Genomic DNA, 53,357 nt, shown 5'->3' with positions numbered 1-53,357 from the left:
CTTCATGCAGCGCTGGTTCGTGCGTGGCCTCATCTCCCGCGACAAATGATTGGACAGAACATGGCTCAGATCACCATCAAGGGCGTGAAGAAGAACTACGCCAAGACCGCCGTGATCCACGGCGTGGACGTCAACATCGAAGCGGGCGAGTTCGTCGTCATCCTCGGGCCCTCGGGCTGCGGCAAGTCCACGCTGCTCAGGATGATCGCGGGGCTCGAAGACATCACCGAAGGCGAGATCTCGATCTCGGGCAAGGTGGTCAACAAGCTCGAGCCGCGCGAGCGCGGCTGCGCAATGGTGTTCCAGAACTACGCGCTCTATCCGCACATGACCGTGCGCAAGAACATCGGCTACGCGCTGAAGGTCGCCAAGGTGCCCAAGCCCGAGCGCGACGAACGGGTGATGAAGGTCGCCGAGTCGGTGTCGCTGGTGCCGTTCCTTGATCGTCGGCCGGGCGAACTCTCGGGCGGCCAGCGCCAGCGCGTCGCCATGGCCCGCGCCATGGTGCGCGAGCCCAAGGTGTTCCTGTTCGACGAGCCGTTCTCGAACCTCGATGCCAAGCTGCGCGTCGCCATGCGTTCGGAAGTTCGGCGCCTGCATCGCGATCTCGGGGTCACTTCGGTGTTCGTCACGCACGACCAGACCGAAGCGATGACGCTGGCCGACAAGCTGATCATCATGAATGCCGGCCGGGTCGAGCAGATCGGCAAGCCCACCGAGGTCTACAACAACCCGGCGAGCCGCTTCGTCGCCGATTTCATCGGGTCGCCCGCGATGAACCTGTTCGAAGGCGAGTTCGACGCCGAGGGCCAGTTCATGCACGGCACCGGTGGCCGCTTCCGGGTCGAGCAGCTCAACGGCGTTCGCGCTCCGGGCAGCAAGGTGGTGCTCGGGGTGCGGCCGGAATCGATCCGCCGCACCGGCGCCGATACGCATGGCGCCTTCCCCGCCATCGTCGACTATGTCGAGGAACTCGGTGCGTCGCGGCTGATCCATGCCGATGCCAATGGCAGCCGCATCATCGCGCTCGATACCGACAGTGCCGAGCTGTTGTCGGGCACGCCGGTGCACCTCGCCCTCGCCGACAATTCGCTCCACCTGTTCTCGATCGAGGACGGGCGCCGCATCACGCACTGACCACTCGTTTCAGACCGCTCAACGGAGACTTCATCATGAGCAACATCATTGCGACCGGCTTCAATGTCGGCTCGGACAACGGCGAATTCGCCTCCCTCGAAGCCGATATGCGCGCGCTTGCCGACATGGGTGTCGACACCGTCGAGATCGGCATCACCAGCCTCGACCTGATCGCCGGCGGCAAGATCATCAAGGAACGCCACGAGGCGCTGCTGGCGCTCACCGGGCAGTTCAATTTCCGCTACACCGTGCATGGGCTGGTCTCGTCCAACTTCATGGACCCGGTGACGCAGCGCTACCAGATCGATGCGGCCAAGGCCCTGGTCGAAGTCTGCAACTCGATCGGCGCCGGCATCCTGGTGCAGCATGGCGGGGCGCTGCGTGCCGACGCCATCGCCGACTGGGCCGGGGCCGACGTGCGTGAGCGCGAAGCCCTGACCGAACTCGCCGATTTCGCCCGCCCTCACGGTGTGCGCATCGCGCTCGAGAACATCTTCACCACCGAGCTCGGCCAGTACCGGCAGACCCCGACGGAAGTGGCCGAGACGGTGAAGGCGGTGAACCATTCGAACGTCGTGGCGCTGATCGACTTCAGCCACGCCTATATTGAATCGACGTTCAAGGGCCTCGATTTCCGCGCCGAGATCCGCGCCATGGCGCCCGTCGCCGGGCACCTGCACCTCCACGATTCGTTCGGCCGCCCGCAGGGCTTCTTCAAGCCGTACCATCCGCAGGAAAATACCGCGATGGGCATCGGCGACCTGCATATGCCGCTCGGCTGGGGCGACATCGCCTGGGACGAGATCTTCGCCGAACTCACGTTCCTCCCCGGCACCGTGGCGATGATGGAAATCGGCCGCCGCTATCGTCGCGAGCAGCCGGAGTCCCTGGCGCGGGCCCGTGAGCTTGCGGCCCCTGCCTCTGGCGACAAGGCGATGGCGGCGGAGTAGATGGTACCTCGAGCAGGCGACCGAGCAATCCAAGCCCTCGGTCGCCGCTCACATACAAGCTGTCAGCCTTCGAAGCCGAGCGTCGTCAGACCGACTTCCGGCAATGCTTCTGCCACATCCACTCTCCCGGACTTGGCGTTGGTTGTCTGCGTCGCGGCAGGCGTGGCTAGACTAAATGGACGGACGCGGCTGCTGGTTTGCCCGCGTCAGCTTACCCGCAAGGTTACGGTTGAGCGCCGATTCAAGCGTGCGCTGCAGTTGCGTGTCGCTGGCCATCGCCGCACTCAGCCTGGCCTGGTCGAAGATCAACGCACGGGTCGGCTTCACGACGGTGGCTGTCGCACTGGCAGGGTTGCCGGACAGAAAGCTCAGCTCGCCTATGTAGTCTCCCGGCCCGCAAATGGCGACCACACGATCACCACGCTCGATCTTGACGATCCCGTCGGCCAGGTAGACCAGCCGTTCGACCTTTGCACCCTCGGCGGTGAGGATTGCACCCGGTTCGTAGCGTTCCAGATCGGAAAGATCCAACATCCGCTTGATCGCGCTGCGGTCGACGTTCTCCGGCATGTTCTCGGCGAAGTGCCGATGATCCTCGTCGAACCGATGGTGGCGTTCGTAATACCAGATCAGCACCAGTTGCACGACGTTGACGGCTACGAAGACCGTCTCCCATAGCACGCTGACCGGATCGAACACGAAGAACGCACGGTAGACTATCTTTGCGAGGCCGGAGCCGACCGCCAGCAGGCGCAATGCTACCATCCGGCGCATGACCATCGAAACGATCAGCAGAAAGTACGTGAAATGTCCGAACAGGATAACGGGATCGGTCAGCCCCCGCAGCAGTGGTTCCAACATGGCTTGCATCTAACCGCAGAGAGTTCTGGCTCGCCAATGGCAGCGCCGGGGATCAGCCGGCGTCACACGCCAGGCAGGAAGTTGTTCGAGGCCCGAAGTCGTTTCGCCAGCACGCGCATGACGTTGAGCGCGAAGTAGGGCGACTCGCTGCTCATGAACAAGAACTGCTTCTCGCTGACCGGCACGATGGCGCACTGACTCTGTGCAATGGCGGTGGCGCTGCGAGGTTCGTTGTCGATAAGGGCCATCTCACCGAAGATCTCGCCCTCGCCCAGAACCTGAAGCGTCTTATTGCCGTGGAGGATGGCAACGGTCCCCGACTTCACGACGAAGAACTCATGCCCGACGTCGCCCTCTTCGAAGATCACTTCGCCTGCCTTGACGCTGCGGGTTTCCTCAGTGGCAGGAGAGAGCAGTGCAAAATCGACGAAACTGCCGACTGTGGTCATCGCAATCACCTGCGGCCAAACTGGCCGGAACATTGAGAGTTTGGTGACTGCCTTGTGACTGCTTTTTGTGACAGTTTGCTGACAGGTCGGTGACGGGCAACGCGCCAAAACCATGTGGCCAAGCGAGAACCGGATCATCGGCTTGTTCTGAGCGCAGGTAAACCAGCGCCCGGCTTCGCGACGGCTTTATCCGTGCCGCGGCGATGCCAGTTCCGGCGCAGCGGGCATCCCGGTTGGGTAAGGATGTCCGCTGCCCCGATGCCCCGACCCCGAAGTGGGGCACCCGCACCTTTGACTAGTTCAGGTTGTCCAGATAGCCGCAGGTGTCCCGCGTCTGTTCATCGGTGCCGTAGTCAAAAATGGCCCGGCGGTCATTCGGACCGTCACGGCGTTCCGCTTCGCTGCGCGGGAGCACCCGGGCGCTTTCGACATTCGCATCGGCGCCCGCTGCCACATCGGCTTCGTCAAAGAACGTCACGAGGCAGACCAGATCTTCCCGAGGGCCGCCACCACCGCCGCCGCCGCCACCGCCGCCACCGCCGCCACCGCCAAATCCGCCGCCGCCGATGATGATGCTGAAGCTCAGGTTCGGCCGCAGCCGACGGTCACCCAGGTAGTCGTCCCTGACGTTGTTGGAACGAAGGTTTGCTGCCGATACCCAGCCATCGGGGCCCGGGTGGCTGACATAGCACCAGCCGTTGGAGCGGCAACGGCGCACGTTCACATCTTCACCGCGGAAAAGCCGATCGACGATGCGATAGCTGGTGCCTGGTCCCGAGCGGACGTTGGTGGACCTGGAGGCCTCGGCGGCGCTCACCGAGGGGATAAGAGCGAGACTACCTAGTAACACCATCGCGCCCAGAAATAAGGGTTTCATTGTTCTTCTTCCTTGTTTACGCACCCCGCTGGGAATCGAACTCCCCGCTATGCCGTTGGTTCCATTGGTGAAGGGCTCGTGACCCGGCTTTCTTCGCGGGAGGCCAGGGCCGTTCCTGCTCCGGCTCAATCGTCAAGATGGTCCCATCAGGCGCCGGTGCGACCATTTCCGAGCTAATGGACGCGACCGGCTGGCACGCGCACTCGGTACGTGGTGCCATCAGCGGCAACCTCAAGAAGAAGCTGAAGCTGGAGGTGACCTCCGAGGTGATCGAGGGACGCGGCCGGGTCTACCGCATTGTGGCGGACGAGGCATCGGAATGAAGCAGCCCACCAAGGAAGAGGTCGAGCGCGAGATCCTGGCAGCCCAGTTGGACCTTCAGAGATAGCGATTGCGCCTGTCGCAGAATGTGCCGGCTCGGTGCCTCACGTTCTAATTCGGGCTGGTGGGTGGGTGGGTAGACACTATATTATTTGACGGCGTCCCCACGTAGCATTTTTTTACGCACCCTTTGCCGTAAAGTTGTATCTGCGGCCAAAATACTGTTGCTCGGGCGCCACCGATCTGCCAATTGCCCCTTTATGACAAGAATGTGGATTTCCTTTGGCAAAACTGCGTCTTAACCTCCCGGTAACGCATATTGGGTGGGCGCTCGCATGTTGACGACAACGATATTGTCTCGCCAGGGTTGGAATGCCGCAATAGCGGTGCTCTGGGCACTCGCGCTCGCTGTACCACTCTCGATCGGCGCAGTTACGGTTGCGAATGCGGCAAACGAAGGTTGCCTGGCCCCCCTCACGACTGCGGACTGTCCAGACGTGCCGACCGCCGGCATCAGATATGACAACAGCTATGACAACACAGCCGTCAAAACAGTCAACGTCACGGGTGGCACTGGGGGCTCGCAGACGGTCAATCCCGGTGTGGTCGGCATTCTTCTAAGGGAAGCCGGTGTTAACCGGGCGGATACCGACGTGCAGATCAAGCTCTCGGTAATCTCATACGACGACGACAACGATGAAGACACGGCGAATATCTTCGTCGTCGCCAATCAGAATGGAACTCCCGACGATCTCACCGACGACACACCTTACCTCGTGGACGATGAATACATCGTGCGGACCGGCGCCGGCACGGCGGAGGACCCATTCGAGTATGAGATTCTGGCCACCGCCGACACCTTCGATACGACGGAGGACCTCGCGGTGCACCTCATAGCGACGGCCGAAACTGGCGGCAACGCTAGCGGCAGTCTCACGGTCAATAATCCGATAGCGAATCCCGGCACGGGAGCGTCATTCACCACTACCGACGCCAACGGCATACAAGTCGAATCCATCGGTGGCCGCGGCGGCAATGGCGGTTGCACGACGATCCTGTTGGCCACCTGGTGCACTAACGGCAGCACTGGCGGCGGTGCCGGATCGGTGGTCGTCAACAGCAATGCATCTATCACCGTGCTCGACGCCACTGACCCCGACATTGCGGGCATCGGTGTGCTGGCGCAGAGCATTGGCGGCGACGGCGGCACCGGCGGCGGTGGTTTCGGCCTCATCGTCTCAGTCTCCGGTTCAGGTGGAAATGGCGGCAACGGAAGCGACGTGGTCGTAGCCCTTGGTCCGGATTCATCGATCGTGACCAACGGTGACGGCGGTCACGGCGTCTACGCACTAAGCAAGGGCGGCAACGGCGGCGCCGGTGGCTCTACGTCCGGTGGCATCGCCATTGGCGACCAGGGCGGCAATGGCGGCAGCGCCGGTACGGTTACGGTCACCAATGACGGCACCGTTACCACGCTTGGCACTCGGGCCCACGGCATCTACGCGCTGAGCACTGGCGCAGGTGCTGGTTCGGGGAGCGAGTCCGGCGGTATAGTCGGCATCGGCGGCAACGGCGGCGGCCAGTCGAACGGCAGCACTGTCACCGTTTCGAACTCGAACACGATCAATACCTGGGGCGCCGAGTCCATGGGCATCGTGGCGCAGAGCGTGGGCGGCGGCGGCGGCGACGGCGGCAGTGCCGGTGGGCTTTTCGCCGTCGGCGGCGACGCCGGCTCGGGCGGCGGCAGTGGCATAGCGACCGTGAACAATTCCGGCTCAGTCACCACGCGTGAGGATGGCGGCAAAGGCATACTGGTGCAGTCGATCGGTGGTGGCGGCGGCAATGGCGGCGGCGCCATCTCCGTCAATCTCGGCGCTTCGGTTGCGGTCGGCGGGCATGGTGGCCTCGGCGGTGCCGGCGCCGCGGCAATCTACAATGGTACGGTGAACGGCAGCGGCGTCGCGCCGACCATCACCACTGAGGGCGACCGGGCCGACGGCATCCAGGTGCAGAGCATCGGCGGCGGCGGCGGCAACGGCGGCTTCACCGTCACCGCTGGCGTTGCCGTGCTCGGCTTCAGCGTCGGCGTATCCTTGGGCGGCGATGGCGGCGGCGGCAACTCTGGCAGCACCGCTGATGTGACCCACATCGGCACGATCGTGACCGGCGGCGATTTGTCCGCCGGCATCCTCGCGCAAAGCGTCGGCGGCGGCGGCGGTGGTGGTGGTGGGGCGATCTCGGCAACGGCGGGCGGCATCATCCAGGCGGACCTTGCCATGGGCGGCTCCGGTGGCTCCGGCGGCTCAAGCAGCACGGTCACCGTCAACACCTCCGGCAACATCACGACGGGCGGGGGGCTCTCGCACGGCGTGGTCGCGCAGAGCATCGGCGGTGGCGGCGGCAATGGCGGCTACGCGGTGGCCGCCGGGATCGGCAGTATGAGCGCGGCGGTGAGTGTTGGCGGCACCGGGGGCACCGGCGGCACGGGTGGAGCGGTCAAGGTCAACGTCACCAGAATTGGCGAGACCGCCGGTACGATCGGCACGGTCGGCGACGGCGCCATCGGCATCGTCGCCCAGAGCCTGGGCGGCGGCGGCGGCAACGGCGGCTACGCCGTCAGCGGCGCGGCCGGCGCCGGCGCGATCACCGTCGGCGTCGGCGGCAGCGGTGGTGGCGGCGCGACTGCCAGCACGGTTAAGGTGCTCAACGAGAATAACATCAGCACCGGTGCGTTGATCGTCGGCGGCGACGTCGCGGCCGGCGAAAACGTAACCGGGCATAACGCCCATGGCATCTTCGCCCAGTCAATCGGCGGCGGTGGCGGCAATGGCGGGTTTTCGGTCGCCGGCTCCGGTGGTGCGCTGGCGATCGCGGTCTCCGTCGGCGGCAGTGGCGGTAGCGGCAGCACCGGCAATGACGTTACAGTCGATAACAGCGGCACCATCAGCACTTTAGGCAATCTCGCGCACGGCATTTTCGCCCAGTCGATCGGTGGCGGCGGCGGCAATGGTGGCTTTGCCGTGTCCGGCACGCTTGCCATATCTATCGACGGCGCGGCCGGGGTGGGGGTTGCCGTTGGGATCGGCGGTTCGGGCGGCACCGCCAGCCACGCCGGCGCGGTGACGGTCAACAACAGCGGCAGCATTGCAACCGGCTCGGTCACCGGCGTCGGCGAGGACGCTGTCTATACCGGCCTAGGCTCCCACGCCATCTTCGCCCAGAGCGTAGGCGGCGGCGGCGGCAGCGGCGGCTTCGCCGGTGCTGTGTCGCTGGCGGCTGGAGCCGGCACGAACGTCAGCGCCGCCGTGGCCGTGGGTGGCTCCGGCGCCGGCGGCGGCAACGCCGGAGCAGTCAACGTCCTCAATAACGGCACCGATACGATCCTATTGACGACGGCCGACGGCGCCGACGGCATCCACGCGCAGTCGGTGGGTGGCGGCGGCGGCGACGGCGGCTTTGCCTTCGCGGGGGCGTTTGCACTTGGCCCGAAGCCAGGCGGCGCCGTCTCTGTCGCCATCGGCGGCGATGCTGGCGAGGGCGGCGACAGCGCTAAGGTCGACGTCGATAACCAGGGTGCCATCACCACTAGCGGCAAGCACGCAAACGCCATCTTTGCGCAATCGATAGGCGGCGGTGGCGGTAACGGTGGTTTTGCAGCGTCGCTGGCTATGGCGGTCGGCGACAAAGCGCTAACCGGCTCGGTCGCCGTCGGCGGCTCGGGCGGCGGCGGCGGCGTTGGCGGCGATGTAGAGGTCGGCAACACCAAGACGCTGACTGTTTATGGCGACGAGTCCTACGGCGTCTTCGCCCAGTCGGTCGGCGGCGGTGGCGGCAATGGCGGCATGGCGATCTCCGGCACGATCGCCGCCGCCCAGGGCGATGCGGCCGGCGTCGCGGTCACCGTCGGCGGAGCGGGCGGCATTGGCAACTTTGGCGGTAACGTCATCGTCACCAACAGCGGCGCCATCAACACCGGGCGGCGCATCGTTGTCAGCGAGGACGAGGAAGTCGTCACCGGCGTGAAGTCGATCGGCATCTTCGCCCAGTCGATCGGTGGCGGCGGCGGCAACGGCGGCATGGCCCTTACCGCCCAGATCACCGGATCGGCGGAAGGCAACATCGGCACGATCGGCGTGTCGGTCGGCGGTGGCGGCGGCAGTGGTGACGCTGGTGGCGATGTTACGGTCAACAACCTGCTCGGCGGCAACATCCACACCATTGGCCTTGAGGCGCACGCCATCTTCGCCCAGTCGGTCGGTGGCGGCGGCGGTAATGGCGGCCAGGCCATCACCGCCCAGCTCGGCCTTGCCGGGCGCAGTGGGGAGGAACCCACGACCACTGTCACTGCTGCGGTCACCGTCGGCGGCGGCGGCGGTACTGGCGACGTCGGCGGCCATACCATCGTCGACAACGACGCAACCATCGAGGTCGAGGGCGCCGGCGCGACCGGCATCTTCGCCCAGTCGATCGGCGGCGGCGGCGGCAATGGCGGCAATGCCATCACCGCCGTCGGTGTGGTCACCGACACCACCAACGATTCATCGAAGTCTTTCACCGCCGACGTCACCATCGGCGGCGGGGGCGGCGACGGCGATAACGGGGGCGCGGTCGACGTCAACAACTCGGGCGGCATCAAGACCCACGGCGCCTCCGGCTTCGGCATTTTCGCGCAGTCGGTGGGCGGCGGCGGCGGCATCGGCGGGCGCGCCAACACCATCGCCATGGTCGTCACCGATGAGTGCACGATCCCTGGGCTCTGCGATGATTCACCAGCGAACAAGAACAACTACTCACTGGGTGTGAGCGTCGGCGGCGATGGTGGAGTGGCCAACCACGGCGGCGACGTCGAGGTCATCAACACGGGCAACATCGAAACCCTGGGCGACACCTCCGACGGCATTTACGCCCAGTCGATCGGCGGCGGTGGCGGCAACGGCGGCAACGGTATTCTCGGTTCGGCCGAGATCCTGCCCATTCCTGCCGAATTGCTCGTTATTCTCCCTATCGGATCGGTAAGCATCCACAAGGACTTCACAATTGCCGTGGGTGGCAATGCCGGGGCTGGTGGCAATGGCGGCGTCGTCGACGTCGACAACACCGGCAGCATCATAACCCGTGGCGGCAACTCGAACGGCATCTTCGCCCAGAGCGTCGGCAAGGGTGGCGGTGTTGGTGGCAAGGCTGTCATCGGCGCGACCGGCAAGCTCGGCCTCGGTGGTGAGGGCGATAACGCCGGCAGCGGCGGCAACGTCGCCGTCACACAGGCGGCCATCGGCGACATCGAGACGTTTGGCGTCTCGTCGAACGGCATCTTCGCACAGAGTGTGGGCGGGGGCGGTGGCATCGCCGGCAACGTCGACCGGGCGCTAGCTGCCGACATCGAGACACCGCTAGGGACTATTCCCGGCCTCAACCTCGGCGTCGGCCTGGCTCTCGGGCGTAGCTCCGGCGCTGGCGGCAACGGCGGCGCCGTCGACGTCGCCGCCAATGGCGACATCACCACCCACGGCGACAGCTCGGCCGGCATATTCGCCCAGAGCGTGGGCGGCGGCGGGGGCCTCCTGGGTGGCCTCGGAAATGCGGAGCCCGTCCTCAACCTGATGTCCTGGCAAATTGGCAGTAAGGGCGATGACGGCGACGCCGGCGCGGTCAGCGTCGATCTCACCGGCACCATCCGCACCGCCGGCAACAACGCTACCGGCATCTTCGCGCAAAGCGCGGGCGGCCTGGCAAAGCTGTCGGACGACCCGGACGCCGATCCCGTGGCAGCCAATTCGGGGGATGTCACAGTCACCGTCAGCGGGTCTGTACTGACGGCGGAAAACCTGCTGACGGGCGACGAGGCGCGCGGGATGGGATCGATCGCCATCCTCGCCCACAGCGCCGCCGACACCAACGCCGCCAACGGCAACGTCATCATCGATATCAACGACACCGACACCATCATCCGCGGCGGCCGCACTGGGGCCGTTGGCGAGATGGGCTACGTCGGCGTCGGCGTCTGGATCATGGACGGCAAGACCAACACGATCGACAACGCCGGCACGATCACCACCGCCGATGGCGTCGACGCCGGCTGGGCGATCCTGGCCACCGGCAGCGACGCTACCCATCTGGGCGGCGATGAGGCGGTGTCGAACTTCGGCACCGTCACCGGCTCGATTGCTCTCGGCGTCGGCACCAACAGCTTCGTCAACGAGACGACCGGTAAGTTCAACTCCGGAGCGTTCGCGACGTATGGCGATGGGAACTTGTTGACCAACAATGGCTGGATGTCGACCGGCGGCACGAACAGGGTGATGACGACCGCGTTCAATGGCGACCTCACGCAGAGTGCAACCGGCATCTACGGTGTCGACCTCGATCTCGATCGTACGGGTCTGGCAGGCGAAGCCGACCTGATCGATATCGACGGGACACTGACGGTGGATGGCGCTGTCGACCTGACGCTGCTTAACATGGGCAATGCACTGCCGGGCGAGCACGAGGTGGTCATTGCAAGGTCGGAAACGAAGCTTGTCGGCGGCATCGAGCTGAACACCGCTGCCTCGCTGGTTGTCACCTACGAGATGTTCAAGCAAGCGAACCTCCTCCCGGGGATCGATACCGAACTGGTGCTCAGCTACGCCATCGATTTCGACATCGACGGGCTGAACCCGAACCAGAGCGCCATCGGCCAGTACGTCAACGCCTTCCAACTGGCAGGCGGGTCTGATGGTCTCGAGCCGCTTGTGGCCTCACTGATCCAGATCCCGGACCTCGAAACCTACCAGGCATTGCTCGATCAGCTGAGCCCGGAGCCCTACCTGATCAACCAGACGCTGGCGATGCTCGCGGGGTTGCAGTTCGAGAATTCTCTGATGAGCTGCAAGGTGCAGGACGGGTTCGACGCCGAGGGCCAGTGCGCCTGGGCCTCGGTCAACCATCGGAAGACCGAACGGGCCGAGAACAGCACCAATTTGGGCTTCGAGCAGACCAGCTTCGGGCTCAGCGCCGGTGCGCAGGCCAAGATCGACGACCACTTCGTCGCCGGCATCGGCGGCTCGTGGGAAGACATCGGGACGGAAAGCAACGGCAGCACCTCGAGCTCGGGCAACAGGTTCCAGGGTGGCGCGGTGTTCAAGGGTGTCTGGGACGGCACTGTGCTCGCCGGTGCGATCACCGGCGGCTGGTCGTCGCAGAACGTGTCGCGCTTTGTCGACCTGCCGCTCGGCCCGAGCTATGTCCTCGAAGGCACGCAGGATATCGGCTTCGCCTCGGCTCACGTGCGCCTGTCGCACAGCTTCGAACAGGACAATTGGTACGTCAGGCCGATGGTGGACGTGGGCGTGACGCAGGTCAGCGTCGCCGACTTCGCCGAAACCGGCGGGCCGACGGCGCTGGAGATCGACGGACATGACCAGACCTACGTGACGGTCGCGCCCTCAATCGAGCTCGGCGGCGAGATGGACGTGGGCAATGACGCGGTGCTGCGCTCCTTCATCAGGGTCGGTGCCCTCGACGTCCTCTTGGGTACCAACCCGGAAATCTTGGCCGGCTTCGCCGATGCCCCGGATGAGGTTGCCCCGTTCACCATCGTGGGCGACCTCGACGAGGCGCTGTTCGACGTGACGATGGGCTTTGATGTGATCAACGGCAGCGGTGCGGTAGTCCGCCTGTCAGGTGACGCCAAGGTCGGCGAAACTATCAAGAGCTACGGCGGAAGCCTGAAGATCTCGGCACCGTTCTGAAGGAGATGATAGGGGCGCCGGTGTTGCCAACGCCCTTCTTCATGCTCAGGTGTCGAGCTTACTGAATCTTTTCGTACGCGGCGGTGAAGCCGTTGAGCGAGACCGGGACAGCTATGTCGCGCTGCGCTGCGTCCTGGAAGGTGATCGAGAGCGTCGTTCCCTGCTTCAAGGCCCCCAGCAATTCTGGCGAGACGACCTTGCCGGCGTAGCAGCCGCCGCCATCGCAGGTCTGCAGTTGCAGTGTCTCGACGGGAGTGTCGTCAATGGCGAGCTTCAAGCCGGCCAGCAGGTTGAGCCCGAACGGCGTTTGTATCATCATCACCGGCGTCGGGCTATCGGGCGGCAGGCGAACGGTAACCGCCGCTAGCAACTGGCCGTTGTTGGACAAGACCACGCGCTGTTCGATGACGCAGTCCGGTGTGGTGGTGCGTCCGTCGCTGGCGCAACGCGCGCCCCATGGAGCCGGCGCCGGCGGCGAAGCCGCGTCAGCGACGGTCTCCTGGCTTGCGGCACTCCCTGCACCGGCCATAGGCAACAAGAGCACGCCCGGAAGCGCACAACTTCTGATGAATCGCAGCGCTGTTCGCATGATCCCGACCGTATTATTGAGCCCTGTCAAAGTAGTAGCGCATCGGCCGCAGTCGGTCCACTGCGGGCGCCGGCAATCGACTTTTTTTGCAAGGGGATGAAGACCAGCGAAGAATCGCTGTGATCCTCACCGATATCGAACGAAGGTCGCAGCAACCCTGCGCATCGGCTCCGGCTCTGGCGCCAGGCGGACGCTAGCTGGCGCCCGCGGGGCAAAACTTCCTCAATTCTACTGGACAGTGCCGGCAAGCGGAGCATGGTGTTGCTCGAGTTGATGCCCTCGAAACTTAACGATACGAAGCGAATCGTCCTTGCTGGTGCGGCGTCCCGTAACGGCGGGCGCGGAACCGTTGCGGCCGGCAGCGCTGTTGCGCTGCCTATGCCGCCGATACCCCTTAGGCGGCCGGGATGTTTTGGGGACACGTTTTCCTGTCTCATCCGCCAAGATCTAGGCTTCGCGGCGGGAGGCCCCCCGCTGCTCGTTGCCAGCAGCCCCAGGGTATGGGAGCCTTGGGGAATGCACATAAGTCGTGGTGGGCAGACGGTTCGGATTTACGACGGTAACGGCAACGCCTGGTACGATATCGATATACCAGGGGATCACTACGTCGCGGGCGAGTACCACATGTGGGAGAATGGCGTTCGCGGCCTCGCGATATCATTCTGATGAGATCATAACGATGCAAACGAGACATACGATACCTGGTAGCTTTGGCGATTGTGAGATAACATCTATTGGGTTCGAATACCCGGATGTGCACGTTAAGATAATAGACAAGAGCAATGCAGACTTTTATTCGGCCACCTTTTTCGCGGTGAAGTACATTCTCCTCGAGACGGATCACGTACAAAATGTAATGTCATTCATACATTATTTCGATAATGTGGTGGATGGACTGCGAAATGAAGAGTTTTCAGAGTGGATAGGTGATCGCGGACTATTGACTGAGATTGAGGGAATTGCCGGCAATCATCGGATATATTTCTTGACGCCGATTACCGGCGCAAACATTGTTATTGTCTGCGAAGGGGTGCGGCTGAGCTGAGAGGTATGCTGCATCTGGCGCACCTGCTCGGATCGGTCAGTAAGATGCGGACTTATGCGGACCGTCTTTTTGTCGGCAACTTGCATAGTTAGGACAATAGTTACCGCCGGACAGGTGGGGGCACGGGAGGCGTGAGGTGAATCTGCAGTCGACTGGCGCTCCGATACCGCTGAATTTGTGCTCTGTTTGTCGAGCAGTATTGTACCCTGCCCACTGATGATCCTGCCCGTGCCAAGGCCGCTCCCGAAATCACCAATAAGCGCCTCGACCAAGCGTTGATCGATCTTGGCTAGTTGCCGTGGCGCGTTAGCAGAGATACTGGTTGGATCCTTCGGCAGGCTAATTGACTCAATCCCTTGAAACCGCGGCACTAGGGCTCCTTCTCCTCCTGGCTAGCGTGATCGACCTCAGGTCTGATCGCCTTCCTGATCGGATTACACTTGGCTTGGTCGTGGCCGGATTGATCGCCACGCGAACAGATGCTGGGGGCATCATGCTTCACCTCCTCGGATTCCTCGCCTTCCGGCAAAGCTTTTGAAATGTCGCAGACTCAATGCGCGAGCAATTTGCCGAGCAAAACAATAGACGGCATGGCGGAGAGAAAGGCAGACAACTCGGCGTTCGAGGTAGTCCAACGTAGTCCATCATATATAGGTTTTGCAACGGGTTAGCCTCGCGCACGTGAGGCCAGTGGTGCGACCAAGGCTAGCTACGTCCAAAGAGAGTGTGGTACGAAATGTGGGGTACGCATTCGGAGGAGCCATGCCCCCGCCTCGCCGCCATCCCCAGAACGCCCTCAGCGCCATGCGGGTGCAACAGCTGAAGACCGCCGGTCGATATACCGACGGAAATGGCCTCTACCTCGTCGTCGACCCGTCGGGTGCGAAGCGCTGGCTTCTTCGCACCGTGGTGATGGGCAGGCGGCGTGACATTGGTCTGGGCGGCTTGTCGTTGGTGTCATTGGCGGAAGCCCGAGCCTTAGCCACGGAGTATCGGAAGATTGCCCGTGAGGGTGGCGACCCGCTCTCCGTGCGCCGCAGCCAGCGTGTCGTCGTTCCAACGTTCAGCGAAGCGGCTGAGGCAGCTCATGGGGCTTTGAAGGAGGGCTTCAGAAACGCCAAGCACGCTGATCAATGGATCAACACGATCAAGCAATACGCGTATCCCCAGATCGGGAGCCGCCGTATCGATGATATCGGCACGCCAGATATCCTGAAAGTGTTAGCCCCGCTCTGGCTCAAGAAAAGTGAAACCGCTCGGCGACTGAAACAGCGGATGCACAAGGTGTTCGAGCACGCCAAAGCCTCCGGTCTGAGGTCAGGGGAGAATCCCGTCGCCGGTGTCGACAGTGGCCTGCCGAAGCAAATGGCGATTCAGGAACACCACGCCGCACTGCCCTTCGCGGAGTTGCCCGACTTCCTGGTAAAGCTCCGTAGCGAGGGCGAGCACACCTCGTCACGGTTAGCCTTGGAGTTGCTGATCCTCACGGCGACGCGCACCAGCGAGGTGCTCCTGACGCGATGGGAGGAGTTCGACATCGAGTCAGCGATCTGGACGATCCCACCGGAGCGCATGAAGGTAAAGCGGGTACATCGTGTGCCGTTGACAGCACGCTGCCTAGAAATACTTGCGGCGGCCAAAAAATTGGCGGCTGGCAGCGGATTTGTGTTTCCAGGTATGAAAGTTGAACGCCCCCTTTCTAATATGGTGTTCTTGAAACTGCTTGAGCGCATGAAGGTAGACGTAACGGCTCATGGCTTCCGCTCCACCTTCAGCGACTGGGCCGCAGAGCGCACGCAGTACTCTCGCGAGGTTGTAGAGATGGCTCTCGCGCATACCATTAAGAGTAAGGTCGAGGCCGCGTATAGACGAGGAGACCTTCTCGACAAACGGCGCCCTCTAATGGCCGATTGGTCAAAGTTCTGCCTGTCGTCGGTTCAAAGTTTTGGAGGAGAGGCCGATGAGCCGACGCCGCAAAGAGATTGAGATCACATTCGCGCCGTCGTCGGTCACGCCCAAGGAACCGCCCCTTGGCGAAGTGTTCCCCCAGTTACGCAACCTACAGTATGACGCCGGCCCGGGATTATTTGAGTATGCCCCCGACGAGAAGATTGAGCCGGCAGTCAAGGCCGCCAGGGAAGCCTACATCGAGGCGCAATCGAGATTGAAGCCTTCGAACGGGTGGTTGGCGGTGGATCCTCCAAAAGCTATTCGGGACATTGTTTATCGCTACACTTACGCGAAGAGGACAGCGAATGGGATGACCGTGACCCAGTTAAGGCCGTTGCTCACCAAGAGTTCGGACACAGCCCGTAAACTTAGCCAACTCTTGCAGGACCACCCACTTGCGGCCCGTGTGCTGAGGAGTCGATTGGTGGGCAATCATCTAGGGCCCGGCCTTGCGAGGGAAGCGCGAGATCGGTGGACCGGTTTCCTGGATATGCTTGAACACGCGGGCAACATCGATATTGAAGAAGCGCTTTTAAGTGCGGAATTTGATCCGAGCACGCCTAATTATGGCGCTGAAAAGGCTATATCGCCGGCGGGCAGGCGCCCCCTTAAGCACGTCGAAATCGCCGCACGAGGGCTGAGCAAGCTGTGGGTCGAGATTACGGCCACGCATGTGCGGCGCTCTTTCGAGCGGCTAACCAATGACTCTGACGAGTTCAAATCTCCCGGGGTCGAGTTTGTTCGCACCATGCTATTTAGTTTCGATCCGAGCGTCACCCACGAGCAGATAATCGGCGCCTTGCGCAAGCCAGGTCCAGTGCGGAAATTGGCGGGCAATTCCTAGAGATTGTCCCACCTCAACCCCCTTTCTTCTGGGCGTGAACGAGCCAATCTTGCGACGTCCAACAAGGAGCGACGCATGAATGAAATCGAAACGTACCACCGTTCCGGGCGACCGGATATTGAGGTTACCGCAGGTCTTGGAGCGGGTCGGCTGCTCGCGATCACACTGGTGGGCCGGCGTTAGAGCAGGCCAATTTCCCGAGTCGGTGAAGCTCTCTGAAAGGGTGACGGGCTGGCTTGAGTCCGAGCTCGACAGCTTTATTGCCGACCCCGAAGCGTGGCAAGCCGCCCATAAGCAACCGTAAAAAACTAACAGCGCCAGTCGTAATCAACGCCCCAGCGGGCGCGTGAGATGCTGGGCATTTGCAAGGAATATAGAATGACAAGTAAGGAGGCAATCGTTGCCACCATAGGTCACGTGACCGACTATTTCGCCGAAACGGACCGGTTCGAACCTCAGATAGAGTTGGATATGTCCGATGCACCGCCGAATGTTCGGGCATTCCTGGACTGCGCGATGCTAAGTCGTGCGGTCGTGCCGGCTGCCCCTCGTGTTGCGAGTCGATGGGCATCGAGTTGCTCGTTGCCCTTACGGAGTCGGACTTCCCGTCCCGTGGGCTGACTCTGGTCACCCTGCCTTCGAACTGGGAGCGGCTCACGGCAGAACGCCTGGGGGAAGGGCAGGCGTCAAGGGTGTCTGACTGGCTTCACAAGGCACTCTCGGCCCCCGGCGTGGAGGGCGTACCTGCGATCGGCTTTATCATGGCAAGCTTTGGCCTGGAAACCGAAGGTGAGCGCCCGTTCATCGTTTTGGCAGCGTCGACGTCTCAGACGGTCGAAGCTACCGTCATCGAGGTCGTCGCGGATATCGTGGGGGCTGAAGCGAAGGTGCGAGCTATCGGCAAAGTCGAGTTCTGCCGAACTTTCTGGAGCGCCTTCCGGAGCCCTTCGTCGTTGAGTCACGGTGGGCATGGTTCCAGCCCGGAGCTTTCTCGCCTCTTGCTGGGTTTTCACGTGCTTGATCGCCTCGCGTTTAGCAACGTCACGGTGTCCAGCGACGTACAGAACCGCAGGATGACGGCGAACATCAACCGCCAAGAGAAGGCGAAGTAGCAAGCCCGCCGTGCGTGCCCGCGACCGTTGTGGCGGTCGCGGCCTCTTCCCAGCCCAAACACTCGCCGGAGGCCCTATGGGCGGCGCCAATCGCAACACACCAATACTTGCTCGCAGCGTGGGACGAAGCGCAAGAGCCCCAGCCTTCGACCTCTCGCCTCGTTTGAACGCGCTACGCCACGGTCAACCGGATCAAAATGAATCTCCGGCCGCAGCGCCGCTGGACCTTCAAGAAGTTCTCGCGGCGCTGCGCGAGACTTGGAGGTCCGACCGCAAGGGGCGGCGCGAGACACAGCTGCATCAGATTGAGAGCTGGTTTCGCCTGGCCGGCCACCTCCAGACCCATAAAGACGATTTGGTTCTGTTCGCCCGGCAACCGGAGTTCGCCCAGTTCAAAGGCGCGCGGCCCAATATCGACAAACCAGATGACGTACTGCGCCCCATCATCCGCTTCGTTTTCGGCTTCGGCGAGAAGGCAAAACGCCGGGTGAGCCGGTATGCCAACGCACTCGAACGTGCCTTCAAGGAAGGAAAGTCGGCCGACGAGATCGCCAAGTACGTCGTCGTCAACGGCGGCATCAACAAGATGGCCACCGCCAACGTTAAAAACAGGAGGTCGTCGCGACGACCGGGCCCGGCCCAGATGACGTTGAAGGCGGACGTCGGCGAGCTTGCGCAACGCGTGCTCGATGCGGAGCCAGGCCAGCACCTCAAGCTAGGCGTCGAAGTCCTGTCGCGAGCCGGCAATACCGCCGTCGTGGAGATCACCTCGGTGAAGCCGCGGAAGTCGCCAAAGGGGACCGTGTGAGGGAGAGCTCGGCAGCCTTGTAATACACTACCACCCCCTACTTCACCGTCATTACCGCCCCCAGCGCATACGCACCGACGCGATCGGCAAGAACGGCAGGGGCGATGGCAGCGTCATCCTCGACGACGAGCGCGTGACCGCGTTCAACTGGCAGACCGGCGACAAATCCACCGTGTGGCTCAACGAGCAGCGGACGCCCGAGGATCGGCGCCGGTATGCGAGGCAGCGTGACGATGACCGCCGCCATGAGCACGAACGGTCCGATCGCGCGGCTGCCATCGCCGGCCGACTTGTAGGTGCCGCCGCCGCAGCTCCTCACCCGTACCTTCTCGGCAAGGGTTTTCCCGACGAGCGTCCCCTCGTTCTCGCCGCCGAGACGGTCTCTGAAATCGCTGGTGACTACCTGGTGCCGCACGGGGCAAAGGCCGCCATCGTGGTGCCGGCGCGCATCGGGCAGCGGCTGGCGAGCGTGCAGCTCATCTGGGCCAACGGCACCAAGCGGTTCCTCTATGGCGGCGACATGGGCGGTGCTGCTCATCGCATCGCCACCGGCGGCGATACATGGTTGTGCGAGGGCTATGCCACCGGTCTGTCGCTGCGCCTCGCTCTCAAGGGCCTGAACCGCCGCGACACCGTGCTGGTGTGCTTTTCCGCCGCGAACATCGCCAAGGTGGCCTCTGTCGTCCGGGGCCGGTGCTTCATTGCCGCTGACCACGACGCGCCACCCAAGGCAAAGCCCGACCAGTTCGGTGGCCTCGGCGCCGGCGAGCATTTCGCGCGGAAGGCCGAGCGCCCATACCTGATGCCGCCGGCCGAGGGAATGGACGTCAACGACCTCCACCAGGAGGCCGGCATCTTCGAAGTGCAGCGCCTGATCTCGATGCTGATCCGCGGCGAGGGGCGTCCATGAGGAACCGCGACAAGCGAGAGCGGCAGGCGCTGAAGCGTCTCATGCTTCGCAAGGTCATGACCGCGATCGAACTGGGCTCTGCTGCCCTAGACGGCGAGCCCGTGCGTCGAGTCGAGGCGTTGAGCGACTTGGGGCTCAAGATCGGACTTCATTTCGTCAGGCGCGGAATCGCCCGTGTCGACGCCTTCAACCGCTTCCAATGGGTGCCGAATGACTGACCGATATTTTGACGAGACGCTGCAGGCCTGGGTGACGGTATGCAGGCCCGGAGCCGCCAAGGGCATCTTGACGGCCGACGGGTTCCGCGGAGCCCGTGCCGCCGGCTGGGGCGCGGCCAAGAGCGCTGCCGCCCAGACCCGCGCCTGGGACGGCGTAGGCAAGCGCGGCAGGAAGAAACGGCAGCACTAAAGCTCTCGAACTGCACATAGCCCAGCCCGTCTGTCGGGGGTCCGGCCAAGCGAGAGCGGAGGCTACGGACGGCACAATCAAATGAACGAAGCGGGATACCGCCGTCCATGGAAGAGGGATACCTCTCGCGCGTCGGTCGGCTGGCTGGCTGACGTTTGCGATCCGCTGATTTGAGACGCACCGGTAGCTCTGACAGGTCAACCCCAGAGCGCTCGCCACCGACAAGGGGGCGAAATCCGGCAGCCCGCTCATGCCTCGCGCCTTACCCGGCTCGGTCCTGCATGATGCGTCCTCCCCGACTTTTGGTCTGGGGGGACGTATGCAACGGCCTCCCCTCTCAATCCTGCATAAGCCCAGACGGCCGAGGCAGATGGCACACTGCGCGACCCCCATCGAGGGGTGTGGATTACGGGGGATGCGGTTGACCGACTCGAAGAGAAAATGGAACACATCAGGAACCGTCAACAGACTTAGGACCATGAAATAATGTCCGACGATCTCGACGAACTAGAAGCCGCCCTTCGGGCGAGCGGGTGGACCGCGGCTAGTAGCAACTCGGTCCTTGCCCCCGAAGATGAAGCTGTCGTCGCAAAACTATTCGGCGCCACGAACGCGCGCAGGATGGCTTCGACCCAGAAGGGAAGGCGGGCTCGTCTGGTTAGAACTCAGGAAGTCTATGCCGTGGAGAACAGCCAAGGCTGGATAGTCGGGGCCGTTGAGGGCGGGCGGCGACGGGTACTCGGTCAGGGGCTCGACAAGTCGCGTCGCGACCAAGCGCTGGGGCTGGCTCGAGAGCGAGGCCTGACGACCAACATCTATGACAATCCCGTGCGGCACCGCGAGCCGTTGGCGGAAACCCGTGGAAGGCCGCTCTATTGGTGGATGGAAGAGAACCCGGAGCCGACGCTACCGAGTAAGCCGGCTACTCCGTCTGCCCAGGTTCGACCGAGCAAACGCCTGGCAATTCTCGACCAGCTGAAGGCGTTCAAAGTGTCCTAGCCCGCTTGCGGGGCGGGGCAAATCAGGGCATCTATCTGGCACCCCCGCTCTACCCGTCCCCGGCCTCACACGGTTCCATCCAGTGAGGTCTTTCGGCATGCATGCAGGTATTATCTTCATCCTCGACGGTTCCTCGGCGCGGATCAGGGTGTCGAAGCGCGTCGATCTCTCCCGTAGTCGTATGGAGCAGCAGGTTGCGCGCCGACAGGATCTCGACCGGGCGAAGCGCCTGGCACAGCGCCGCGGCGAAACCATCGACAGGAGCGTGACGGTCGACGTGCTGGGCGTCGTCGAAACCCCATCCATGGACAGTGCCCGCAAGTTGCGTCGCGTCCTGCTGCAGGTGTTCGCCGGGCCCGGCTCGGGCGACCTGGTGGCGACGGCCAAGGTTCCGGACGCTCTCGCCCGCTGCCGACGGTTCGGCAAGGGCCTGGCGGTTTACGAGCCCAACAGTCCAGCCCCAGCACGCCGCGCCATCTTCAACGGCCCGTCTGTCGATCGGCGGTATGTCCCCGACCCGCTGATGACGCGCTCGACGTTCATCGAGGAATCGGCAAAGTTTCCGGACGCCCGCTGGGTAGGCTGGATCAAGGCGGACGTCTCGATGCAGGTCCTGATCGGCGGTCTCGCCCGGGTGCGGGGAAAGACTGAGGCGCAAGTGCAGGCTGCCGCGGAGTACCGCAACCTAGCCGAGCGGGCGCTGATCGGGGGAGCCAAGGCGATCGACTACAGCAAGACCCGTGTCGACACCTCGGGGCCGAGCGAGAATTATGAGATCGAGGGGACGGAGGAGGCGCGCCGCAAGTATCTGGCAGCAGTAGAACGCCTGGGCGGTCCAGAAAGTCATCGGTGCCTAGTCGTCGAGAAGATGATCGTGCACGGCATGTCGGTCTCGGCGGTGGCGCTAGAGCTGCTACACGGCGAGGGAGGCGCCGCCCGGGAGAAGGTAACGGCCGAGGTGTTGGCGGCGACTGACGAGCTCGCTAAAGAGTTCGGCTACGCCGCTGACCCCGCGCGCAACGCGAAACCCACCGCGTGGTCGGACGGTAGCCAGCAGACGTTTACCGCGGACGGGGAGACGGCGGTCATTGCGACCCGGAGAGCCATGTGAGGAACCAGCCTCCGGGCGGCGCGCCGGTCATGCAATCCCGGCGTGGCGCCTTGCTGCCCGACCGTTCGGCGGCGCGGGGCGAGCGCTCGGACACCTATTGACAAATCAGGCAGTTGGGCGCACCAAAGGCCTAGATTGGCGTTTGGCGCCACGAGAAAAGCCCCGACATCGCGCCGGGGCTTTTGTGTTTTGCCGTAACCGCTGACGACAGGCGAAGCGCCCCACCTGTGCCGCGGGAAGGCCGCGATCCAACCACGGATTGATCTTGAGTGTGACCGCCCCGCTACACGCGAACGGCGCGAATTAGGCCATAGATGTGAGCAACTTGGAACTGGCGAGGCACACTATGAAGAACGTTGCATTCGGAATTGCGTCAGCGGCGCTGCTGCTGATGACGGGATCGGTAGCCGCCGCCGATCTGACCGGAGTCGTGATCGCGAAGGACGAAGTGGTCACGGGCGACTGGACCGGCGTCTACGTTGGCGGCCACGTCGGATATGGCTTCGGTCAGACCGTCGATTCGCTGGATTGCGGAGACGACGCTCCTTTGGGCTCGGTGTCATGGATCGCCGGGCAAGGCGTCGGATGCGACGGCAATGGTTTGCCGGTTGCCATAACCGCCCTCGCAAACCCAGACGGCGGTGCACCGTGGTTCACCTCTGACGACCTCAGCGATCTGGCTGGCTGGCTGGCTGGAGCGCAGATCGGCTACAATCATCAGTTCGGCTCCATTGTCGTCGGCGCCGAGGTTTCCGGATCGCTGGCTGCGATTTCGGATACGGGCGTTACGGAGATCACGTTCCTCAACGGCCCTCTGGAGCCCGGCATCTACGAAGGGACGATGGACATCAACTGGCTCGCGACCGCAACCGGCAAGGTTGGTTTCGCGCTGGGCGACAATATGCTCATCTCGGCGGTGGGCGGTCTCGCCTGGGCCGGTACGGAATTCCAGAGTTCGGCCGGGTACTCCGACCAGAAGGTGGCTCAGGGCTTCACCGTGGGCTCCCAGGTGGATGTGAAGCTCAGCGAGAATGTCTCGGTCTTTGGTGCCTACAACTACCTCTGGTTCGACGACGTCTCGTATGAAGGCAGCAGCGCTGGCGGGTTCATCGCCAATTTCCACGAATACGACACGCAGCTGCACGTGCTGAAGGCCGGCATCAACTATCAGTTCGACTGACGGGAACCAGAGCGCACCGGGAAAAGGAGAGCCTCGTCGGCTCTCTTTTTTATGCACCCTCGTGCGGCACTAGGAGACCATGCCGAGCAAGCCCGCCGACCCTCGCAGTGGCGCGATGCCCCCCGGCTGTCCCATGGTAAGTACTATCAGTAAGCACTCAGCTGCCATAGACCGTACAGTGTCACTGCGATCACCGCGGTGATCGCCAGCCAGCCCAAAATGAACCAACCAATCCCCCGTCGACCCCGTAACATTTGGCATCCCCCTCCCGGCAGCCATCAACCACAGGCACCAACCCCATGGCCCAGCTGTCCCCGACCATCAGCCTGCCATTCCCGACGCTCACCATCAAGGTGAAGATGCCGCGCGCCTATGGGGTGCGCATGCGCCTCGTCGGGTGGTTGCTCGGTCTCGCCGGATGGTAGGGCCGCACGACATCATCATCGAGGTCGAGGGCGATCCGGAAGCGGTTGCGTGAAAATACGCGATAACACTCGATCAGGACACAATTGGTGCGGGAAACGCGTACCCTACACAGGCCGCTAGATGGCGTGCCGGCCCATTCCGGTGAACATGCGAAGCACAACCTCAAGGCCCTCGATTTGACTGCCCAGGATCCGTACCTCGCGGGCAGTCACGTCAACCCCGCCTTCGGTGATGACCAGTTCGCCCTCGCGCATCCTTGCCAGCAGACTGGCCGGCTGGCTGCTAGCGTGTTGTCGCAGGACGAGCACCCGGGACAGAACGAGAAGGGCGGCGTCGGCTATACCCGTAGCGGATATCCCATCCCGCCACCGCCCGATGACAACTAAGTGCCCCGGCATCGCGCGACACCCCGCCTCCGTGGCAGAGCAGGCGTCAAGCAGCGTGACCGCAGGCTGAAGCGCACCAACTACCTGTGCGAGGACTGCGAAGCTCTAGGCCGTATCACCCTCGCCACCGTGGTGGACCACACCATCCCCCTCAGTAAGGGCGGACCAGACACTGACGAGAACACCCGCAACCTGTGTGACGAGCACGATGCGATCCGGACAGCAGAGCAGTTCGGGTTCAAGGCACCCACGCCTAAGCAGGCCATAGCCATCAACGGCAGGCCGATAGACCACAACCATCCATGGAACAGGTGAACGCAATGGCCCAAGGCGTAGGTACGATCAAGGTCGACATGCCCACGCTGACCCTCAGGGTGAGGATGCCACGTGCCTATGGGCTGCGCATGTGGGCAACGGCAGTGCTGCTCAGGCTCGCAGGTGCGATCGGTCCCCATGACATTGAGATTGAAGTCGTCGACCAGCCCTGGGGGGGGAGGGAAAATCTCTCCAACCGGTCGATAGCGGACACCGCTGGTGCCTTCGTTCGCACCGAGAGCAATTTCAGACCTAAAAGTTGAGGGTACCCCGAAGGGGTAAACTGCATGAACGTGATCGAAAACACTGGCGCAGTGGTGCCGGAGCCGGATTGGGACTCGCTGTTCTCCGACGTGCTGGAGATCGCAGCGGCCAAGGAACACTGGCGGGTGGTCACCACGGAGCTGCGAGACCGGCAACTGCTGGCCCCGGGCAATGCCCACGCTCTGCAGCGCCTGGTGGTCGACTACATCCTCTACGATCGCGCCGCCCGAGAGGTTGCCGAGAATGGCGCGGTGACGAAGCCGAAACGCGGCAACCCGAAAGCCATCGCTCGGACCTCGCCGCACTTCACGGTGATGCGCGAGGCGGCATCCGATGCCGCGGTGCTCGAGCAGGAATTCGGCCTGTCGCCGCGCCGGCGTGCTGCAGCGACGAAAGTACCCAATGGCAAGAAAGCGGCCCGCGCGGCCGACGGATACCTCTCCGCCGTCAAATGATCCGACCACGGCTTATGCGCTCGCTGTTGCGGCGGGGCGCCGGCCGGATGGTTCGTTGCCCGGTGAGTTCGAGATTGCGGCGTGTAAGCGCCACCTCGACGACCTGAAGCACGGGCCGGACCGTGGTCTGCGGTGGGAGCTGGATCGGGCAGCGCATGCTCTGGGGTTCTTCCCGGCGATGCTGACGATCTCGGAAGGCGCCAAGGTTGGGCTGCCGTTCGAATTGCTCCCGTGGCACGTGTTTGTTGTCGGGTCGATCTTCGGCTGGCGGAAGACGAGCGGCCGGATGCGGTTTCGTTCAGCCTGGCTGGAGACCGGCAAGGGGCAGGCCAAGTCGCCACTGATGGCGGCCATCGGCCTTTACATGACCGGGTTCTACGGTATCCCCCGCGCCAAGGCATTCGCCATTGGGCAGGACCGGAACACGGCCAACGTGCTGTTCAAGGATGCGGTCGCGATGTGTCGCGGGCCGATCCCGCCGGCGCCGGGTGAGGAGGTCGACGAAGCCGACACCCTGGTCGAGCGCGGCATCGCGCTGATCCGCGGCGAAGGCGATAACGCGTGGAAGGTCGAGTTCCCGGAATCGGGCTCGCTGTTTCAGGCGCTGGCAAACGGCGAGGCGGTATCTGGTCCGAAGCCGGTGCTGGTTGCGGCGGATGAGATCCACGAGTTCAAGGCCAACACTTCGATAGAAGTGTGGAAAGCGGCCATCGGCAAGATGCCGGGCGATGCCCTGATGTTGCTGGGGACCAACACGCCGGCGGTAGACCAGATCGTCGGTTCGAACTACTCGGCCTTCTATCAGAAGGTTGCTCAGGGCAAGTTCTTTGACGACGAGGCCTTCAGCTTCATCGCCCGCGTCGATGCCAAGGATCACGAGACGATCTTCGAGACCCCGGAGGTGTGGTCGAAGTCTCTGCCGGCGCTGGGGATCACGTTCCCGCGCGAGAACATCGAGGGCATGGTCAACACGGCCAAGCAAATGCTCTCGACGGCGTTGTCGACGAAGCGTCTGTATTTCGGCATCCCGGTCGGCGCGACGGAGTTCTGGATCGCCGAGGATGCATGGCTGGCGGTGCAGGGCGAGGTCGATCCGGCCAGGCTCAAGGGCTGCAAGTGCTGGCTCTCATTGGACCTGTCGAAGAAGAACGACCTCACCGCTCTCACCGGGGCGTGGCTCGATGCCAAAGGCCACCTCTGGGAGAAGACCTGGTACTGGACGGTTCGCGATCGGCTCAAGGAACGATCGATCGCCGACCAGGCGCCCTACGTTGAATGGGTCGCGGCCAATCTGATCACCGCCGTTGATGGCGCGGTCATCGACAAGACCTTCATCGCGGCGGAAGTCGCCAAGCTTTGCGCGGAGCACGACGTTCAATTCCTCGCCTTCGACCCCGCCGGCATCGCTGACTTCATCGCAGCGTGTGAGGAAATCGGCTTCCCGGTGTGGAAGTTCGAGGGGCCGGACAAGCCAGAAGGAACCGGCCTCAAGCTGGTGAGCCATGCCCAGGGCAAGTTGGTCCGCTTCGAGGACAAGCAGTTGACGATGCCTCGCAGCATCGAACGGTTCGAGGATCGCATCCTCGCCAAGACGATCACCATCGAGGACTCGCCGGTCACCACCTCCTGCGCCGCCAATGCTCACGTCGTGAGCGACGGGCAGGAGAACCGGGCCTTCGACAAGGAACGAAGCCGGGGCCGTATCGACGGGCTCGTCACTTCGGCAATGGCCGCCGGCGCCGCGGATAATGAACTCGGGGAGGATCACGGCTTGGACGACTATCTCGCCTCCCTCGCAGGTGCCTCCGCATGAACCGCATCAAGGCCGCCCTGCAGATGCTGGTCAAGGGCACGCCGATGTCCATCCGCGACCCGGAGCATTGGCGCAATCGCGACACGAACGCGCCAACTGGCGAGGCGGTGACGGCGAACAGCGTGCTCGGGCTCTCGGCAGTGTGGGCATGTGTCAACCTCATCGCCGGCACCATCGCGGCGCTGCCGTTGATGATCTACAGCACGGATGCCAAGGGCGCCCGCTCATTGGCAACTTCGCACCCGCTCTACCGAGTGCTGCACGACAGCCCGAACAGCCTGCAAACGTCGCTCGACTTCTGGGAGTTTATGTGCGCCAGCCTCGAGCTTTGGGGCAATGCCTACGCCCGCAAGGTTCGCAGCGGCGACCGGGTGGTCGGATTGATGCCGATCATGCCCGATCTGCCGACGGTGGAGAGCATTGGCAACGGCCGGCTGCTCTATCGCTGGACAGAGGACGGCCGTTCATTCGAGTTGACCAGCGACGACGTGCTGCATATTCGCGGCTTCGGCGGCAACCCGCTCGGCGGCATGTCGACGCTCGCTTTCGGCGCCCGTGCCTTCGGCTTGGCCATCGCCATCGACAGGGCGGCCGGGTCGACGTTCCGAAATGGGCTCCGTCCGTCGGGCGTGCTGAAATTCGAGAAGTTTCTCACCACCGAGCAGCGCGACATTGTTGAGACGAAACTGACCGAGAAGTTCATGGGCGCCATGAACAGCGGCCGGCCCTTGGTGCTGGAAGGCGGCACGGACTGGGCGCAACTCGGCATCAATCCCGACGACGCTCAGATGCTGCAGTCGCGCGGCTTCAGCGTGGAGGAGGTTTGCCGCTTCTTCGGCACGCCGCCGATCATGATTGGGCACGGCGAGAAGACCAGCAGTTGGGGGACCGGTGTTCAGGAAGTCACGCTCGGCTTCGAGAAGTACACCCTTCGTCGCCGAGTCAAACGGATCGAACAGGCGCTGGAAAAGCAACTTCTTACGCCGGAGGATCGCGCCGCCGGGATCATCATCGAGTTCAACCTTGAAGGGCTGCTGCGCGGAGACAGCGCCGGCCGGTCCGCGTTCTACACCGCGGCTCTCGGCGACACACAGAAACCGGGCTGGATGCTCCGAAACGAAGTCCGCCGGCTGGAAAACCTCGAGCCGGTCCCCGGTTGGGACGAGCCCATCCAACTCATCACCACTGCGCCGCAACCGGCCGCACTTCCTCCGCCGAAGGAGACCACCCCATGAAGCTCTTCACCAAGGACATCGGGTCGCTGAAGTCGCTCGATTACCGGCTCGACATCGAAACCAAGGATGTCAGCGCCGAGGGCGAGTTCGAGGGCTATGCCAGCACGTTCGGCAACGTCGACCAGGGCGGCGATGTTGTCGAGCCTGGCGCGTTCATCGAGAGCGTGGTGAAGGCGAAGAACGATGGCCGCACCATCCCGATGCTTTGGCAGCACGATCAGCGCGAGCCGATCGGCATTTGGAAGGACATCGCCGAGGACAAGAAGGGCCTGTGGGTCAAAGGCCAGCTGCTGATCGATGCCGACCCGCTGGCGAAGCGCGCCCATGGCCTACTAAAGGCCAAGGCGCTCGGCGGCATGTCGATCGGCTACGGCATCCCCGCCGGCGGCGCCGAGCCGCACGAGAAGCGGCCGGGCGTAACCAAGCTGGTCAAGATCGACCTCCGCGAAATCTCCCTCGTCACCATGCCGATGAACATTCAGGCGCGGGTGACGACGGTCAAATCCATTCTGGACGACGGCAAGCTGCCGACTGTCCGTGAGTTCGAAGAATTCCTGCGGGATGCAGGGTTCTCGAAGGCCTTGGCAACGGCTCTGGCCGCCAAGGCAACGCCGCATCTCCGGGGGGATCCCGGTGACGAGGCGGACGAAGCGCTGAAGTTCCTTCAGGCACTGAGCGCCTAAACCCCTGCAACCCACATTTCTGGAGAATACCCATGTCGCGCATCGCGATTCTTGGGCTGGCCGCGCTCGCCACCGTGGCCATGCCTTATCACCGCTTCCTCGGCGCCCCGATCGTCGTGTTCGATCCGCCCGACGGTAGGAAGACCGTCGCCGAACTGGCGACCGAACTGAAGGAAGAGCAGGCCAAGGCCATCAAGGAGGCCGTCGACCCGCTCCGCGAGAAGTTCGAGGAGTTCGTCGGCAAGGCCGCCAAGGGCGAGAAGCTCGAGGCGCTCAAGACCGAGGTCGACGAGTCGCTCACCAAGATGAACGCCAAGCTGACCGAGCAGTTTGCCACGCTGGAGCAGAAGCTGCTCGAGGGTGGCGGCGGACAGCCCCAGCGTGAGAAGTCCATGGGCGAGCTCTTCGCCGAGGACCCCAAGGTCAAGGAATTCCTGGCCCAGGCCAACCCCCGCGGTCGGATCGACCTGCAGGCCAAGACCACGCTGACCTCGCTCACCACTGCCGCCGGAGGTTCGGTTGGCGATGCCATCCAGACCACCCGCCTGCCGGGTATCCTGCCGCTGCCGCAGCGCCGCATGACCGTCCGTGACCTCCTCTCGCAGGGGCAGATGGACGGCTCGACGCTGGAATACGTCAAGGAAACCGGCTTCACCAACAACGCCGGCATGGTGGCGGAAGGTGCGGCCAAGCCGTCGTCCGATATCCAGCTCGATCTGGTTTCGACCTCGGCGAAGGTCATCGCGCACTACATGAAGGCTTCGCGCCAGGTGCTGAGCGATATTTCGCAGCTCCGCTCCATCATCGACCAGCGCCTGCTCTACGGCCTTGCCTACAAGGAAGAGAGCCAGTTGCTGAACGGTGACAATACCGGCCAGAACCTGAACGGCATCATCCCGCAGGCCACGGCCTACTCGGCTCCGGTGTCGCTCGCCGACCTCAACATCATCGACGTGCTCCGGCTCGCGATGCTGCAGGCGGCATTGGCGGAATATCCGGCGAGCGGCCACGTCCTGCACCCGACCGACTGGGCCTCGATCGAGACCCTGAAGGACGGCGAAGGCCGGTACATCATCGGCAATCCGCAGGGCACCACCACGCCGACCCTGTGGGGCCTGCCGGTTGTCGCCACCCAGTCGATCACCGTCAGGAAGTTCCTCACCGGCGCCTTCAAGCTCGGTGCGCAGGTGTTCGATCGCTGGGCGGCTCGCGTCGAAGTGGCGACCGAGAACGAAGACGACTTCATCAAGAACCTCGTCACCGTGCTGGCCGAAGAGCGCGTTGCTCTCGCTGTCTATCGCCCGGAAGCCTTCATCTACGGCGACTTCGATACCGCCCTCGCGGCGTAACCCGTCGGCTGATCACGGGTGGCGGACCTCACCGGCCGCCACCCTCATGAGCCGAAAGGAGCCCCCATGTCCAAGCTGATGAATTACCGCGTGGTGCGTCGCCATGAAGGCGACCGCATGTACGAGGAAGGCCAGACCCGCACGGCGCGGTCCGACGATGTGAAACACCTGGTCCCGCATGTGCTCGAGGAGATCGGCCCGGCCGCTTTCGGCGGCAATGGCGATCATGACGACAATGGCGAAACCGGCGGCGCTGCCCCGGCAGCCGAGAAAGCCGAACCAGCCCCCCTCAACAAGGCCGAACCCGCTCCGGCGAACAAGGCCGCCAGCCCGCGGAAGTCGAAGAGCAAGTAGCTCTCCGTCCCGCTTAACCGGCGCTGCGGCGCCATAAGGAGACTTCCATGAAGCGCTACAAAGTCACCGTCACCACTGCCGCCGACGGCACCGCGACGGCTTACACCCCCCGCCTGAGCGGGAAAATCCACCAGATCGAGTACGTGAAGACCGATTACGCCAACGGCGTCGACTTCACCATCACCGGCGAGGCGACCGGCGTTGGTCTCTGGGCCGAGTCCGACGTGAACGCTTCGGCCGTCCGGGCCCCGCGTCTCGCCACGCACTCACAGGTCGGCGTTGCTTCCCTTTACGCGGCTGCCGGCACTGCCGTGCAAGACAAGATCGCGCTCGCGAATGACCGCGTGAAGATCGTCATCGCTCAGGGCGGCGCGACGAAGGTTGGCGCCTTCCACGTGCTGGTCGACTGATCCAATGCGCCTGACGGTCACCACCCAGCCCGAACCGCTGGTCACGCTCGACGAGGCGAAAACCGCCTTGGGCGAGTCCGGCTCGGACCGCGACGAACTGATCGAGGGGCTTATTCTTGCCGCTCAGTCGGAACTCGACGGCCCGAAGGGCTGGGTGGGGATCTCCGTCGCTCAGCAGACGGTCGAGGTTCGCTTCGACCGCTTCTGCAACGCCATGCAGTTGCCGGCCGGTCCCGTGATCGCACCGGTGACGCTGACTTATCTCGACGATGACGGCGCTGAGCAGACGCTCGACAGCGATGTCTATGCGCTGCTCAGCGATGGGCGCCTGGTGCTCGTCCCGGACCAGAGCTGGCCCAGCACCTATTCCCGCGCAGAGGCGGTGACGGCCGCCTATCAGGTCGGCATCGAGGACGCAGACGATCCCCGCATTGCGCTGATGAAGACCGCCATCATCCTCCACGTGAAGATGACGCTCGACCACGAAGAGCCTGAGAAGCGGCGCGAAACCATCAACTGGCTGGTGTCATCGCTCAAGGTGTGGAGCGTTTGATGAAGCCCGAACGGCTCGACCGCAAGATCACCCTCGAGCGGTTCACCTTCACCACGGACGCCGGCTCCGGCGAACAGGTCAAGACCTGGGCGCAGATCGTGCCGCCGGTGTGGGCATCACGCCGCCGCGCATCGGCGCGTGAAACCCTCGCGGCGGCAGAAGTCTCGGCAGAGGTGACGGACATATTCGAGACCAGGTGGGACTCGTCCTGGTCGGACCTCGATGCCAAGGACAGGCTCGTTTACGAGGGTCGCACTTACGAAATTGCCACCGTTGACGAGATCGGCCGGCGCGAGGGTTTGCGCATCGCTGCTTCGGCGAGGGCCGACGAGTGAAGACCACCGTCAAGGTCGATGGGCTGCGCGAGTTGGACGCCGCACTCGGTGCGCTGGCGTCTGAGTATGGCAAGGCTGCCGGCAAGGCGGTGCTTCGCCGCGTAGGTGCCAAGGCTTTGCAGCCGATGGCGGAGACCGCTCGATCGCTGGCACCGGATGATCCGGCCACGCAGGGCAACGACCTCAAGGCATCCATCACCGTCGGCACGAAACTGAACAAGCGGCAGTCGGCAATGGCGCGGAAGGACGAGGGCAAGGCGCTTGTCACCGTCTACATGGGCACGAACGATCCCGCGGGCGTGATGCAGGAATTCGGCACCGTGAGCCACGGGCCACAGTCGTTCATGCGGCCAGCCTTCGACGCCAACGCCGACGGCGCGATCAGGATCGTCGCCGACGAGCTCGGGCCTGAGATCGAGAAGACAGCCACACGGATCGCGAAGCGCCGGGCGGCAAAGGCAGCGAGGGCAGGGTGAAACGGATACTTCCTATCTGGCAATGGCGGGCGCAACGCGCGTCTAATGGCAGGATTTTGCTCAGCCTCCGATCTGTTGACGGCTGGCGCGAGTGGTTTCGTCTCTAATGGAGGCCGCGCTCCGCTCGTTGCTCATCGGCCATGCGCCGCTGACCGCGCTTGTCCCAGCCGCACGCATCGTCTGGAACCACTTGCCGCAGGATACCCCCAACCCGGCCATCGTCCTCTACCGCATCAGTGGCGGCCCCGGCATCCATATGCAGGGCAGCGACCGACTGACGAATGCCACGGTGCAGATCGACGTGCGGGCCGAAACCGTAGCCTCCATGTGGGCTGTGCGCGACGCCCTGGTGGCGCTGCTGCACGGCTATCGCGGGGTGCAGGGCACAGTGTCCTTCCGGGGCATCTTCCTCATCGGGGATCGGCAGGATTCCGACAAGCCCGGCACGGTGCTGCTGCATCGGTCTTCGACGGATTGGGACGTTTGGAGCGGCTTGACCGCATAGGAGAAAATCAATGGCAGATATCTCGATCACTGCGGCCAACGTGCTGCAGGGCGCCGACGCGCGCATCGAACACGGTACATTCGGTGCGACCCTTGCGGCCGGCCAAGTCGTCTATGAGGACGCGGCCGACAGCAAGTACAAGCTCGCCGACAATGACTCGGCTACGGCTGCCGCCAAGGTGCCGGTGGGCATCACCCTCAACGGTGGCGCCAACGGCCAGCCCGGCACGATCCAGAAGGGCGGCGACATCACCGTCGGCGGGACGCTCGTTCCGGGCACGACGTACTGCCTCAGTTCCACCCCCGGCGGCATCTGCCCGCAGGCCGACCTCAACACCAGCGATGCCGTCGTAATCCTCGGCGTCGCGAAGTCGGCGTCCGTCCTCGACCTCAATATCCAGATCAGCGGCGTGACGCTCTGATCCTTGCGGTTCGCCGCGCAACCCCTGACAACGGAGAACTGCAATGGCTGAAACAGAAGCCGATATCGCCTTTGGCGTCGTGCTCAAGAAAGGTGGGGCGGCGATCGGCGACGCCTATACCGACTGGGGGCTCGAGATCACCAACGCCACGGCCCCGGGGTTCACCCGCGCAGCGATCGACGCCACGCACATGGCGAGCCCCAACGGCTGGGGCGAGGTGATCATGAGTGGCGTGAAGAACCAGAAGCCGTTCACGGTCGAATGCAACTGGATCGCGTCGTTCACCGGCGATATCAAGACCGCCCTCACGGCGGCGGCGATGAGCTTCTGGAAGTTCGAGTTCCCGGATGGCAGCTCGGTCGCGACCAAGGCCGGCATATCGGATTTCAGCCCCGGCGCCATGACGCCCGATGGCAAGATGACGGGCTCGATCGAGTTCACGCCCTCCGGCGAACCGACCTGGGCATAACCGATGGCGAACCCCATTCGCGGCGAAGTCGACATCACCGTCGGCGGCAAGACCTATACCATCAAGTTGGGGCGCAACGCCCTTGCTTCCGTCGAAGGGCTGCTCGGTCGCGGCTTCCCCGAGATTGCGCAGTCTCTCACCAGCGACCCGCAGATTGTCGTCATGCGTGCGATCTTGTGGGCAGGGCTGCAGCGCTACCATCCTGAACTGGATCTGATGCAGGTCGGCGATCTGATGGACGAGGCCGGCGACGATCTCATTGGCGAGAAGATCGGCGAGGCGCTGCGCATCACCTTTCCGCAGGCTGACACCACCGCGCGCCCTCAGAAGCCGGGGCGAAAAGCTGGGACGAAGACCTGAGCGGATGGGTCTCTCTCGGTCTCGACCCGGCGCTCTACTGGGAACTGACGCCCCGCGAAGGGGCGGCGATAGCATCGGGCGCGATCAAGCGCCTGCAGCACGAACATAACGGCCGCATGACGCAAGCCTGGTGGGCTGGCCGTGTCGCTACCCTCGCCAAGCCGCCGAAGTTGCAAGACCTGCTGATCGAGGTCGGTGCCCCACGGCGGGCCAGGCCGTGGCAGGAAATCAAAGCCGCCCTGCTCTGGGCCATGCCTCCAAAAACAACGGTGCAGTAGATGGCTGGAAGTGCCCAAATCGGCAGTCTCCGCGTCAGCTTGGGGCTGGACTCCGCACAGTTTCAGGTGGGCCTGAAGCAGTCGCAGGGCGCGCTGAGCAAGTTCGGCATCCAGTTGACACTGGGCGTCGAAACCATCGGACGGGCGCTGGGGCGGATGGCTCGGGCATTCCCGGACGCCATCAAGGGCGCGATCGACCACGCCGATGAACTCGGCAAGGCCAGCCAGAAGATCGGCATGTCGGTCGAGGCGTTGTCTCGGCTCGAATACGCGGCCAAACTGTCGGACGTTGAACTTGAGGGACTGACCACCGGCCTGCGCAAGTTCTCGCAGGTGGTAGTGCAGGCGGCCGGCAACAGCCAGAGCGGTCCGGCACAGGTCTTCGCCGCCTTGGGTATCAGCATCAAGGATGCTGCCGGCAATCTGCGCGCAAACGATGCGATCTTCGCCGATGTCGCCGACAAGCTTTCGAGGCTGGAAGACGGCGCACTTAAAACGTCGATCGCCATGCAACTCTTTGGCAAGTCTGGTGCGGAACTGATCCCGCTGCTCAATTCCGGAAGGGCGGGGCTCAACGAAGCGGCGGCGGCGGCAGACCGGCTCGGCATCACGATCAGCACCAAAACGGCCAAGGCGGCGGAGCGCTTCAATGACACTCTCACGGTAATCGGTGCCATCCTCCAGGGGGTGACGAACAAGGTAATGGAGGGCGCGCTTCCAGCGCTACAGAACCTTGCCGATTTCCTCGCGTCCCCCGCATTTCAGCAGGCAGCGCAGCAGTTTGGCGCGTCGATCGTGAGCGCGTTTACGGAGGTCATCAACTGGATCGGTCAGGTTGAGACTCGCTGGAAGCAGTTCATGGCGTTTGTCGCCACTCAGGGGCGCCCGCAAGTCCTGCCGCTGGGCAGCGGCAATGTCGAGGACCGATCCACGCCAGGCTGGTTGGACAGAAATCGCGCAGCCGGGTCGGTGCTAAATTCTACCTTCGATGCGCTTGGTGGCGCGACCACGTTCGGTTCCACGGGCGCTATGTGGAAGGCGCTCAAGCCGCCCGACCTCTCGTCGCTGACTTCCGGCGCCGGCGCGGCGAAGACTGCGGTGGTCGACCTGATGGCCGGTCTCGACGAAGCCAAGCCCAAGGTCGAGGACTTCGCGTCGTCCATTGGCGAAACGCTGGCGGACTCGTTCTCCAGTATGGCCGATGCCGTGATGAGCGGGGTGGACCCGCTGAAGGCGCTGGCCAGCGAACTGATGGATATCGGTAAGCAACTGCTCAACTCGAGCATTGCCAACTTTTTCAGCGGGTTGTTCGGCGGAACTCTGTTCGCTCCAGCGCCAAAGCTTGGCGTCGACTATGGCCTCGGGCTGTTCGCCAATGGCGGCATCACTGACCGGCCTGCGATCTTCGGCGACGCCGGGCCGGAAGCCGCTGTGCCCCTCCCGGACGGCCGCTCTATCCCCGTCACTCTCAGTGGTGATGCCTTGAGGGGCGGCGGTGGTGGGCAGAGCGAGGTGCTGATCCGTCTCGACCAAGGGCTGGTGGCGCAAATCCTGAAGCAAGCCGAGTCCAACGCCGTGCAGGTGGTCAAGACCCAGGCGCCAGCGGCCGTCGCTGCCGCGCAGCGTAACCGCGGGATGTCAGGCTGATGCCGGAGATCATCACCATGCCGGCCGAGCTCTACCGAACCTCTTCGGCGAAGTTCAACCCGGTATACATCAACACGTCGGCAGGGCCATCGAACTTCAACCCGATCTCATCGATCAACGGACCGACCGCCGTGTTCTGGGCGCCCGAGTTCACCTTCGCGATCTCCGATGCGGAAACTTATCTTCTGTACCGTCGCTTCGTGATGAAGCTGCGCGGCGGCAAGGTGCTGGCACGGCTGTTCGATCCAACGATGACGGCGGAGATATTCGGGGACCAGCCGCGAGGCAGCGGAGGCGCAACGCCGACGGTGAACATCGCTTTGGATGCCGAGGCTGGCGCCGAGACGATCACGATCAAGAACCTCGTTGCGAGCCAAGCGACAGCGTTCATGTCGGGCGACATGCTGGGCATCGGCGAGAACCTCTACGTCGTAGAGGATGATTGCGGCTCGGATGCTGGCGGTGAAGCGACAGTAAGCATTCAGCCGCCCCTCCGGCTCGGAGTTGCCGAGGACGACCCGGTCAACACGCTGGCTCCGACGGGGCTCTTCCGGCTCATCTCCGGCGCGCAGGATCTGGCGATGAACCTCGATCGAATGGGGCAGGCGTTCACGCTGGTGTTTCAAGAGGTTCCGGACACCGATGCTTAGCCACGACATGGCGCAGGCGCTCCGCTCGCCGAACCGCGATCTCTGCTGGCTGGCTTGGTTCGAGCGATCGACCACGCCGCTTTACTGCTGGTCGGGGATGCAGCCGATCGCATGGGACGGGAACACCTATCTCGGGGTCGGGCATCTCTACTCCGTTTCGTCCATCGATCGTGGCGACGTTCTCAGCTTCCGGACCCAGCAGTTCAGCCTCAACGGGCTCGACCCGCAGGTGCTGGCCGGGATGGAAGAGAGCGTCCGGGGGCGGGGCGCCAAGCTCTGGCTGGCGGCTCGGAACGGTGCGGGGCAGATCATCCGCGACCCGCTGCTGGTGGCTCAGATGGAGCAGGACACGCTGCAGCGCGAGATCAATGGCGACGGCACGATCAAGCTGACGCTGAACTGCTTCGAGGCTCTGCCCCGGTTCGACAAGCCGACTGGCAAGAAGTGGAGCCACGAGAGCCAGCAGGAGCGGTTCGCAGGGGACACCGGGTTTTACTACACGCAGAAGATCGCCCGCACCGGGCAGCCGATCGATTGGCGTCTGAGCACATGACCGGGGCCGTTGCGAGCGCCATCGCCCGGGCGCGCTCCGGGCTCGACTGGTCGTATCCATGCCTGATCTGGGTTTTCGACTTCGTGCGCGATGCGACGGGGACGGACTATGCCGCGCCGTGGCGGCGGGACGCCTGGGATGAAGCGACGGCGAAGGCCGTGCTGGCGCGTGTCGCAGCGGGCGGGCGGGGCGATACGGCGGTGGAGAAGGCGCTAGACCGCCTTGCCCGCGAACAGGGCTTCGAAGAAGTCGACGGGCCCCGGCAAGGGGCGGTGATGATCGGGGTCTATGACGCTGAGAACGGCGTGGGCGTGCCCGCCATCTTCGACGGGGAGGACCGCTGGATCATCTCCAATGACGGCAAGGGGGTAACGGTGACGGGTATAGCCCCAAAGCGGATGTGGGAGATCGTGCGTGAAGCGGCTTAGCCTCGCCCTGTTGCTGCTGCTCGCCTCCGCGACGGCAGCGCGGGCCGACCCGATCACTGCGGCCATCACCGGCATCGCGACCTGGTACGCTTCGATCGGCGTGGTTGGGCAGCTACTGGTCAGTGTCGCCATTTCAGCGGCGTCATTCGGTATCCAGTACCTCATCAGCGCCGCCGGGCAACGCCAGAGGCAGGGGCAGCAGGAACAGCCCGGGGTGCAGTTGCCGGAGTTCGACGCCTTGCTGGAGGTGGGGCGGGTGTACGGGACTGCCACACTGGCCGGCGGGGTGTTCTTCCATAAGACCGTCGCCGCCTCGGGTTCTTCCGTGCCGGACCGCTGGCTGTTCGGGCTGACCCTCTCCGAGGGGGTTTGCGATGGGCTGGTCAGCATCTCCATCAACGGCACCGAGTGCTTCTTCGGGCCGACCGGGGATGCCGTGACGGCGCCCTGGTTCGACGGCTCCATTGCCTATCTCCGGTCCTCGTTTCGCACGGGCACGGACAGCCAGGCGATCGATAGCATCATCTCCGGCCGGTTCGCCTCGCCGCCCGACGACTTCTACCCGGGCGACGCGGCGCGGGCGACGAAGTGGACCGAGTTCCGGCAGCGCGGCGTCTGCACCATCGTCCTCGACATGGACTACGGCAACTCGGCCGACCATCACACCGAGCTCTGGGGCGTCGCCGGCGTTCCGCAGATGCTGATCCGGCTTCGCGGGCTGCGTCAATATGATCGCACCGACCCGGCGCAGGATCCCAGCGATCCGACGACATGGACTTGGAGCGATACGGCCACGATTGCCATTGAGGACTATCTGTGCGCCGACCTCGGCGGGCAGGTGCCGCGGGCCGAGATCAACGGGACGGCTGCGACCGAAAGCATCGCCATCGACCGGGAGTATGTCCCGACGCTTGACGGCAGCGAGCAGCGCGGCCGGGTGAACGGGCTGGTCCGCTCGACCGAGAGCCCCATAGACGTGATCGGCGCCATGGCGCAGCAGAACCGGGCGACGATCTCGAAAAGCGAGGGGCTATCGAATATCCGCGCAGATCGGCCGGCCTCCGCTGTCGCCACGATACACAAGGGGCAGTGGGTTCGGGCGGGCTCGATCTCGATGCAGAACGAGCCGGACAGCCGGTCTGGGATATCGGGGATCGTGGCGCAGTTCTTCCCCGCGGCGCGCTACGGCCAGCAGGCCGAGACGGCCTATCCCGGCTCGGCGCTGGACGATGAGACGGCGGAGCGGCAGAGCCAACGCTTCTGCGACAGCGCGCCGGCGGCGCAGCGTCTCGCCTACGCGATGATGACCGAAAACGCCTTGGGGAAGACGATCTCCGGGGTGTTCGACATTTCCGTGCTGGTGGCATCCGGCAAGGCGAACCGGCAACTGGAGCTCGGCGACGTCGTCAATTGGGATGCCCCGGCTCCCTATGACGACATGAACGGGCTGTACCGGGTCGACGGGCTTTCGATCAATGCGGACTTCACGGTGGCGCTGAGCCTTTCGGGCACCAGCCCCACCATCATCAACGGCTGGTCGACGGCGCTCGAAACGCCGCTCGAGGAAGCCGCCTAGGCATTCAGGGACATCATGGCTCAGAACCCCATCCGGACCGCTGCGGCAGCCACGGCCGGCCTTGTCACGGGTACGTTGCTCGAGGCGATGGTCAAACGCTTCGGCTACGTGCTGAACGTCGGCGAGAGCCTTGTCGATCTCGACTTCGACGTGGGCGAACCACCGCTGCTGATCCACTACGCGGCGACGGGGTACGACTATTTCCTCGACACGACGGACTCGACAACGGCCGACGATGGGCTGACTTGCCTCGTCTCGGGCAACGGGCTGCGCTACCACATCGAGGAAGCCGCGGCGATCTCGCGCAACTCGGTGCTCAGCATCGCGACGGCCCCGCCCGGGTCCCCAGTGGTGGGGGATGTCTATCGGGTCGGGACAGCGGCAACGGGCGCCTTTGCTGGGCGTGATGATGACCTGGCGGTCTACACCCGGCGCGGCTGGGTATATGCCGCGCCGGAAATCGGGCTCACGGTGTTCAATGAGGACACCGGGACCAACCAGCAATTCACCGCCTCGGGCTGGACGGGCTTCGCAGTCGAGTATGCCGACGGCTCGGTTCCACCCCGGGCGCTGCTCATGGCGGCCGGCGTTGCGGTGGAAGAGACGCTGAACACGCCTCCCGGCTCGCCGGCGGCGGATACGTTCTGGCTGGTGGGCACAGTTCCGACCGGGGCCTTCGTCGGCCATGCCGGGGACATCGCTTACTACGAGAGCGCGGCATGGGCCTTCATTGACGCCTATGAGGGCGCCACGGTGTTCCACCGGGACTTCGGTTTCGAGGTCAGCTACGTCGGCGGCGCGTGGCTGGGTGGCGCGGGGTCGGACTATCAGGACTTCAGCACCGCCGGTGCGTCGACATGGACGAAGCCGAGCAAGGGCAACGTCGCGCTGATTCAGTGCTGGGGTGCTGGCGGGTCGGGACGCCGCGGATCGAACGGCAACGGCGGCGGCGGCGGTGGTGGCGGTGCCTACGTCGAGCGCCTTGTCCCTCTTTCCAGTTTGGGTGCGACGGAAACAGTTACTGTTGGCGCAGGCGGCGCCGCGCGAACGGTTGACAGCACCGATGGCCAGGCGGGTGGCAATACGTCATTAGGCTCGCATGTCGTCGCCTACGGCGGTGGTGGTGGCGTCGGGACCACAGGCGGCGGGGGCGGGGGGCAAAAGTCCGCCTCCAGCGCGGGCGCGGGCGGTTCACCCATTGGCGGAGCATCTGGATCGCCGGGCGTGGCCTCGGTGTTTGGCGGCGGTGGTGGTGGCTCCGGCACCGGGGCAGGCGGAGAGTCGGTCTCTGGTGGCGGCGGCGGTGGCGGCGGAGCGACATCCTCCCTCCAAGGCGGAGCTGGCGGCGGGTCCATGCGTGGCGGTGGTGGTGGTGGTGGTGGTGGCAATACGCCCGGCAACATCGGCGGCGTCTCGACGCATGGCGGCAACGGCGGCGCTGGAGCTGACGGCGGGGGTGTCGCGGCTACGGCCGGGGCACAACCGGGCGGCGGTGGCGGCGGCAACGAGGCAGGCAATTCCGGCAAGGGCGGCGATGGCCGCGTGCGCGTGACGGTGTGGTGAGAGATCAAACCCTAAAAGCAAGGAGGCTCGCTGATGGCGACCTTTGTGAAATACGAGGCGTTCGTCGAACATCTCGCAAATAAGATCATCGACTTCTACGGGGCGACCGACACCTGGAAGGCGGTGATCCACACCGACGCTCCAGTGGTTGCGACCGACGCAACCTTGTCCGACCTGACGCAGATCGGCGGATCGAACGGATACAACACCGGGGGTGAGAATATCACCTTCAACTCCACCCGCACCGGCGGCACGGTGACGTCGACGGCGGTGGACGTGACCTGGACGGCCGTCACCGGCAATCTCGGATCCTCGACAACCGGCCGCTATTTCTCGGCCTACGATGACACGCCGACTTCCCCGGCCGATCCGTTGTTCGGTTCGTGGGACTATGGCGCGACCTTTACCGTCGCGGCGGGGGAGAGTGTCACCCTCGACTTCGGCGCCTCTCTCGCAACGCTGGCTTGAGGAGCAGACCCATGCGCACCGCAGAATCCCGTGACATCATGGTCGCCCGCGTGCAGGCGGCCTTTGAGAAGCACCGCACATTCGAAGACTGGCGAGAGGTCGAGCCCAAGACGGGCCATATCCAGGTTCTCGTCGAGAAGCCTGTCACCAAGGAAACCTATCTCGCAGCACTTTACGAGGTCTGTGCGGCGGGCGAGCCGATCGGCCGCGCCGATGGGCTCCTGGTCGGACGGCGTGTTGCTGAGGATGCGCCGGTCCCGGACGGCAAGCGTTTGACTGCAGGTCGCGGCAAGAGCGCCTGAGCCATGCAGCACCTCGCTTGTCCGCCATATCCCGTTGCCAAGCTCGGCAACCTCATTCCGCCCAAGTACATCGAGGCGCTCGAGCAGAACCAGCTCATCGCATCGTGCTGCCGCCATCCCGAGAACCACACGCTTGAAGCCTGGTACTCCTGCGAGGCCGACCGCGACCGCGGCGTGCCTGACATCTACATCTTCACCTGCACCTGCGGGAAGAAGCACCGGCGCTTCTGCGTAGGCGGCTCCGCCGGCAGCGGTCCCAATGCCATTCCCGAAGAGCGGCCATTCTGGGAAATCAGGTAGTCAGATGAGGCGTCGCCTGATCAGCCGGGCATTGCCCGGATACGCTCGCATCCGTCGGGCGCAGTTCCGCAGCAAGAGACTTCGCGCCGCTGCCGGGAGCTTCGCGCTCACTGGCGGGGCGGCTGTTCTGCGGCTGATCCGGGGTGTGGTTCTGTCGGCCGGCAGCGGAGCGTTCCTCCTGTCAGGACAGAACGCGGCGCTGTTGCGCGCCAAGCGGGTGGCGGCGGCGCCGGGGAGCTTTGCCCTTACAGGGCAAAACGCGACCCTCAAGCGCGGGAAATCCATCGCGGCAGGGGCTGGCAGCTTTGCACTGTCCGGGCAGGACGCCGGTCTCAAGCGCGCCCGTCGTGTCACCGCCGGCGCCGGTTCGTTCGCGCTCACCGGCACGTCTGCGGTGCTCCGCAAGGGCCTCAATATGGCTGCCGCTGCCGGCAGCTTCGCGCTCACCGGCCAAGCCGCCGGGGTTCGCGTCTCCCGCAAGATCGTTGCCGCAGCGGGATCGTTCGCGCTTACCGGACAAGCGGCGACACTCAGGACCGCAAAGCGGATGGCGGCGGCCGCCGGGGCCTTCGCCCTGACCGGGCAGTCCGCGACGCTGACGTACGCGGCGGGTGGCACATTTCCCGTTGTCGCAGCGACAAACTCCAACGGCCCAACTACAGCCGCCGTTACGACGCACGCAGCTAGCCTGCCGGCAGGCATTACCGCTGGCGACCTGCTCATTGTCATTGGGCAGGGAAACCCGAGCACGGCCAGAACGCACTCCGCGTCCGGGTGGACGATCCTGTACGATAGCAATTCCACCACCGACACCTTCTTCGTGGCATACAAGGTGGCTTCGGGATCTGAAGGGGCATCGGTCACATTCACGGCTAGCGGCAACGGCTCGTATTGTGTCAACTCATTCAGGATCACCGGCTATCAGGGTGTTCCTGAAATCGCCTCGGCCCTGATTGCGAGCACTACGACCGCCGACCCTCCGTCACTAACGCCGAGCTGGGGTTCAGTGAATACGCTGTGGATTGCTTCGGGAGGCAAGAGGTCCACCACCACAGGCGTTGCGAGTTATCCGACGAACTATTCCAGCAACCAGTTGCTCGCCGGCACATCGGCCCAAACCGCCCAATTGGCTTCTGCCACCCGCAATCTGCAAGCGGCCTCCGAGGACCCGGGTGTGTTCACGTTTAACGCTTCGACAAACGGTGCGGCTGTGACCATCGCAGTCCGACCGGCATAGCAGTCAGGGGGTAGGTACAGGGATCGAAAGAGGCTGAACCGACCCCCGCCTGATCCAGTATCTCGCGGGCCGCTCGATCGACAGATGCGCCACCCAAGCCGCTAGGATGGTCAGGAGGATAACCAGCGCAGCCCAGGTGTAGCGATTGAGGCCGGGAACGGCGGCGAGGAAGAACATCACGGGTCGCTGGAGCAGGTAGATGCCGAATGAAATCTCGCCGAGCCAGACGAGGGGCGCGCTGCCGAGAACCCGTCCGGCCAAGGACTTGGGGGCCATGGCGAGTGCGCCTACGAGGCCTGCCACAACCACGCTGACCCACATCTCGGAGAATATCCGCTGGCCTGGAGCAAAAACCGGCGCGTAGTAGAGACAGATCGCCAAGTAACTGGCAGCGAGAGGGATCGCTGCCCAACCGGCTATCCGGACCATAGTGGCGCCGCCGGTTTTCCTCATGACGATGGCGGCAAGCATGCCGAGCACAAAGAGGTGCAGGTAATGCAGGATGTCGATGCGGCCGCCCTGCAACCCAAGCATCCATAGTACGCCAAGGCCGGCAACCAGGAAGGCAGCGAAGGCGGCATCGTTCTTGCGAAAGACGGTCTGGTGCGCGATCCACGCGATGAGAAACAGCCCGTAGAACTGACACTCGACGCTTACGGTCCAGACCGTCAGTCCTGCGCCCGCGAGCAGCAGATGAGGCGCTAGCTGGTCAACACCGAACTGGAACGGCGATTTCCCCAGCCAGATGTCGAGCATGACATTGGCGACAATGACAGCAGCAAAGAGCGGATAGATACGCGCGAACCTCGCCACTGCGAACGACCACGCCGAGCGCAGGCTGAAAGTCGCGGCGCCATACAAGTGCATCATCAGGTATCCGCTCAGGGAGAAAAACAATAGCACCCCGCACGCTGGCGAGATCACAAGCACCTTCGTGATGTCGCCGACGTGTCCCAGAACCACCGTCATGGCTGCGATGCCGCGCAACCCATGCAACGGCGCGATGATTTCACGACCTACCATTGCTTTTAACCCTCACCTCTGCGGCGCAACTTCATCCAATAGTGCGGCGCCAGTCCAGTGAAAAGACCAGCACCATGACCAACGCACCTTCAGTCGCGTGTCGATGAGCATCTACACCACCGCCCAGATCCAGCCGCTAGACGGCGACTGGCAGTTGGTGACGCCGCTGGTGTGGGAGGTAGGCAAGCTCGGTACCGGCTTGTTCATCGAAGCCCCGGCCGGGTTCGTCACCGATCTCGCATCGATCCCCTGGTGGTTGGGTGTAGCGGTTGGCCTGGCCCTCGGCCTGCCGCTGGGCCTGCTCGGCCTCCTGCTGGGGTCGTGGTGGGCGCTGGCAGGTGCGCTACTCGGCGGGGCTGTCGGCGGCTGGGTAGGCTCCCGGTTCAACGGCTACAGCCCCGAGATAGCCAAGGCCGCCATCGTGCACGACTTCCTGCTCTATGAGGACTGGTGCCACATGACTGCAGCCGGGGAGTTCTACAACGCACTGCGCGCGGACGGCGTGACCCTGTGGCGGCGCGTCGTGATGTTCCTCGCGGTGCTGCTGGCTAGCGATCGCTGGTAGGGCGCGCCTATAGAGCCGCCAGCAGCCTAAGCCCCAGCCACACCGCAGCGCCCCATAGCAGGACGAGCAACACCACCCCCTCGCGGAAGCGGCGGTTGGTCCTCAAGCCTCTGGCGATGATCCGAAGGTCCTCAAGCAGGATCGTCTAGCCCCCGCCGCACTCTCGCGCGGCAACGTCACCAACGTCAACGGAGACCACCATGACCAACGCACCTGCGGGGGCGGCGACGCTGCTCGACTTCATCGGCCGGGCAGAGACCGGCGAGTCGGGCCGCGAGGCCTATGACGTGCTGGTGTTCCATCAGCAGGCCAAGCTCCCCAAGCCGCTCACCGACTACACGATCGATGAACTGCTCGCGGCTCAGAAGGTCTGGGGCTCGACGGGTTGGACGATCAAGGGCAAGAAGCACCGCGGCTCGGCAGCCGGCAAATACCAGATCATCCGCAAGACCCTCGCCGGCCTGGTGGCGCAGCTCGGCATTCCCGGTTCGGCCAAATTCACCCCGGACCTGCAGGACCGCCTCGGCTATGCACTGCTGACGGCGCGCGGCTGGCAGGCCTTCACCAGCGGCCAGATCACGCCGTCGGCATTCGCCCTCGCGCTGGCCAAGGAATGGGCGTCCATGCCCGTCCTCTCCACGCTCAAGGGCGCGCAGCGGACCGTCACGCGGGGAGAGAGCTATTACGCCGGCGATGGTGTGAACAAGTCGCAGATAGAAGCCGACGAGCTCGAGGCCATCCTCGCCAGCGTAAGAGGGAAACCGGCGCCGAAGCCGCGCCCGGCACCTCCGCAAGACTTTCCCGTGAAGGGCGCCCGCAACAACGAGGTCGTTGCCCAGGTGCAGCGTCGGCTAAAGGAGCTCGGCTATACCGAGATCGGCAACGTCGACGGCGACTTCGGCGACTTCACCGAAAAGGCGATCCTGATCTTCCGGCACGACGCCGGCCTGCCGCTCGGATCGACTATCGACAGCAGTCTGTTGGTCGCACTGGCCAAGGCCAAGCCCCGAGAAATCTCCACGGCTCGGCAGGATGCTACGGCCAAAGAGGTGCGCGACGCAGCACCGGAGGCAAAAGCCAACTGGTTCACCAAGGTGGCCGGCCTCTGGGGCATGATCGGCACTGCCGCTGTCGGCTTCGGCAATTGGGTGGTCGGCAGCTTTGAGGATATTCGCGATGGTGCCCAGCCCATCCTTGACGTGCTCGGCTTCATCGACTGGTGGGTCTATCTGCTGATCTTCTTCGCCGTCGCTGGCTGGCTCTACCTCAATGGCCGGAAGGGCGAGCAGGCTTCCGTCGCGGCAGTGCAGGAAGGGGCGCGGCGATGAACTGCACCCTTCTCGACATCAGTTGCCATGCCCAACGCGCGGCATGGGCCTGGTGGAACGGCCTCGGCTGGTTCGTTCAGACGCTCATCGTCGGCGGCACGCTGGCAATCATCATCGGTGCCCTCTGGGGTTTCGCCAAGGCGGTGAAGCAGTTCGGCGGCTGGCCAGCCGTTGCCGGAGCGGGGGCGATCATCCTCGGGCTGGTGCTCGCCGTGCTGCCGAAGAAACCGACGTCCAAGCCGGCGCCGGAGGAATTCACCGGCGGCGAGCTCAACGGCGGCGCGGATGCCCGTGGCCCGTTTGAGTTCGGCAGGAAGAAGAAGCCCCGACCGACGATCTTCGATGGCCCTTGGAAGAAGAGGTCGGGGTGATGTTTTTCAGGATCGTCACCGGGATCAAAACCCACTTCGAGTCCCGCGTCACCGAGTGGTTCATGGGCCTCACCCTGACCAACTACGGGCTCGGTCTCGTCGGGGCGAACGATGCCTGGGCCAACGTCACAGCATGGCAAGGGATGACGCAGTACCTCCCGGAGAATGCCTGGGGCTGGCTCTGCATCGCCGCGGGGCTTGCCCGGCTGCTCGCCCTCGCGGTCAACGGCACCTTCGCCGATACTGCCTATTCGAAATACTCCCCGCATGTCCGGGGCATTACCGCCATAGCGTCGGCGGCCTTCTGGTTCATGGTCCTATTGTCGGTGAGCGCGGTCGCAACGGCCGGAAATCGCATCTACCCGCTGCCCCTTGCCTTGGAGCTCTGGTGCATCTTTCACGCGTGGCGCGACACCGGCAGAGCTAAGGCGGCAAGCGATGGAATGGCTCACTAGTCTCGGCATCCCCCAGGAATACACCGGCTTTGCAACGGTGGCCTTCGTGATCCTTGCCGCCGGGTTCGCTGCCTACAGCCGGACCATCGGGAAGAAGGAAGGCCCGGACCGGCCCAAAGTGCAGGAGTTCTATGCCGCCGGGCAGCTGGCGGACATGGGGCCGGTGAAGGAACTGGTCGAGGGGGTCGGCCTCCTGATCCAGCAACAGGTCCGCACCAACATGCATCTCGAGGCGACCGCTGACGCGATCAAGGGCCTCGCCAAACTCTACGAAGAGCACCTCGAAGCCCAGGCCACACAGGAAGAAGTCGAGGACCGCGCCCAGCAGCTTTTCGAACGTCGGCTTGCAGAGGAACGGCCGCTACGCCGGCGCATACCCACTCGGAAGAAACCCTCAACCGGATGAAGAGATGAAACACCCGATCATCGCTGCGTTTGCAGCATCGGCCGCCATCCTCGGATGCGCGACCTTTTTCTTGGGCACGCCCGCGCTCGCCACCCAATGCCAGGGGCAACTTGTCACCGCCTCGCACTATGGCGCGGAATCGGGTCGGCGCACCGCTGACGGGTCCTATTTCGACGGCACGCAGATGGTTGCCGCCCATCGCTCGTGGACGTTCGGCACGAAGATCAGGGTCAGCTATCGAGGCAAGTCGGTGGTGCTGATCGTAAGGGATCGCGGGCCGTTCATTCGTGGCCGGTCGTTGGATATATCGACTGCGGCCGCACGCCGTATCGGGCTGACCCATGCCGGCGTCGGGCGTGTGTGCGTGGAGCGGCTGTGATGGGCTGGCTCCGCGCTTCCGACGTGGTGATCATGCTGCTCGGGACGGCGATGATCGTCGGGATGATCCTGCTTTAGCTCAGCAGTAGACCGGCTTCGCGAGGAATTGATCCGGGCCGCGGCGAAGATGGAATAGTTTGGATACGTGACTCCCTAAGCACTGGCCCCGGCTTCCCTCAAGGGAGGTCGGGGTCGTTCCTGCCCCTACTACCCGCCGAACATCCCGCCGCGCTACCAGCGCGACGGTCGTCGAAGTGCTGGACTAAGAAGGAACTACCTGGGAACCCAGGGGCAGCAGCTCGTTGTCAGCTTCAAGGGTGCAGAGCTGCCGCCTAGGTCGTCGGACGTGGTGAGCGGAACAGTCGGCCTGCTGCTGCTCGGCGTCGGGCGCCGCGCCTGATCAGCGTAGGTCACGAATCGATTATGGTGCGATCCATTTGATCCCGTTCGCGGAGAAGATCGTCGCCACGGTACCGTCGGCGATGAGTTTGCCCAGTGAGTCGTTGATCCGCTTCAGCAGCTCGGGCCTACCCTTAGCGATGCCGAGACCAAGCTGGCTCGTTAGCGTCTGCTGGTAGGTTGGGACAATCTTCAGCCCTTTGTAATTGCCTTGCGACAGCGCGTACTCCACTGGCACGCTCGATAGTACGCCTGCCTTGACCTCTCCTTTCAGAACCGCGTCAGCGACCTCGGCAGTCGTCGCGTAGAGCTTCACTTCGTCGAGCTTGTCGCCCATGGCAATCAGCGCCGGCTCATAGAGCGAGCCCTTCACAGCGCCGACCTTTGCGCCCTTCAGGTGATCGAGTTCTTCGTAGCCGGTTGTGTCGGTCTCGAGCACCAGCAGGGTTTCGCCAGCGTTGAAGAACGGGATCGAGAAATCGATGAGCTTCAGCCGCTCGTCTGTGATCCCGAGGTTGTTCGCGATAACGTCGATCTTGCCCTCTACCAGCGAAGGAATCAGGTCGGCGACCGGGATTGGTTCGACGTATTCCACGGTGAACCCAGCGTCCTTTCCGATGGCGTTGAGCAGATCCACCATGATGCCGCTCTGCGCCTTCGTTGCCGGATCGACGACATGATATGGCGCGCCCGGTCCCGCGCCCCCGGCGGCTTTAAGGACTTCCTGCGCAGAAGCGGGCAGCGCGACTATCGCCATTGCCGCCAATGCCGACAGCACTCCTAGAGTTTTCAGTTTACGACACATGATTGATTCGTCTCCTCTTTCTGAAAAAGGGGATATCAAATGGCTCGTGGGGGCACTAGGCCGATACCGCCCGCCGGTATTCGAACGCCGGGGCGATCCGATTTTCGCCCCCCGCGTAGGGCTGCTGCACGATCGGCCGGTTGATCCATTCGCCTATGCCGAAGCAGAGAAAGCCGATGCCGATCAGACGTAGGGCCTTGTGTCCGATGGCCGTCGGTGCCGCGGCCATCGCCACTCCAGCCGCAGCTACCAGCAGTGCTCAAGATTGAACTTCTCCATGTTGTCCTACACTCCCCCGCCCAGGAAGGGCAGAAGGGCCGGCAGGAAAGGGGCAACGATCTGCATGTGGTTCGCTGCTGCAGCGATGAACTCGCCATAGGCCGCCGCAAAGAGCGCGGGTACGGTCCGCTGCTGATCCATCCGCTGAACGAGCGCCAACAGCTTCTCCAGTTCCGCCTTGTCAGCTATGGCGCTCTGGAGGGCTGACGACAGGCTCTGAAACAGAGCCGCCTGGTTCATGGTCTGCTCGGCGCGCACGTTGCCTGAGTTGCCGAAGCCGATATGTCCGGCCATCTGGTCGATGCGGCCGATGTGGATATTTCCGCCGCGTTCCGGCTCTTCGGCCATGTGATAAACTCCCTCGTCAAAATCGAGCAAGATACGGCTCACGATGCGCGCCAATTCCACGTCGAGCGCGGCCCGTTCCTCGATGGGCTTGGAGAGCAGCGGTGTTCCGTCGTGCGCATCGAACTCACGCTGGATGGGCGGGATAAGTTCTCCGATAGCGGAGGCCAATTCCTCGCGACGGTTGCCCGCGTTGTCGCCTTTGCGGGCGATGAGCGTTCGCACGATTACCTCGCCCGCCTCGCGCAGCGTCCCCGTACAGACCTTGCGCATGGCTTCAAGGTGCCTCGGGCTCCCGAGCCGCCCATCGTTGTTGAACTCGATGACGATGCTCGTGAGCTGGTTGGCGAGCGGTTCGATCCGATCCCGTGCCAAGCGAAGGCCCGTCCGAACGGCGTTGTGATACTCCCGCCGCGGCTTGAGCACCTCTCGTATTTCGTCGGTCGTGAGGGGGCGGTCGAGATTGCCAGGTAGATGCAATATCATCTGCATCACCTTGCCAGCATGACGGGCATCGTCCCGAGCTGCTCGACTGGCCGCCTCCAGAGAGGGGTAGACCTCCTGGTCTAGCCAACTGGCTTGGTTGGAAACCAGATCACCGCTGACAACCGTTACCTTCGTGGCCGCGTATGTCTCGAACAGGCTTTCTGCGTCCATGGCCCCCCGACCCCTCGAAGCGATGCAGCCTCGCCCATCACGGAGAGATGCGCAAGCGTCCGCCCCGTGAGGGTCGCCGGGGCCCATAAATTTCGCTCAGGACGGGCAAGAACCGCTCGAATGGTACCGCCTAGCCAAAACCGGCTGCGAGTCTCCACGGGGCCCCTATTGCCCCTCCGGTGGTCAGTATCCGGCGGGCGCGTGACGCAGCGGGCGCTTCATGGGCCACCAGGAAGCTGCCCGCTGCTCGGACACCCCCCGTTGCGGTGGAGAGGGGTATCGTCAGGAAAACAACTACGGCCAGAGCCTAGTGCTATTCCGGTCGAGAACCGGTTTTGCGTTTGCGGAACCGGAGCAGCAGATACCCGCCGCCAGCTGCGAGGAAGGCCAGGCCTGCCCCGGCAACCGGCCCCGTAGCCCCCACCGCATAGCCGTTGCCGTTGGCGTTCGGATTCTTGTCCACCGGCACGGCCATAGCCGGGATTGTCGTCAATGCCGAAATGGCACAGACAAGTATAGCCGCTCTGAGCTTCATCGTTACCCTCCTCTGTTGAGGAAGATATTGTCGCTTTTCGGCAAAGGGTGGGTAATTGCCCCATTCGAGCTACAGCCCAAATCGAAGTAGCTCTCCGAACGGTCGAAAAGGGCGCGGGACGGTCGCTGCTAGCGGTGCTTGCGCACCAGCCAGGCGTTCCCCACCACCTCGTGCGGCTGGTCGTCCGGGTCGAAGCCGAACCACCCGCACCAGTACCTGAACTGGGCTCGCTGCGTTGCGAAGTGCGAGTTGGCAAAGGTCCATCGCGCGAGGGTCTTGTTCTCGTCGAGGAACTCGACCTTGGGCATTCCGGGCTCTGGACCGGCGCTAACGGGCACGGCTAATCCCCTTGAGGCTGGCGTGGCGCAACATGCCGTCGCCGCGCAGGTGCTTCACCTTCGCCGATAGCCCCGGCTTCAGCCAGGTGCCGCGACGCTTCAGCGGCAGTACGGGGGCGTCGAGAGTGTTCGCCTCGGCATAAGCCCAGAAGTCCTCGCGGTCCGCCGCCTTCAGCGTGATGGAGGCATCCCCAGCGTAGTGCAGGCCGTGTTCGTCGCGTCGCGCCAGGATCGCCACTGGCACACCGGACTGCGACAGGTCAGCGCCGATCACCTCGAACTCACCCACCGTGAATGTCTTGGTCTTCAGCCACAGGTCGGTATCGCCGCTCTTGTAGCGGCTGCCGCGGCGCTTCGACACGACGCCCTCGAGCCCCATCCTGTCGATAGCGGCGAAGGCCTCGGGCCCGTCGACGCCGAGCTCCTCGCTGAAGGCGAGGCACTGGGCGGGGGCGCTTTGCAGCAGTTCCCGCAGGGCCTCACGCCGCTCCTCGATCGGGTACGCGCGCACGTCGGTGCCGTCGATATGCATCAAGTCGAAGGCCACGAAGATCAATTCTTGTGGCCGCCACCGGATGGCGGAGGGGAGACCAGCGAAATCGGAGGCACCGTGCTTGTCGGGGAGGTACACCTCACCGTCGAGGATGGCCGAGGCGCAGCGCAACCGGGCCGCGGCCGCGACGATCTGCGGATACTTGCCGGTCCAGTCCGCCCCGCTGGAACTGAACGCCCTGGCGGTGCCGGCCTCGACATGCAGCTGGGTGCGGTAGCCGTCGAACTTCACCTCGTGCAGCCAGTTCGGACCGGCCGGCGCGTCGTCGACCAGGCGGGGCTTCGCGGGCTGGATATATCGGAGGGCGGACTTCTCTAACAGCATGTCCCGAACTTAATACGGGAACGCAGGAATCCGAGTCCTTCCGCGATCACTGATTCGTTTCCTCGGAACGAGGGCAAGGGCCGGGAGGTTGAGTCGGCTTCGCAGTAACTCGAGGCGCGTTGATGCCGAAATTCCCTGCCAAGCCCCCAGCACCAAGCGTGCGCCAGACCATCGGCGCCGCGATCGAGCGCAGCCGGGCGCTCTCCGCCGACGGGCAGCCGAAGTCAGACCAGGAGGTGGTGAGGGAAATGATCGCGAAGCTGGACTTGTCGCCGTCGCTGCGGGCCTGGCTGCGCGAGCGCCATGGGATCGATGACTAGCTAGCCGTGCCCCGGCGAACTCACCCCTGTTTCGTTTGGTCTCGGGCGGCGGCCTCACGCCAGGCGGCGTCGATCTCCTCTACCAACGCTTCTTCGGCCGGCGTGCGGTTCGGACGCGCCTTAATCTCGTTGAGCCAGGCCAGCGCGGCAGCATCGGAGACCCGCCGCTCGACCGAGCGACCCGCCATGTCCTCGATTTCCTCTCGCTCAGGCATCGGTCTAGTATGACCGGCGACGCCTAGACCGCAATCCCTAGCGGCTGTTCCCACTTTGTTCACGGTGCTATGAGTCCTCACCTCAGACGATCGGAGGTGACCATGACCATAGCCGTCCAACCCAATCAGTCAGCCCGCATCCGCCAGATCAAGGCCGATCATCCCTACCTCGAGCCGAAGGACATAGCGCAGATGACCGGCGCCGACCTCAGCTTGGTGAAGGCGGCGCTCAGCCGCCCGGAGAAGCCTTTCAAGCGCAAAAGCCGGGTGCCATTCAAGAGCGTCTGATGACGACCTGGCGGAACGGCTCATTCCCGGTCTTGTCGGAGTTGGGACAGAAGTTCGTCGCCGTCGAGTGCCAGCGTTGCGACAGGCGCGGGCGCTATCGAGCCGATCGACTATTGGCCAAGTTCGGCGACGTTGCCGAGGCCGCGGTGTTCGATCTCATCGCCAAGGCGGGCCGCTGCGAGCGAGCGCTGAGCCCGCCGGCCGTCAACGACATCACCTACAACGCCGACAAATGCCAGATCCAGCGCCGCGGAGGCCGTCGCGTGCCGCCCATGCTGGCCACCGCCATGCACAACGGCTGGCGGCTTTTCGTCATCTGCGAGCGGCACCACCAGGGACTGAAGTCGGTGAAGCCGTGCAAGGGCGCGACCGAGATGGACCTGAGGACGCTTATCGCCGCCATCGGACCCGAGGTCATGCTCGACGAGGTAGGAAAGAAGATCACCGCTCCGTGCTGCGGCAGCAAGCACTTCCGGCTGAGTTGGCAGCTGCCGAATGGGAACGAGCGCTAGTTACTCCCATCGGACTTCTGACGCAAAGTGGCCATTGACGCACTCAGCGTGCCGTTCTTTGTAGGGTCGATCGCGTCGGCCTGCTGAAGCGCCCATTTCGCCCACTCGGTCCTGCCTTCCTCGAGCTCCGCGCCAAGGCTCTCAATTGAGGCCACGAAGGAACGTATAG

Annotated in this window: 68 protein-coding genes (1 of these 68 running past the window's edge); 55 read left to right on the top strand and 13 right to left on the bottom strand. The window is 63.9% G+C overall.

Annotated features, from left to right (window positions below; genetic code table 11):
* The 3 genes in view from JWQ89_RS11345 to JWQ89_RS11335 are tightly spaced (at most 35 nt apart) and all read left to right on the top strand, a layout consistent with a single transcriptional unit that may run on beyond the window.
* Positions 1-49, top strand: partial view of an ABC transporter permease subunit gene (locus JWQ89_RS11345; protein ID WP_299641067.1) — the end only. Its footprint begins 869 nt before the window's first position; 49 of the gene's 918 nt are visible here — the last part of the coding sequence; its start codon lies off the left edge, out of view; it ends in the stop codon at positions 47-49.
* Positions 50-60: 11 nt separating this feature from the next.
* Positions 61-1,137 (top strand): sn-glycerol-3-phosphate ABC transporter ATP-binding protein UgpC, encoded by a 1,077-nt coding sequence (gene ugpC / locus JWQ89_RS11340; protein WP_299641066.1) that lies wholly within the window; start codon positions 61-63, stop codon positions 1,135-1,137.
* A gap of 35 nt (positions 1,138-1,172) precedes the next feature.
* Complete coding sequence (locus JWQ89_RS11335) at positions 1,173-2,087, top strand: TIM barrel protein (RefSeq protein WP_299641064.1); 915 nt, start codon at positions 1,173-1,175, stop codon at positions 2,085-2,087.
* Positions 2,088-2,258: 171 nt separating this feature from the next.
* On the opposite strand, the gene JWQ89_RS11330 is transcribed toward JWQ89_RS11335, so the two are convergent.
* From JWQ89_RS11330 to JWQ89_RS11320, 3 genes are all read right to left on the bottom strand, one after another.
* Positions 2,259-2,948 carry a cyclic nucleotide-binding domain-containing protein gene (locus JWQ89_RS11330; RefSeq protein ID WP_299641063.1) on the bottom strand — a complete coding sequence of 230 codons (690 nt, stop codon included), beginning with the start codon at positions 2,946-2,948 and terminating at the stop codon, positions 2,259-2,261.
* Positions 2,949-3,010: 62 nt separating this feature from the next.
* Positions 3,011-3,535, bottom strand: a complete 525-nt coding sequence (locus JWQ89_RS11325) for a Crp/Fnr family transcriptional regulator (RefSeq protein WP_299641062.1) — start codon at positions 3,533-3,535, stop codon at positions 3,011-3,013.
* Between the two features lie 157 nt (positions 3,536-3,692).
* Positions 3,693-4,274 carry an SH3 domain-containing protein gene (locus JWQ89_RS11320; RefSeq protein ID WP_299641061.1) on the bottom strand — a complete coding sequence of 194 codons (582 nt, stop codon included), beginning with the start codon at positions 4,272-4,274 and terminating at the stop codon, positions 3,693-3,695.
* Positions 4,275-4,411: 137 nt separating this feature from the next.
* Between JWQ89_RS11320 and JWQ89_RS11315 the strand changes: the two genes are divergently transcribed.
* Both JWQ89_RS11315 and JWQ89_RS11310 read left to right on the top strand, forming a co-directional pair.
* Entirely contained in the window at positions 4,412-4,597 is a 186-nt protein-coding gene (locus tag JWQ89_RS11315) for a DUF3489 domain-containing protein (RefSeq protein ID WP_299641060.1), read from the top strand.
* 651 nt (positions 4,598-5,248) lie between these two features.
* A complete protein-coding gene (locus JWQ89_RS11310) occupies positions 5,249-12,325 on the top strand; it encodes an autotransporter outer membrane beta-barrel domain-containing protein (RefSeq protein WP_299641059.1) in 7,077 nt (2,358 codons plus the stop codon).
* A 58-nt stretch (positions 12,326-12,383) separates the two neighbouring features.
* On the opposite strand, the gene JWQ89_RS11305 is transcribed toward JWQ89_RS11310, so the two are convergent.
* Entirely contained in the window at positions 12,384-12,854 is a 471-nt protein-coding gene (locus JWQ89_RS11305) for an invasion associated locus B family protein (protein WP_299641057.1), read from the bottom strand.
* Between the two features lie 576 nt (positions 12,855-13,430).
* Here JWQ89_RS11305 and JWQ89_RS11300 point away from each other — a divergent pair.
* The 8 genes from JWQ89_RS11300 (at position 13,431) to JWQ89_RS11275 (ending at position 18,673) form a co-directional block, all read left to right on the top strand.
* A complete protein-coding gene (locus JWQ89_RS11300; RefSeq protein ID WP_299641056.1) occupies positions 13,431-13,580 on the top strand; it encodes a hypothetical protein in 150 nt (49 codons plus the stop codon).
* Positions 13,581-13,593: 13 nt separating this feature from the next.
* Positions 13,594-13,959 (top strand): hypothetical protein, encoded by a 366-nt coding sequence (locus tag JWQ89_RS11295; RefSeq protein WP_299641054.1) that lies wholly within the window; start codon positions 13,594-13,596, stop codon positions 13,957-13,959.
* A gap of 343 nt (positions 13,960-14,302) precedes the next feature.
* Positions 14,303-14,497, top strand: coding sequence for a prepilin peptidase (locus JWQ89_RS22510; RefSeq protein ID WP_366143998.1), 195 nt, complete (start codon positions 14,303-14,305; stop codon positions 14,495-14,497).
* 224 nt (positions 14,498-14,721) lie between these two features.
* Entirely contained in the window at positions 14,722-15,945 is a 1,224-nt protein-coding gene (locus tag JWQ89_RS11290) for a site-specific integrase (protein ID WP_299641053.1), read from the top strand.
* A complete protein-coding gene (locus JWQ89_RS11285; protein WP_299641052.1) occupies positions 15,920-16,753 on the top strand; it encodes a hypothetical protein in 834 nt (277 codons plus the stop codon). The genes JWQ89_RS11290 and JWQ89_RS11285 overlap by 26 nt, the downstream gene beginning before the upstream one ends.
* 79 nt (positions 16,754-16,832) lie before the next feature.
* Complete coding sequence (locus tag JWQ89_RS22505) at positions 16,833-17,057, top strand: AlpA family phage regulatory protein (protein ID WP_366143997.1); 225 nt, start codon at positions 16,833-16,835, stop codon at positions 17,055-17,057.
* A gap of 259 nt (positions 17,058-17,316) precedes the next feature.
* Positions 17,317-17,865, top strand: a complete 549-nt coding sequence (locus JWQ89_RS11280; RefSeq protein WP_299641050.1) for a hypothetical protein — start codon at positions 17,317-17,319, stop codon at positions 17,863-17,865.
* Positions 17,866-17,941: 76 nt separating this feature from the next.
* Entirely contained in the window at positions 17,942-18,673 is a 732-nt protein-coding gene (locus JWQ89_RS11275) for a hypothetical protein (protein ID WP_299641048.1), read from the top strand.
* A gap of 37 nt (positions 18,674-18,710) precedes the next feature.
* Here the strand turns inward: JWQ89_RS11275 and JWQ89_RS11270 are convergent, their stop codons facing one another.
* Positions 18,711-19,088, bottom strand: coding sequence for a hypothetical protein (locus JWQ89_RS11270; RefSeq protein ID WP_299641046.1), 378 nt, complete (start codon positions 19,086-19,088; stop codon positions 18,711-18,713).
* Here JWQ89_RS11270 and JWQ89_RS11265 point away from each other — a divergent pair.
* From JWQ89_RS11265 to JWQ89_RS11110, 33 genes are all read left to right on the top strand, one after another.
* Positions 19,080-19,583, top strand: coding sequence for a toprim domain-containing protein (locus JWQ89_RS11265; protein WP_299641045.1), 504 nt, complete (start codon positions 19,080-19,082; stop codon positions 19,581-19,583). The two genes, JWQ89_RS11270 and JWQ89_RS11265, sit on opposite strands and share 9 nt — an antisense overlap.
* The gene (locus JWQ89_RS11260; RefSeq protein ID WP_299641043.1) at positions 19,580-19,801 is read left to right on the top strand and encodes a hypothetical protein; all 222 of its coding nucleotides are present in this window, start codon (positions 19,580-19,582) and stop codon (positions 19,799-19,801) included. Before JWQ89_RS11265 ends, JWQ89_RS11260 begins: the two co-directional genes overlap by 4 nt.
* On the top strand, positions 19,794-19,991 hold the full coding sequence (locus JWQ89_RS11255; protein WP_299641041.1) for a hypothetical protein: 198 nt from the start codon (positions 19,794-19,796) through the stop codon (positions 19,989-19,991). The genes JWQ89_RS11260 and JWQ89_RS11255 overlap by 8 nt, the downstream gene beginning before the upstream one ends.
* A gap of 486 nt (positions 19,992-20,477) precedes the next feature.
* A complete protein-coding gene (locus tag JWQ89_RS11250) occupies positions 20,478-20,990 on the top strand; it encodes a hypothetical protein (RefSeq protein ID WP_299641039.1) in 513 nt (170 codons plus the stop codon).
* A gap of 97 nt (positions 20,991-21,087) precedes the next feature.
* Positions 21,088-22,101: a hypothetical protein gene (locus tag JWQ89_RS11245; protein ID WP_299641037.1), complete on the top strand. Its 1,014-nt coding sequence runs from the start codon at positions 21,088-21,090 to the stop codon at positions 22,099-22,101.
* A 346-nt stretch (positions 22,102-22,447) separates the two neighbouring features.
* Positions 22,448-23,281, top strand: a complete 834-nt coding sequence (locus JWQ89_RS11240) for an outer membrane beta-barrel protein (protein WP_299641035.1) — start codon at positions 22,448-22,450, stop codon at positions 23,279-23,281.
* Positions 23,282-23,580: 299 nt separating this feature from the next.
* Positions 23,581-23,706 carry a hypothetical protein gene (locus JWQ89_RS11235; protein ID WP_299641033.1) on the top strand — a complete coding sequence of 42 codons (126 nt, stop codon included), beginning with the start codon at positions 23,581-23,583 and terminating at the stop codon, positions 23,704-23,706.
* A gap of 126 nt (positions 23,707-23,832) precedes the next feature.
* The gene (locus JWQ89_RS11230; protein WP_299641031.1) at positions 23,833-24,093 is read left to right on the top strand and encodes a hypothetical protein; all 261 of its coding nucleotides are present in this window, start codon (positions 23,833-23,835) and stop codon (positions 24,091-24,093) included.
* The gene (locus tag JWQ89_RS22500; RefSeq protein ID WP_366143996.1) at positions 24,094-24,408 is read left to right on the top strand and encodes an HNH endonuclease signature motif containing protein; all 315 of its coding nucleotides are present in this window, start codon (positions 24,094-24,096) and stop codon (positions 24,406-24,408) included.
* 287 nt (positions 24,409-24,695) lie between these two features.
* Positions 24,696-25,127: a P27 family phage terminase small subunit gene (locus JWQ89_RS11225; protein ID WP_299641008.1), complete on the top strand. Its 432-nt coding sequence runs from the start codon at positions 24,696-24,698 to the stop codon at positions 25,125-25,127.
* 55 nt (positions 25,128-25,182) lie between these two features.
* Entirely contained in the window at positions 25,183-26,940 is a 1,758-nt protein-coding gene (locus tag JWQ89_RS11220) for a terminase TerL endonuclease subunit (protein WP_299641007.1), read from the top strand.
* Positions 26,937-28,175 carry a phage portal protein gene (locus JWQ89_RS11215; RefSeq protein ID WP_299641004.1) on the top strand — a complete coding sequence of 413 codons (1,239 nt, stop codon included), beginning with the start codon at positions 26,937-26,939 and terminating at the stop codon, positions 28,173-28,175. The genes JWQ89_RS11220 and JWQ89_RS11215 overlap by 4 nt, the downstream gene beginning before the upstream one ends.
* Positions 28,172-28,858, top strand: coding sequence for an HK97 family phage prohead protease (locus JWQ89_RS11210; protein ID WP_299641002.1), 687 nt, complete (start codon positions 28,172-28,174; stop codon positions 28,856-28,858). Before JWQ89_RS11215 ends, JWQ89_RS11210 begins: the two co-directional genes overlap by 4 nt.
* A gap of 32 nt (positions 28,859-28,890) precedes the next feature.
* Positions 28,891-30,207, top strand: coding sequence for a phage major capsid protein (locus tag JWQ89_RS11205; protein WP_299641000.1), 1,317 nt, complete (start codon positions 28,891-28,893; stop codon positions 30,205-30,207).
* Between the two features lie 66 nt (positions 30,208-30,273).
* The gene (locus JWQ89_RS11200; RefSeq protein WP_299640998.1) at positions 30,274-30,561 is read left to right on the top strand and encodes a hypothetical protein; all 288 of its coding nucleotides are present in this window, start codon (positions 30,274-30,276) and stop codon (positions 30,559-30,561) included.
* Positions 30,562-30,608: 47 nt separating this feature from the next.
* Positions 30,609-30,971, top strand: a complete 363-nt coding sequence (locus JWQ89_RS11195) for a hypothetical protein (protein ID WP_299640996.1) — start codon at positions 30,609-30,611, stop codon at positions 30,969-30,971.
* A 4-nt stretch (positions 30,972-30,975) separates the two neighbouring features.
* Complete coding sequence (locus tag JWQ89_RS11190) at positions 30,976-31,524, top strand: hypothetical protein (RefSeq protein WP_299640995.1); 549 nt, start codon at positions 30,976-30,978, stop codon at positions 31,522-31,524.
* Positions 31,524-31,859 carry a phage head closure protein gene (locus JWQ89_RS11185; protein ID WP_299640993.1) on the top strand — a complete coding sequence of 112 codons (336 nt, stop codon included), beginning with the start codon at positions 31,524-31,526 and terminating at the stop codon, positions 31,857-31,859. The genes JWQ89_RS11190 and JWQ89_RS11185 overlap by 1 nt, the downstream gene beginning before the upstream one ends.
* Positions 31,856-32,335, top strand: coding sequence for an HK97-gp10 family putative phage morphogenesis protein (locus JWQ89_RS11180; protein ID WP_299640991.1), 480 nt, complete (start codon positions 31,856-31,858; stop codon positions 32,333-32,335). The genes JWQ89_RS11185 and JWQ89_RS11180 overlap by 4 nt, the downstream gene beginning before the upstream one ends.
* A 91-nt stretch (positions 32,336-32,426) precedes the next feature.
* Positions 32,427-32,840, top strand: a complete 414-nt coding sequence (locus tag JWQ89_RS11175; protein ID WP_299640988.1) for a DUF3168 domain-containing protein — start codon at positions 32,427-32,429, stop codon at positions 32,838-32,840.
* A 10-nt stretch (positions 32,841-32,850) separates the two neighbouring features.
* Positions 32,851-33,261 carry a hypothetical protein gene (locus tag JWQ89_RS11170; RefSeq protein ID WP_299640986.1) on the top strand — a complete coding sequence of 137 codons (411 nt, stop codon included), beginning with the start codon at positions 32,851-32,853 and terminating at the stop codon, positions 33,259-33,261.
* Positions 33,262-33,304: 43 nt separating this feature from the next.
* Positions 33,305-33,730, top strand: a complete 426-nt coding sequence (locus tag JWQ89_RS11165) for a phage tail tube protein (protein ID WP_299640985.1) — start codon at positions 33,305-33,307, stop codon at positions 33,728-33,730.
* A gap of 3 nt (positions 33,731-33,733) precedes the next feature.
* Positions 33,734-34,090: a hypothetical protein gene (locus tag JWQ89_RS11160; protein ID WP_299640984.1), complete on the top strand. Its 357-nt coding sequence runs from the start codon at positions 33,734-33,736 to the stop codon at positions 34,088-34,090.
* Between the two features lie 278 nt (positions 34,091-34,368).
* Positions 34,369-36,015, top strand: coding sequence for a hypothetical protein (locus tag JWQ89_RS11155; RefSeq protein WP_299640983.1), 1,647 nt, complete (start codon positions 34,369-34,371; stop codon positions 36,013-36,015).
* Positions 36,016-36,032: 17 nt separating this feature from the next.
* Positions 36,033-36,665 (top strand): hypothetical protein, encoded by a 633-nt coding sequence (locus tag JWQ89_RS11150; protein WP_299640980.1) that lies wholly within the window; start codon positions 36,033-36,035, stop codon positions 36,663-36,665.
* Complete coding sequence (locus JWQ89_RS11145; protein WP_299640978.1) at positions 36,658-37,218, top strand: hypothetical protein; 561 nt, start codon at positions 36,658-36,660, stop codon at positions 37,216-37,218. Before JWQ89_RS11150 ends, JWQ89_RS11145 begins: the two co-directional genes overlap by 8 nt.
* Positions 37,215-37,646: a hypothetical protein gene (locus JWQ89_RS11140; protein ID WP_299640977.1), complete on the top strand. Its 432-nt coding sequence runs from the start codon at positions 37,215-37,217 to the stop codon at positions 37,644-37,646. The genes JWQ89_RS11145 and JWQ89_RS11140 overlap by 4 nt, the downstream gene beginning before the upstream one ends.
* Positions 37,633-39,222, top strand: coding sequence for a hypothetical protein (locus JWQ89_RS11135; protein ID WP_299640975.1), 1,590 nt, complete (start codon positions 37,633-37,635; stop codon positions 39,220-39,222). The genes JWQ89_RS11140 and JWQ89_RS11135 overlap by 14 nt, the downstream gene beginning before the upstream one ends.
* Before the next feature lie 15 nt (positions 39,223-39,237).
* A complete protein-coding gene (locus JWQ89_RS11130) occupies positions 39,238-40,785 on the top strand; it encodes a DUF2793 domain-containing protein (RefSeq protein WP_299640972.1) in 1,548 nt (515 codons plus the stop codon).
* Between the two features lie 33 nt (positions 40,786-40,818).
* Entirely contained in the window at positions 40,819-41,253 is a 435-nt protein-coding gene (locus tag JWQ89_RS11125) for a hypothetical protein (RefSeq protein ID WP_299640970.1), read from the top strand.
* Between the two features lie 11 nt (positions 41,254-41,264).
* Positions 41,265-41,555: a hypothetical protein gene (locus JWQ89_RS11120; RefSeq protein WP_299640968.1), complete on the top strand. Its 291-nt coding sequence runs from the start codon at positions 41,265-41,267 to the stop codon at positions 41,553-41,555.
* A 3-nt stretch (positions 41,556-41,558) separates the two neighbouring features.
* Complete coding sequence (locus JWQ89_RS11115; RefSeq protein WP_299640967.1) at positions 41,559-41,855, top strand: hypothetical protein; 297 nt, start codon at positions 41,559-41,561, stop codon at positions 41,853-41,855.
* A 4-nt stretch (positions 41,856-41,859) separates the two neighbouring features.
* Positions 41,860-43,092 (top strand): hypothetical protein, encoded by a 1,233-nt coding sequence (locus tag JWQ89_RS11110; RefSeq protein ID WP_299640966.1) that lies wholly within the window; start codon positions 41,860-41,862, stop codon positions 43,090-43,092.
* A 3-nt stretch (positions 43,093-43,095) separates the two neighbouring features.
* Here JWQ89_RS11110 and JWQ89_RS11105 read toward each other — a convergent pair whose 3' ends face one another.
* Complete coding sequence (locus JWQ89_RS11105; protein ID WP_299640965.1) at positions 43,096-44,115, bottom strand: acyltransferase; 1,020 nt, start codon at positions 44,113-44,115, stop codon at positions 43,096-43,098.
* Positions 44,116-44,218: 103 nt separating this feature from the next.
* On the opposite strand from JWQ89_RS11105, the gene JWQ89_RS11100 reads away from it, so the two are divergent.
* The 6 genes from JWQ89_RS11100 to JWQ89_RS11075 all read left to right on the top strand — a co-directional run bounded on the left by JWQ89_RS11100 (position 44,219) and on the right by JWQ89_RS11075 (position 47,619).
* Positions 44,219-44,680 (top strand): DUF1353 domain-containing protein, encoded by a 462-nt coding sequence (locus JWQ89_RS11100; RefSeq protein ID WP_299640964.1) that lies wholly within the window; start codon positions 44,219-44,221, stop codon positions 44,678-44,680.
* A gap of 200 nt (positions 44,681-44,880) precedes the next feature.
* Positions 44,881-46,008, top strand: a complete 1,128-nt coding sequence (locus JWQ89_RS11095; protein ID WP_299640963.1) for a peptidoglycan-binding protein — start codon at positions 44,881-44,883, stop codon at positions 46,006-46,008.
* The gene (locus JWQ89_RS11090; RefSeq protein ID WP_299640962.1) at positions 46,005-46,379 is read left to right on the top strand and encodes a hypothetical protein; all 375 of its coding nucleotides are present in this window, start codon (positions 46,005-46,007) and stop codon (positions 46,377-46,379) included. The genes JWQ89_RS11095 and JWQ89_RS11090 overlap by 4 nt, the downstream gene beginning before the upstream one ends.
* The gene (locus JWQ89_RS11085) at positions 46,376-46,834 is read left to right on the top strand and encodes a hypothetical protein (RefSeq protein ID WP_299640961.1); all 459 of its coding nucleotides are present in this window, start codon (positions 46,376-46,378) and stop codon (positions 46,832-46,834) included. The genes JWQ89_RS11090 and JWQ89_RS11085 overlap by 4 nt, the downstream gene beginning before the upstream one ends.
* Positions 46,818-47,240: a hypothetical protein gene (locus JWQ89_RS11080; RefSeq protein ID WP_299640960.1), complete on the top strand. Its 423-nt coding sequence runs from the start codon at positions 46,818-46,820 to the stop codon at positions 47,238-47,240. The genes JWQ89_RS11085 and JWQ89_RS11080 overlap by 17 nt, the downstream gene beginning before the upstream one ends.
* Before the next feature lie 4 nt (positions 47,241-47,244).
* Positions 47,245-47,619, top strand: a complete 375-nt coding sequence (locus JWQ89_RS11075) for a septal ring lytic transglycosylase RlpA family protein (RefSeq protein ID WP_366143995.1) — start codon at positions 47,245-47,247, stop codon at positions 47,617-47,619.
* Between the two features lie 420 nt (positions 47,620-48,039).
* On the opposite strand, the gene JWQ89_RS11070 is transcribed toward JWQ89_RS11075, so the two are convergent.
* From JWQ89_RS11070 to JWQ89_RS11045, 6 genes are all read right to left on the bottom strand, one after another.
* Complete coding sequence (locus tag JWQ89_RS11070) at positions 48,040-48,822, bottom strand: transporter substrate-binding domain-containing protein (protein ID WP_299640959.1); 783 nt, start codon at positions 48,820-48,822, stop codon at positions 48,040-48,042.
* Between the two features lie 55 nt (positions 48,823-48,877).
* Complete coding sequence (locus tag JWQ89_RS11065; RefSeq protein ID WP_299640958.1) at positions 48,878-49,051, bottom strand: hypothetical protein; 174 nt, start codon at positions 49,049-49,051, stop codon at positions 48,878-48,880.
* A 56-nt stretch (positions 49,052-49,107) separates the two neighbouring features.
* Positions 49,108-50,103: a hypothetical protein gene (locus JWQ89_RS11060; RefSeq protein ID WP_299640957.1), complete on the bottom strand. Its 996-nt coding sequence runs from the start codon at positions 50,101-50,103 to the stop codon at positions 49,108-49,110.
* Between the two features lie 313 nt (positions 50,104-50,416).
* Complete coding sequence (locus tag JWQ89_RS11055) at positions 50,417-50,638, bottom strand: hypothetical protein (protein WP_299640956.1); 222 nt, start codon at positions 50,636-50,638, stop codon at positions 50,417-50,419.
* A 128-nt stretch (positions 50,639-50,766) separates the two neighbouring features.
* Positions 50,767-50,946 carry a hypothetical protein gene (locus JWQ89_RS11050; RefSeq protein WP_299640954.1) on the bottom strand — a complete coding sequence of 60 codons (180 nt, stop codon included), beginning with the start codon at positions 50,944-50,946 and terminating at the stop codon, positions 50,767-50,769.
* Positions 50,947-50,965: 19 nt separating this feature from the next.
* The gene (locus JWQ89_RS11045; RefSeq protein WP_299640952.1) at positions 50,966-51,853 is read right to left on the bottom strand and encodes an RNA ligase family protein; all 888 of its coding nucleotides are present in this window, start codon (positions 51,851-51,853) and stop codon (positions 50,966-50,968) included.
* Positions 51,854-51,975: 122 nt separating this feature from the next.
* Here JWQ89_RS11045 and JWQ89_RS11040 point away from each other — a divergent pair, with 122 nt between their 5' ends.
* Positions 51,976-52,173 (top strand): hypothetical protein, encoded by a 198-nt coding sequence (locus JWQ89_RS11040; protein ID WP_299640951.1) that lies wholly within the window; start codon positions 51,976-51,978, stop codon positions 52,171-52,173.
* A 20-nt stretch (positions 52,174-52,193) separates the two neighbouring features.
* On the opposite strand, the gene JWQ89_RS11035 is transcribed toward JWQ89_RS11040, so the two are convergent.
* Positions 52,194-52,361 (bottom strand): hypothetical protein, encoded by a 168-nt coding sequence (locus JWQ89_RS11035; protein ID WP_299640949.1) that lies wholly within the window; start codon positions 52,359-52,361, stop codon positions 52,194-52,196.
* Positions 52,362-52,490: 129 nt separating this feature from the next.
* Between JWQ89_RS11035 and JWQ89_RS11030 the strand changes: the two genes are divergently transcribed.
* The gene (locus JWQ89_RS11030; RefSeq protein WP_299640947.1) at positions 52,491-52,676 is read left to right on the top strand and encodes a hypothetical protein; all 186 of its coding nucleotides are present in this window, start codon (positions 52,491-52,493) and stop codon (positions 52,674-52,676) included.
* Positions 52,676-53,188: a hypothetical protein gene (locus tag JWQ89_RS11025; RefSeq protein ID WP_299640946.1), complete on the top strand. Its 513-nt coding sequence runs from the start codon at positions 52,676-52,678 to the stop codon at positions 53,186-53,188. The genes JWQ89_RS11030 and JWQ89_RS11025 overlap by 1 nt, the downstream gene beginning before the upstream one ends.
* Positions 53,189-53,357: the final 169 nt, after the last annotated feature.

Origin of the sequence: Devosia sp., assembly GCF_028290645.1 — a bacterium.
Classification (GTDB): Bacteria; Pseudomonadota; Alphaproteobacteria; order Rhizobiales; family Devosiaceae; genus Devosia_A.
This window is presented reverse-complemented; position numbering and strand designations above follow the sequence as displayed.

What these genes read in the sequence shown, in the direction of transcription:
- ugpC (WP_299641066.1), top strand. Translation starts at nt 61, where the DNA reads ATGGCTCAGATCACCATCAAGGGCGTGAAGAAGAACTACGCCAAGACC.
- JWQ89_RS11335 (WP_299641064.1), top strand. Translation starts at nt 1,173, where the DNA reads ATGAGCAACATCATTGCGACCGGCTTCAATGTCGGCTCGGACAACGGC.
- JWQ89_RS11330 (WP_299641063.1), bottom strand. Translation starts at nt 2,948, where the DNA reads ATGTTGGAACCACTGCTGCGGGGGCTGACCGATCCCGTTATCCTGTTC.
- JWQ89_RS11325 (WP_299641062.1), bottom strand. Translation starts at nt 3,535, where the DNA reads ATGATCCGGTTCTCGCTTGGCCACATGGTTTTGGCGCGTTGCCCGTCA.
- JWQ89_RS11320 (WP_299641061.1), bottom strand. Translation starts at nt 4,274, where the DNA reads ATGAAACCCTTATTTCTGGGCGCGATGGTGTTACTAGGTAGTCTCGCT.
- JWQ89_RS11315 (WP_299641060.1), top strand. Translation starts at nt 4,412, where the DNA reads ATGGTCCCATCAGGCGCCGGTGCGACCATTTCCGAGCTAATGGACGCG.
- JWQ89_RS11305 (WP_299641057.1), bottom strand. Translation starts at nt 12,854, where the DNA reads ATGGCCGGTGCAGGGAGTGCCGCAAGCCAGGAGACCGTCGCTGACGCG.
- JWQ89_RS11300 (WP_299641056.1), top strand. Translation starts at nt 13,431, where the DNA reads ATGCACATAAGTCGTGGTGGGCAGACGGTTCGGATTTACGACGGTAAC.
- JWQ89_RS11295 (WP_299641054.1), top strand. Translation starts at nt 13,594, where the DNA reads ATGCAAACGAGACATACGATACCTGGTAGCTTTGGCGATTGTGAGATA.
- JWQ89_RS11290 (WP_299641053.1), top strand. Translation starts at nt 14,722, where the DNA reads ATGCCCCCGCCTCGCCGCCATCCCCAGAACGCCCTCAGCGCCATGCGG.
- JWQ89_RS11285 (WP_299641052.1), top strand. Translation starts at nt 15,920, where the DNA reads ATGAGCCGACGCCGCAAAGAGATTGAGATCACATTCGCGCCGTCGTCG.
- JWQ89_RS22505 (WP_366143997.1), top strand. Translation starts at nt 16,833, where the DNA reads ATGAAATCGAAACGTACCACCGTTCCGGGCGACCGGATATTGAGGTTA.
- JWQ89_RS11280 (WP_299641050.1), top strand. Translation starts at nt 17,317, where the DNA reads ATGGGCATCGAGTTGCTCGTTGCCCTTACGGAGTCGGACTTCCCGTCC.
- JWQ89_RS11275 (WP_299641048.1), top strand. Translation starts at nt 17,942, where the DNA reads ATGGGCGGCGCCAATCGCAACACACCAATACTTGCTCGCAGCGTGGGA.
- JWQ89_RS11260 (WP_299641043.1), top strand. Translation starts at nt 19,580, where the DNA reads ATGAGGAACCGCGACAAGCGAGAGCGGCAGGCGCTGAAGCGTCTCATG.
- JWQ89_RS11255 (WP_299641041.1), top strand. Translation starts at nt 19,794, where the DNA reads ATGACTGACCGATATTTTGACGAGACGCTGCAGGCCTGGGTGACGGTA.
- JWQ89_RS11250 (WP_299641039.1), top strand. Translation starts at nt 20,478, where the DNA reads ATGTCCGACGATCTCGACGAACTAGAAGCCGCCCTTCGGGCGAGCGGG.
- JWQ89_RS11245 (WP_299641037.1), top strand. Translation starts at nt 21,088, where the DNA reads ATGCATGCAGGTATTATCTTCATCCTCGACGGTTCCTCGGCGCGGATC.
- JWQ89_RS11240 (WP_299641035.1), top strand. Translation starts at nt 22,448, where the DNA reads ATGAAGAACGTTGCATTCGGAATTGCGTCAGCGGCGCTGCTGCTGATG.
- JWQ89_RS11235 (WP_299641033.1), top strand. Translation starts at nt 23,581, where the DNA reads ATGGCCCAGCTGTCCCCGACCATCAGCCTGCCATTCCCGACGCTCACC.
- JWQ89_RS11225 (WP_299641008.1), top strand. Translation starts at nt 24,696, where the DNA reads ATGAACGTGATCGAAAACACTGGCGCAGTGGTGCCGGAGCCGGATTGG.
- JWQ89_RS11215 (WP_299641004.1), top strand. Translation starts at nt 26,937, where the DNA reads ATGAACCGCATCAAGGCCGCCCTGCAGATGCTGGTCAAGGGCACGCCG.
- JWQ89_RS11210 (WP_299641002.1), top strand. Translation starts at nt 28,172, where the DNA reads ATGAAGCTCTTCACCAAGGACATCGGGTCGCTGAAGTCGCTCGATTAC.
- JWQ89_RS11205 (WP_299641000.1), top strand. Translation starts at nt 28,891, where the DNA reads ATGTCGCGCATCGCGATTCTTGGGCTGGCCGCGCTCGCCACCGTGGCC.
- JWQ89_RS11200 (WP_299640998.1), top strand. Translation starts at nt 30,274, where the DNA reads ATGTCCAAGCTGATGAATTACCGCGTGGTGCGTCGCCATGAAGGCGAC.
- JWQ89_RS11195 (WP_299640996.1), top strand. Translation starts at nt 30,609, where the DNA reads ATGAAGCGCTACAAAGTCACCGTCACCACTGCCGCCGACGGCACCGCG.
- JWQ89_RS11190 (WP_299640995.1), top strand. Translation starts at nt 30,976, where the DNA reads ATGCGCCTGACGGTCACCACCCAGCCCGAACCGCTGGTCACGCTCGAC.
- JWQ89_RS11185 (WP_299640993.1), top strand. Translation starts at nt 31,524, where the DNA reads ATGAAGCCCGAACGGCTCGACCGCAAGATCACCCTCGAGCGGTTCACC.
- JWQ89_RS11170 (WP_299640986.1), top strand. Translation starts at nt 32,851, where the DNA reads ATGGCAGATATCTCGATCACTGCGGCCAACGTGCTGCAGGGCGCCGAC.
- JWQ89_RS11165 (WP_299640985.1), top strand. Translation starts at nt 33,305, where the DNA reads ATGGCTGAAACAGAAGCCGATATCGCCTTTGGCGTCGTGCTCAAGAAA.
- JWQ89_RS11160 (WP_299640984.1), top strand. Translation starts at nt 33,734, where the DNA reads ATGGCGAACCCCATTCGCGGCGAAGTCGACATCACCGTCGGCGGCAAG.
- JWQ89_RS11155 (WP_299640983.1), top strand. Translation starts at nt 34,369, where the DNA reads ATGGCTGGAAGTGCCCAAATCGGCAGTCTCCGCGTCAGCTTGGGGCTG.
- JWQ89_RS11150 (WP_299640980.1), top strand. Translation starts at nt 36,033, where the DNA reads ATGCCGGCCGAGCTCTACCGAACCTCTTCGGCGAAGTTCAACCCGGTA.
- JWQ89_RS11145 (WP_299640978.1), top strand. Translation starts at nt 36,658, where the DNA reads ATGCTTAGCCACGACATGGCGCAGGCGCTCCGCTCGCCGAACCGCGAT.
- JWQ89_RS11140 (WP_299640977.1), top strand. Translation starts at nt 37,215, where the DNA reads ATGACCGGGGCCGTTGCGAGCGCCATCGCCCGGGCGCGCTCCGGGCTC.
- JWQ89_RS11130 (WP_299640972.1), top strand. Translation starts at nt 39,238, where the DNA reads ATGGCTCAGAACCCCATCCGGACCGCTGCGGCAGCCACGGCCGGCCTT.
- JWQ89_RS11125 (WP_299640970.1), top strand. Translation starts at nt 40,819, where the DNA reads ATGGCGACCTTTGTGAAATACGAGGCGTTCGTCGAACATCTCGCAAAT.
- JWQ89_RS11120 (WP_299640968.1), top strand. Translation starts at nt 41,265, where the DNA reads ATGCGCACCGCAGAATCCCGTGACATCATGGTCGCCCGCGTGCAGGCG.
- JWQ89_RS11115 (WP_299640967.1), top strand. Translation starts at nt 41,559, where the DNA reads ATGCAGCACCTCGCTTGTCCGCCATATCCCGTTGCCAAGCTCGGCAAC.
- JWQ89_RS11110 (WP_299640966.1), top strand. Translation starts at nt 41,860, where the DNA reads ATGAGGCGTCGCCTGATCAGCCGGGCATTGCCCGGATACGCTCGCATC.
- JWQ89_RS11105 (WP_299640965.1), bottom strand. Translation starts at nt 44,115, where the DNA reads ATGGTAGGTCGTGAAATCATCGCGCCGTTGCATGGGTTGCGCGGCATC.
- JWQ89_RS11100 (WP_299640964.1), top strand. Translation starts at nt 44,219, where the DNA reads ATGAGCATCTACACCACCGCCCAGATCCAGCCGCTAGACGGCGACTGG.
- JWQ89_RS11095 (WP_299640963.1), top strand. Translation starts at nt 44,881, where the DNA reads ATGACCAACGCACCTGCGGGGGCGGCGACGCTGCTCGACTTCATCGGC.
- JWQ89_RS11090 (WP_299640962.1), top strand. Translation starts at nt 46,005, where the DNA reads ATGAACTGCACCCTTCTCGACATCAGTTGCCATGCCCAACGCGCGGCA.
- JWQ89_RS11080 (WP_299640960.1), top strand. Translation starts at nt 46,818, where the DNA reads ATGGAATGGCTCACTAGTCTCGGCATCCCCCAGGAATACACCGGCTTT.
- JWQ89_RS11075 (WP_366143995.1), top strand. Translation starts at nt 47,245, where the DNA reads ATGAAACACCCGATCATCGCTGCGTTTGCAGCATCGGCCGCCATCCTC.
- JWQ89_RS11070 (WP_299640959.1), bottom strand. Translation starts at nt 48,822, where the DNA reads ATGTGTCGTAAACTGAAAACTCTAGGAGTGCTGTCGGCATTGGCGGCA.
- JWQ89_RS11065 (WP_299640958.1), bottom strand. Translation starts at nt 49,051, where the DNA reads ATGGCCGCGGCACCGACGGCCATCGGACACAAGGCCCTACGTCTGATC.
- JWQ89_RS11060 (WP_299640957.1), bottom strand. Translation starts at nt 50,103, where the DNA reads ATGGACGCAGAAAGCCTGTTCGAGACATACGCGGCCACGAAGGTAACG.
- JWQ89_RS11055 (WP_299640956.1), bottom strand. Translation starts at nt 50,638, where the DNA reads ATGAAGCTCAGAGCGGCTATACTTGTCTGTGCCATTTCGGCATTGACG.
- JWQ89_RS11050 (WP_299640954.1), bottom strand. Translation starts at nt 50,946, where the DNA reads ATGCCCAAGGTCGAGTTCCTCGACGAGAACAAGACCCTCGCGCGATGG.
- JWQ89_RS11045 (WP_299640952.1), bottom strand. Translation starts at nt 51,853, where the DNA reads ATGCTGTTAGAGAAGTCCGCCCTCCGATATATCCAGCCCGCGAAGCCC.
- JWQ89_RS11040 (WP_299640951.1), top strand. Translation starts at nt 51,976, where the DNA reads ATGCCGAAATTCCCTGCCAAGCCCCCAGCACCAAGCGTGCGCCAGACC.
- JWQ89_RS11035 (WP_299640949.1), bottom strand. Translation starts at nt 52,361, where the DNA reads ATGGCGGGTCGCTCGGTCGAGCGGCGGGTCTCCGATGCTGCCGCGCTG.
- JWQ89_RS11030 (WP_299640947.1), top strand. Translation starts at nt 52,491, where the DNA reads ATGACCATAGCCGTCCAACCCAATCAGTCAGCCCGCATCCGCCAGATC.
- JWQ89_RS11025 (WP_299640946.1), top strand. Translation starts at nt 52,676, where the DNA reads ATGACGACCTGGCGGAACGGCTCATTCCCGGTCTTGTCGGAGTTGGGA.